Annotated in this window: 53 protein-coding genes and 3 tRNA genes (2 of these 56 running past the window's edge); 10 read left to right on the forward strand and 46 right to left on the reverse strand. The window is 62.9% G+C overall.

What is annotated here, in order from left to right; all coding sequences use genetic code 11:
- The 5 genes from AC3RCG_RS20685 to AC3RCG_RS20705 all read right to left on the reverse strand — a co-directional run.
- Positions 1–751, reverse strand: the start of a protein-coding gene (locus tag AC3RCG_RS20685; RefSeq protein WP_070224167.1) for a GMC family oxidoreductase. Its footprint begins 908 nt before the window's first position; the window shows 751 of its 1,659 coding nt (coding positions 1–751); its start codon is at positions 749–751; its stop codon lies beyond the left edge, outside the window.
- Positions 748–1,407, reverse strand: a complete 660-nt coding sequence (locus AC3RCG_RS20690; protein WP_492403295.1) for a sugar dehydrogenase complex small subunit — start codon at positions 1,405–1,407, stop codon at positions 748–750. Before AC3RCG_RS20690 ends, AC3RCG_RS20685 begins: the two co-directional genes overlap by 4 nt.
- 348 nt (positions 1,408–1,755) lie before the next feature.
- Positions 1,756–2,058: a hypothetical protein gene (locus AC3RCG_RS20695; RefSeq protein WP_492403297.1), complete on the reverse strand. Its 303-nt coding sequence runs from the start codon at positions 2,056–2,058 to the stop codon at positions 1,756–1,758.
- Between the two features lie 137 nt (positions 2,059–2,195).
- Positions 2,196–2,271, reverse strand: a tRNA-Asn gene (locus tag AC3RCG_RS20700).
- 72 nt (positions 2,272–2,343) lie between these two features.
- Complete coding sequence (locus tag AC3RCG_RS20705; protein ID WP_070224169.1) at positions 2,344–2,670, reverse strand: Dabb family protein; 327 nt, start codon at positions 2,668–2,670, stop codon at positions 2,344–2,346.
- Between the two features lie 203 nt (positions 2,671–2,873).
- Between AC3RCG_RS20705 and AC3RCG_RS20710 the strand changes: the two genes are divergently transcribed.
- Positions 2,874–3,812: an alpha/beta fold hydrolase gene (locus tag AC3RCG_RS20710; RefSeq protein WP_492403299.1), complete on the forward strand. Its 939-nt coding sequence runs from the start codon at positions 2,874–2,876 to the stop codon at positions 3,810–3,812.
- Between the two features lie 12 nt (positions 3,813–3,824).
- Here AC3RCG_RS20710 and AC3RCG_RS20715 read toward each other — a convergent pair whose 3' ends face one another.
- From AC3RCG_RS20715 to AC3RCG_RS20730, 4 genes are all read right to left on the reverse strand, one after another.
- Complete coding sequence (locus AC3RCG_RS20715; protein WP_492403301.1) at positions 3,825–4,571, reverse strand: alpha/beta hydrolase; 747 nt, start codon at positions 4,569–4,571, stop codon at positions 3,825–3,827.
- A 186-nt stretch (positions 4,572–4,757) separates the two neighbouring features.
- Positions 4,758–4,833 (reverse strand) — tRNA-Asn (locus AC3RCG_RS20720).
- A gap of 136 nt (positions 4,834–4,969) precedes the next feature.
- Positions 4,970–5,045, reverse strand: a tRNA-Asn gene (locus tag AC3RCG_RS20725).
- A 131-nt stretch (positions 5,046–5,176) separates the two neighbouring features.
- Complete coding sequence (locus AC3RCG_RS20730) at positions 5,177–6,391, reverse strand: amino acid aminotransferase (RefSeq protein ID WP_492404618.1); 1,215 nt, start codon at positions 6,389–6,391, stop codon at positions 5,177–5,179.
- A gap of 112 nt (positions 6,392–6,503) precedes the next feature.
- Here AC3RCG_RS20730 and uvrB point away from each other — a divergent pair, with 112 nt between their 5' ends.
- The gene (gene uvrB / locus AC3RCG_RS20735; protein WP_070221947.1) at positions 6,504–8,591 is read left to right on the forward strand and encodes an excinuclease ABC subunit UvrB; all 2,088 of its coding nucleotides are present in this window, start codon (positions 6,504–6,506) and stop codon (positions 8,589–8,591) included.
- A 135-nt stretch (positions 8,592–8,726) separates the two neighbouring features.
- Here uvrB and denD read toward each other — a convergent pair whose 3' ends face one another.
- From denD to AC3RCG_RS20765, 6 genes are read right to left on the reverse strand one after another with little or no spacing between them, the layout of a single operon-like run.
- A complete protein-coding gene (denD, locus tag AC3RCG_RS20740; protein ID WP_492404621.1) occupies positions 8,727–9,698 on the reverse strand; it encodes a D-erythronate dehydrogenase in 972 nt (323 codons plus the stop codon).
- A gap of 2 nt (positions 9,699–9,700) precedes the next feature.
- Positions 9,701–10,492, reverse strand: coding sequence for a 2-oxo-tetronate isomerase (gene otnI, locus AC3RCG_RS20745; RefSeq protein WP_492404623.1), 792 nt, complete (start codon positions 10,490–10,492; stop codon positions 9,701–9,703).
- Positions 10,493–10,510: 18 nt separating this feature from the next.
- Complete coding sequence (gene otnC, locus AC3RCG_RS20750) at positions 10,511–11,155, reverse strand: 3-oxo-tetronate 4-phosphate decarboxylase (protein ID WP_492404625.1); 645 nt, start codon at positions 11,153–11,155, stop codon at positions 10,511–10,513.
- Positions 11,152–12,453, reverse strand: a complete 1,302-nt coding sequence (otnK, locus tag AC3RCG_RS20755; RefSeq protein WP_492404730.1) for a 3-oxo-tetronate kinase — start codon at positions 12,451–12,453, stop codon at positions 11,152–11,154. The genes otnC and otnK overlap by 4 nt, the downstream gene beginning before the upstream one ends.
- A gap of 21 nt (positions 12,454–12,474) precedes the next feature.
- On the reverse strand, positions 12,475–13,374 hold the full coding sequence (ltnD, locus tag AC3RCG_RS20760) for an L-threonate dehydrogenase (RefSeq protein WP_492404627.1): 900 nt from the start codon (positions 13,372–13,374) through the stop codon (positions 12,475–12,477).
- Positions 13,375–13,388: 14 nt separating this feature from the next.
- Positions 13,389–14,717: an MFS transporter gene (locus AC3RCG_RS20765; protein WP_409028163.1), complete on the reverse strand. Its 1,329-nt coding sequence runs from the start codon at positions 14,715–14,717 to the stop codon at positions 13,389–13,391.
- A 188-nt stretch (positions 14,718–14,905) separates the two neighbouring features.
- On the opposite strand from AC3RCG_RS20765, the gene AC3RCG_RS20770 reads away from it, so the two are divergent.
- Positions 14,906–15,718: a FadR/GntR family transcriptional regulator gene (locus AC3RCG_RS20770; RefSeq protein WP_492404630.1), complete on the forward strand. Its 813-nt coding sequence runs from the start codon at positions 14,906–14,908 to the stop codon at positions 15,716–15,718.
- A 39-nt stretch (positions 15,719–15,757) separates the two neighbouring features.
- On the opposite strand, the gene AC3RCG_RS20775 is transcribed toward AC3RCG_RS20770, so the two are convergent.
- Positions 15,758–16,672, reverse strand: a complete 915-nt coding sequence (locus tag AC3RCG_RS20775; RefSeq protein ID WP_492404632.1) for a LysR family transcriptional regulator — start codon at positions 16,670–16,672, stop codon at positions 15,758–15,760.
- Positions 16,673–16,924: 252 nt separating this feature from the next.
- Here AC3RCG_RS20775 and AC3RCG_RS20780 point away from each other — a divergent pair, with 252 nt between their 5' ends.
- Positions 16,925–17,728 (forward strand): substrate-binding domain-containing protein, encoded by an 804-nt coding sequence (locus AC3RCG_RS20780; RefSeq protein ID WP_492404634.1) that lies wholly within the window; start codon positions 16,925–16,927, stop codon positions 17,726–17,728.
- A 34-nt stretch (positions 17,729–17,762) separates the two neighbouring features.
- Positions 17,763–19,097, forward strand: a complete 1,335-nt coding sequence (locus AC3RCG_RS20785) for an MFS transporter (protein ID WP_492404636.1) — start codon at positions 17,763–17,765, stop codon at positions 19,095–19,097.
- 27 nt (positions 19,098–19,124) lie between these two features.
- Here AC3RCG_RS20785 and AC3RCG_RS20790 read toward each other — a convergent pair whose 3' ends face one another.
- Positions 19,125–19,751 (reverse strand): flavin reductase family protein, encoded by a 627-nt coding sequence (locus AC3RCG_RS20790; RefSeq protein WP_492490373.1) that lies wholly within the window; start codon positions 19,749–19,751, stop codon positions 19,125–19,127.
- A gap of 203 nt (positions 19,752–19,954) precedes the next feature.
- Here AC3RCG_RS20790 and AC3RCG_RS20795 point away from each other — a divergent pair, with 203 nt between their 5' ends.
- The 4 genes from AC3RCG_RS20795 (at position 19,955) to AC3RCG_RS20810 (ending at position 24,075) form a co-directional block, all read left to right on the forward strand.
- Positions 19,955–21,016, forward strand: coding sequence for an AI-2E family transporter (locus AC3RCG_RS20795; protein ID WP_492404638.1), 1,062 nt, complete (start codon positions 19,955–19,957; stop codon positions 21,014–21,016).
- Positions 21,017–21,318: 302 nt separating this feature from the next.
- Positions 21,319–21,777, forward strand: coding sequence for a hypothetical protein (locus AC3RCG_RS20800; protein WP_070308399.1), 459 nt, complete (start codon positions 21,319–21,321; stop codon positions 21,775–21,777).
- 76 nt (positions 21,778–21,853) lie between these two features.
- A complete protein-coding gene (locus tag AC3RCG_RS20805; protein WP_070221926.1) occupies positions 21,854–23,284 on the forward strand; it encodes a Dyp-type peroxidase in 1,431 nt (476 codons plus the stop codon).
- 131 nt (positions 23,285–23,415) lie between these two features.
- Positions 23,416–24,075, forward strand: coding sequence for a glutathione S-transferase family protein (locus AC3RCG_RS20810; RefSeq protein ID WP_492404641.1), 660 nt, complete (start codon positions 23,416–23,418; stop codon positions 24,073–24,075).
- Positions 24,076–24,094: 19 nt separating this feature from the next.
- Here the strand turns inward: AC3RCG_RS20810 and AC3RCG_RS20815 are convergent, their stop codons facing one another.
- From AC3RCG_RS20815 to ndk, 19 genes are all read right to left on the reverse strand, one after another.
- Positions 24,095–24,400 (reverse strand): NIPSNAP family protein, encoded by a 306-nt coding sequence (locus AC3RCG_RS20815; protein ID WP_492404643.1) that lies wholly within the window; start codon positions 24,398–24,400, stop codon positions 24,095–24,097.
- A complete protein-coding gene (locus AC3RCG_RS20820) occupies positions 24,397–25,323 on the reverse strand; it encodes a WD40 repeat domain-containing protein (protein WP_492404645.1) in 927 nt (308 codons plus the stop codon). The genes AC3RCG_RS20815 and AC3RCG_RS20820 overlap by 4 nt, the downstream gene beginning before the upstream one ends.
- Positions 25,320–25,829: a GNAT family N-acetyltransferase gene (locus tag AC3RCG_RS20825; RefSeq protein WP_492404647.1), complete on the reverse strand. Its 510-nt coding sequence runs from the start codon at positions 25,827–25,829 to the stop codon at positions 25,320–25,322. Before AC3RCG_RS20825 ends, AC3RCG_RS20820 begins: the two co-directional genes overlap by 4 nt.
- 65 nt (positions 25,830–25,894) lie before the next feature.
- A complete protein-coding gene (locus AC3RCG_RS20830) occupies positions 25,895–26,440 on the reverse strand; it encodes a phosphoribosyltransferase (protein WP_034752020.1) in 546 nt (181 codons plus the stop codon).
- A 66-nt stretch (positions 26,441–26,506) separates the two neighbouring features.
- Positions 26,507–27,820 carry an adenylosuccinate synthase gene (locus AC3RCG_RS20835; RefSeq protein WP_034752021.1) on the reverse strand — a complete coding sequence of 438 codons (1,314 nt, stop codon included), beginning with the start codon at positions 27,818–27,820 and terminating at the stop codon, positions 26,507–26,509.
- Between the two features lie 3 nt (positions 27,821–27,823).
- Entirely contained in the window at positions 27,824–28,984 is a 1,161-nt protein-coding gene (locus AC3RCG_RS20840) for an ATP phosphoribosyltransferase regulatory subunit (RefSeq protein WP_070221919.1), read from the reverse strand.
- A 268-nt stretch (positions 28,985–29,252) separates the two neighbouring features.
- The gene (hflC, locus tag AC3RCG_RS20845) at positions 29,253–30,140 is read right to left on the reverse strand and encodes a protease modulator HflC (RefSeq protein WP_070221917.1); all 888 of its coding nucleotides are present in this window, start codon (positions 30,138–30,140) and stop codon (positions 29,253–29,255) included.
- Positions 30,140–31,432, reverse strand: a complete 1,293-nt coding sequence (hflK, locus tag AC3RCG_RS20850; RefSeq protein ID WP_070221916.1) for an FtsH protease activity modulator HflK — start codon at positions 31,430–31,432, stop codon at positions 30,140–30,142. Before hflK ends, hflC begins: the two co-directional genes overlap by 1 nt.
- Before the next feature lie 2 nt (positions 31,433–31,434).
- The gene (hflX, locus tag AC3RCG_RS20855) at positions 31,435–32,658 is read right to left on the reverse strand and encodes a GTPase HflX (protein ID WP_046685708.1); all 1,224 of its coding nucleotides are present in this window, start codon (positions 32,656–32,658) and stop codon (positions 31,435–31,437) included.
- Between the two features lie 114 nt (positions 32,659–32,772).
- Entirely contained in the window at positions 32,773–33,009 is a 237-nt protein-coding gene (gene hfq / locus AC3RCG_RS20860) for an RNA chaperone Hfq (RefSeq protein ID WP_008450615.1), read from the reverse strand.
- 242 nt (positions 33,010–33,251) lie between these two features.
- Entirely contained in the window at positions 33,252–34,598 is a 1,347-nt protein-coding gene (der, locus tag AC3RCG_RS20865) for a ribosome biogenesis GTPase Der (protein WP_070221915.1), read from the reverse strand.
- Between the two features lie 4 nt (positions 34,599–34,602).
- The gene (gene bamB, locus AC3RCG_RS20870; protein WP_070221914.1) at positions 34,603–35,748 is read right to left on the reverse strand and encodes an outer membrane protein assembly factor BamB; all 1,146 of its coding nucleotides are present in this window, start codon (positions 35,746–35,748) and stop codon (positions 34,603–34,605) included.
- A gap of 88 nt (positions 35,749–35,836) precedes the next feature.
- Complete coding sequence (locus tag AC3RCG_RS20875; RefSeq protein WP_070221913.1) at positions 35,837–36,505, reverse strand: YfgM family protein; 669 nt, start codon at positions 36,503–36,505, stop codon at positions 35,837–35,839.
- 54 nt (positions 36,506–36,559) lie between these two features.
- Positions 36,560–37,921, reverse strand: a complete 1,362-nt coding sequence (hisS, locus tag AC3RCG_RS20880; protein ID WP_070221912.1) for a histidine--tRNA ligase — start codon at positions 37,919–37,921, stop codon at positions 36,560–36,562.
- A gap of 57 nt (positions 37,922–37,978) precedes the next feature.
- Complete coding sequence (ispG, locus tag AC3RCG_RS20885) at positions 37,979–39,241, reverse strand: flavodoxin-dependent (E)-4-hydroxy-3-methylbut-2-enyl-diphosphate synthase (RefSeq protein ID WP_070221911.1); 1,263 nt, start codon at positions 39,239–39,241, stop codon at positions 37,979–37,981.
- Between the two features lie 39 nt (positions 39,242–39,280).
- Positions 39,281–40,207, reverse strand: a complete 927-nt coding sequence (locus AC3RCG_RS20890) for a helix-turn-helix domain-containing protein (RefSeq protein ID WP_492404654.1) — start codon at positions 40,205–40,207, stop codon at positions 39,281–39,283.
- Between the two features lie 67 nt (positions 40,208–40,274).
- Positions 40,275–41,051: a type IV pilus biogenesis/stability protein PilW gene (gene pilW / locus AC3RCG_RS20895; RefSeq protein WP_492404656.1), complete on the reverse strand. Its 777-nt coding sequence runs from the start codon at positions 41,049–41,051 to the stop codon at positions 40,275–40,277.
- 11 nt (positions 41,052–41,062) lie between these two features.
- Positions 41,063–42,238, reverse strand: a complete 1,176-nt coding sequence (rlmN, locus tag AC3RCG_RS20900; protein ID WP_034752035.1) for a dual-specificity RNA methyltransferase RlmN — start codon at positions 42,236–42,238, stop codon at positions 41,063–41,065.
- A gap of 124 nt (positions 42,239–42,362) precedes the next feature.
- Complete coding sequence (gene ndk / locus AC3RCG_RS20905) at positions 42,363–42,779, reverse strand: nucleoside-diphosphate kinase (RefSeq protein WP_070223377.1); 417 nt, start codon at positions 42,777–42,779, stop codon at positions 42,363–42,365.
- 219 nt (positions 42,780–42,998) lie between these two features.
- On the opposite strand from ndk, the gene AC3RCG_RS20910 reads away from it, so the two are divergent.
- Positions 42,999–43,685 (forward strand): Bax inhibitor-1/YccA family protein, encoded by a 687-nt coding sequence (locus AC3RCG_RS20910; protein WP_034752039.1) that lies wholly within the window; start codon positions 42,999–43,001, stop codon positions 43,683–43,685.
- A gap of 129 nt (positions 43,686–43,814) precedes the next feature.
- On the opposite strand, the gene AC3RCG_RS20915 is transcribed toward AC3RCG_RS20910, so the two are convergent.
- From AC3RCG_RS20915 to AC3RCG_RS20960, 10 genes are all read right to left on the reverse strand, one after another.
- Positions 43,815–44,660, reverse strand: coding sequence for a LysR family transcriptional regulator (locus AC3RCG_RS20915; protein WP_492404659.1), 846 nt, complete (start codon positions 44,658–44,660; stop codon positions 43,815–43,817).
- 12 nt (positions 44,661–44,672) lie between these two features.
- The gene (gene cfa, locus AC3RCG_RS20920; RefSeq protein ID WP_099411656.1) at positions 44,673–45,833 is read right to left on the reverse strand and encodes a cyclopropane fatty acyl phospholipid synthase; all 1,161 of its coding nucleotides are present in this window, start codon (positions 45,831–45,833) and stop codon (positions 44,673–44,675) included.
- A gap of 284 nt (positions 45,834–46,117) precedes the next feature.
- Complete coding sequence (locus AC3RCG_RS20925; protein WP_492404661.1) at positions 46,118–47,158, reverse strand: cupin-like domain-containing protein; 1,041 nt, start codon at positions 47,156–47,158, stop codon at positions 46,118–46,120.
- A gap of 81 nt (positions 47,159–47,239) precedes the next feature.
- Positions 47,240–49,216, reverse strand: a complete 1,977-nt coding sequence (locus AC3RCG_RS20930) for a glycosyl hydrolase family 18 protein (protein WP_492404663.1) — start codon at positions 49,214–49,216, stop codon at positions 47,240–47,242.
- Between the two features lie 398 nt (positions 49,217–49,614).
- Entirely contained in the window at positions 49,615–50,958 is a 1,344-nt protein-coding gene (gene rlmD / locus AC3RCG_RS20935) for a 23S rRNA (uracil(1939)-C(5))-methyltransferase RlmD (protein ID WP_099380785.1), read from the reverse strand.
- 243 nt (positions 50,959–51,201) lie between these two features.
- The gene (gene rpoS, locus AC3RCG_RS20940; RefSeq protein WP_070223369.1) at positions 51,202–52,233 is read right to left on the reverse strand and encodes an RNA polymerase sigma factor RpoS; all 1,032 of its coding nucleotides are present in this window, start codon (positions 52,231–52,233) and stop codon (positions 51,202–51,204) included.
- An 8-nt stretch (positions 52,234–52,241) separates the two neighbouring features.
- The gene (locus AC3RCG_RS20945; RefSeq protein ID WP_083286948.1) at positions 52,242–53,159 is read right to left on the reverse strand and encodes a peptidoglycan DD-metalloendopeptidase family protein; all 918 of its coding nucleotides are present in this window, start codon (positions 53,157–53,159) and stop codon (positions 52,242–52,244) included.
- 42 nt (positions 53,160–53,201) lie between these two features.
- Positions 53,202–54,092 carry a protein-L-isoaspartate(D-aspartate) O-methyltransferase gene (locus AC3RCG_RS20950; RefSeq protein WP_070219203.1) on the reverse strand — a complete coding sequence of 297 codons (891 nt, stop codon included), beginning with the start codon at positions 54,090–54,092 and terminating at the stop codon, positions 53,202–53,204.
- Between the two features lie 9 nt (positions 54,093–54,101).
- Positions 54,102–54,839, reverse strand: coding sequence for a 5'/3'-nucleotidase SurE (surE, locus tag AC3RCG_RS20955; protein ID WP_070290596.1), 738 nt, complete (start codon positions 54,837–54,839; stop codon positions 54,102–54,104).
- 94 nt (positions 54,840–54,933) lie between these two features.
- Positions 54,934–56,814: the 3' portion of a tetratricopeptide repeat protein gene (locus tag AC3RCG_RS20960; RefSeq protein WP_492404666.1), read on the reverse strand. Its footprint extends 600 nt past the window's final position; the window shows 1,881 of its 2,481 coding nt (coding positions 601–2,481); the start codon falls outside the window, past its right edge; the stop codon is at positions 54,934–54,936.

The raw sequence follows: 56,814 nt of genomic DNA on the forward strand, positions 1-56,814 counted from the left end.
CTTTCAGCTCGGCCCGCTCCACGTGGTGGATGCCGTTGTACATGGCGCCGATCGGGCAGATCGGCTGGCAATTGTTATTGCCGCAGCACGTGGGACGGCCCTGCCATGGGCGCGTCGAACGCCCTTGCGGAATCGGCACGGAACGGTAGCCGTGCGGGTTGACCACTTCGGCGAAGCGCTTGTCGCCATAGCCCCAGGGCACCATGTCCATCGGGTACGGCGCGCTGCGCTCGCTGGGCGACTGCAAGGCGGGATCGTTGGGGCCGGCCACGCCCATTTCCTGCTCGGCGCGGCAATAGTAGGGCTCCAGTTCCTCATAGGAAATGGCCCAGTCGCGCCCGACGCCGTAATCGCTCTTCATGCGCATGTCCGACGGCAAATGGCGCCAGCACGACGCGGCCCAATGCCAGGTCGTGCCGCCCACCGTGCGCAGATAGCCTTGCTGGAAACTGCTGCCGCTGGGGCCGGACAATTCCACATAGTTATTCTTCGGGAAATACAGGGGCGCGGGCGCATTGTCCGCCTGCGGATACAGGCCCTGGAAGTCGGAACCGACACGGTTCTCGAACGGCATGTTGCGCCAGTTTTCCACGGCTTGTCCCCGCTCGATGCGCAGGCCCGCTTCCAGCATGATCACGGAATGGCCTTGCGCGGCCAGCTGGTCGGCCATCATGGCGCCGACGACACCCGTGCCGACGATGACGACATCGGCGACGACGTCGCCATTACTCTTGAATTGCGGTGATTTCATTTTGCTTGCTTGCCTTTCGGTTCGGGAGTGCCGGTAGTGGCCGGGGCCGGTACGGGTTTGGGCGCCACGGGCGCGGAGACGCGCACGGCCGGCGGCGCCTTCAGCCACCACAGGGGGCCGTAATTGCAATAGGTCGGCACGACCTGGCCATCGGCCACCGTGCGGTACATCAAGGCTTCCGCATACGCGACGACGATGGACTTCGTGCCCTGCGCCGCATAGCCGGCGACGGTGCCCGTGTACCAGGCGGCAACGATGGCCAGCGCCAGCTCGCGCAAGCCCGCATCGGCGGCGCTGGCGGCGGCCAGCAGGGCCTTGGCTTCCTGGCCCGTGACGAGCAGCGCGCCCAGCTGCGGCAAGCGCTCGGCGAAACCGGGCACGTTCGTGCGCATGGCTTGCTCGATGCGCGCCGCCGTCGCGGCGGACAGATCGCGGTGGCCCGTGATGGTTTGCGACAAGGTGTAGAACAGCATCGTGGCAGGCGCCAGGCCGGGCGCCGGAGCGCTGGCTGGCGCCTGCATGGCGGCCGAGAGCGGATTGCTCCAGAAACCGGCCTGCGCCAGCAAGGCGGCCAGGCCGATCAGGGCGTGGCGGCGGCTGATGCGGGGAAGGGATGAAACGGATGTTGCAGATGGTTCGCTGCCTGGATAGTTCATGAGACTCCCGCAAGACTTGTTGTTTTATTGACTTCGATGGTTGCGCCACATTGCATTTGCGCATAAATGGAACCGGTTCCACATTATCCTACAGAAGTAAATTGTCTGCCAATGTAGTATTACTATTGAGAATTTGCCCTGCGCGATGCCGGCATGGATGCCAGCTGGCTGCCCAGCAAGAACATGTGCCGACCAGGGGCGAGATAGCGGCATCGCACGAGGGCGGCGTCCGGCGATATCGACGGCCATACGGGCCTCGTGCCGGTCAGGCTGTACCACGATTTATGGGGCCGCTTGGGCATCGCCCCTATGCCGGCACAGCTGCAGGCGCTGCGCACGGGGCAATGCTCACGACGCCGCGGCATTTTCCTCGCGCCACTTGCGCACCATCTCGCTGCTGATTTCGCGTTCGTAGCAAATGGGGGCATAACCGCCCTTCCTGCTCCATGCGCTGCGTCCTCCGCAAGCGCTGCCATTCTTGGCGGCATGGTAGGGACAGGGGCAGCGCCCGGGATAGGCGGCAATCGACTCGGCGATGATCTGCTGCTTGACCTTCGCTTCGGACAAGGGCTGGCGTCCCTGGCCGCCGGCAAGGGGCCCATAGACGATGCCGGCGGCCAGCATCAGCACCAGGGCGCAGATATTCTTCATGGGAAGGCTTGTGTTCATCGAGAGGCGGCAAATATGCCTTGCAAGTATGACAGATGCTTTTCGACACATCTGCGTGCAATGTCACAATGCAAAAAGCCCAACCGTAATGGCTGGGCTTTTCGATACTGCTGATGTTCTGGCTCCCCGACCTGGACTCGAACCAGGGACCTGCGGATTAACAGTCCGTCGCTCTACCAACTGAGCTATCAGGGAAAAGAGGCCGCATTCTATAGCGCAAATTTTCAGTTGTCCAGATTTACGCGAAAAAATTATGCACGGCATACCTCAGCCCGGATTTTCCTGCGGATGATAGTCGAACACGAGTACGCGGCCCAGCCATGGCTTAAGCAGCTCGACAAAAGCCTGGTGCGCGGCATGGGTCAGATACGCATCGCGCGCGCCCGTATCGGCAAAACTCAAGCTGAAGCAATCGGTAAAGCCGTCATCGAGGCCTTCCGGGCTGACGTTCGGCCCCCATTCGAATTGCAGCACGCCGGGGATGCGATGTTTAAGCTGGGAAAATTCATAGACCAGCTCGGCATGCTTGGCCGGTGTGATGTCCTCAAGAAAATCACAGAGAACGATATGGCGCAACGGGATAGAACAGGTCATGGTGGCAACTCTCCTATGGGGTTGCATTCAGGATAGCGCAAAACGGGAAAAGACACAGGCCGCAGCCCGCCATGGCGCCACTGCGGACGCGCTGCAGATATTTTTCATATGCAACATGTTATTCGGATAACATCCTAAATGGACACCCCATACCTGCCAGCAACCATCCATACCAGCCCATGACAAAAAACAGCATAATGGCCGTGTTATTCATCGCCTTGATTCCATTTTATGCATGTAAAGCACAACCCGTTCCGCTTGCCATCGACGTGCTGCTGACTCCCGACATTGGCGGGATAAAGCAGTTTGTGGAAATCAAAACAGATGACTCCAACAAGCCTGCTCTTCTCTTTCTATCGGGCGGGCCGGGAAGTTCGATGATGAAGAATGCGGATGCGTTTACCGCCATCCTGAAAAAGAGATTTACGCTTGTGCAATGGGACCAGCGCGATGCAGGAAAAACCCTGAAACTGAATCCTTCGCCAAGCCAGCCTTCCGTCGCGCAGATGGAGCAGGACACGTACCAGGTCATCACGTTTCTACAAAAAGAGCTCAAGCAGGAAAAAATATACTTGCTGGGCAGTTCCTGGGGCAACGTCCTGGGCTTTTATATCGTCAAGCATCATCCGGAACTGCTGCATGCCTATTTCGCGTCCAATCCTGTCGTGAGCCAGCTGGAAAGCGAGAAAGAATTGCTGAAAACCTTGAAAGTGCATTTCAAGGACAATGCCGTCGCCAGCCAGGAACTGGACAGCGTCAGTTTCCCGTTTGCAAGTGACGAAAGCATGTTTTATTTAAGGAAATGGCTTTTTTATAAGGATGGCAAGGAATTTGCCACGAGCGAGGGCTTCAAGACGGGCTTTCTTCAATGGTCGAAAACCTGGTCGCCAGTCTGGAACGAGGTCATGAACATCGATCTGCCCAGGACCTTGAAGAGCGTTGACTGCCCCGTGTATTTCTTCGTCGGCAAAAACGATATCCAGACCTCGACCAGGATCACGCAAGCGTATTTTGAAACATTGAAGGCGCCAAAGAAGGGGCTGTTTTTCTTTGACCATTCCGGGCATCAAATTCACCAGGATGAACCGGTGCAGTTCCAGGAAGCCATCATCAAGACATTGAATGCGGCGCCGAAGTCCTGATACAACGCCCCGTCACGGGAAGCCACTCCCGGAAGCCGACAGGCTGGCCTGGCCGCCGGCAATGCCGGCGGCGGCCTTGCGGATCAGCGTCGCCACCGCATGGGCTTGCGAAATGTAAATGGCATGGCTGCCGGCGACTTCGACCACCTTCGAGCCCGCGCGTTCGGACATCTTGCGTTGCATCGCCGGCGCAATCATCTTGTCCTCCGTCGCCACCAGGTACCAGCTGGGCTTGCTCCTCCACGCTGGCGCGCTGACCACGCCGGTCAGCGCGGCCACTCCCCAGGGCACTTGCGATACCGCCATGAAGCGGGCCTTGTCCCTGGGCACATCGGCCGCGAAGGCGGCCGCAAACTTTTTCTGGTCGAGCAACAGGAAGCCATCGTGCGGCGGCAAGATCGGCGGCACCGGTGCGCCAGGCGGGGCATTCTTCAGCAAGGAATCGACGGACTCGCCTTGATCCGGCACAAACGCCGCGATGTAGACCAATGCCTTGACCTTGGGATCGTTCCCCGCTTGCGTGACCACGGCACCGCCATACGAATGACCAACGAGGACCACGGGACCCGGCGACGCGGCGATGACCCGTCCGGTCGCGGCCACATCGTCCGCCAGCGATAGCGTTGGGTTTTGCACAATGGCAACGTGACAACCCTCGTCACGCAGCGCCCGGTAAACGGCTTCCCAACCCGACCCATCGACAAAACCGCCATGCACGAGCACGATCGTTGCCGACCCAACACTTGTGACCTCATCCATTTCAGCCCCTCCAGGAAGTTGAAGGCGATGACAGGCCTGCCGGCGCCTTGTCGCCTCCAGCATAGCGCCGGGTGCCTGGCGGCCTATGCGCGGGATCAAGAGTGATGACACGGATGCCTCATGCAGGCTCTGAAACGCGAAAAGCCCAACCGGTGAAGGCTGGGCTTTTCGATACTGCTGATGTTCTGGCTCCCCGACCTGGACTCGAACCAGGGACCTGCGGATTAACAGTCCGTCGCTCTACCAACTGAGCTATCAGGGAAAAGAGGCCGTATTATATAGGGCAAGCAAGCACATGTCCAGATTCCCCCAGGGAAATTTCTATTCCGGACAGCAGCTGCCCGCCGACAGCGCAAAAACAAAAAAGGCCACGTTTTTCAACGTGGCCTTTCGAATTCTGGCTCCCCGACCTGGACTCGAACCAGGGACCTGCGGATTAACAGTCCGTCGCTCTACCAACTGAGCTATCAGGGAAAAGAGGCAATATTATATGTCGCTTGTTCCATATTTGCAAGATGGATATTGCATCTTCACAAACACGGCCAGCGCCGACTTTCTATTGCCATCAGCGCCACACTTGCATGCAGCGCCGAAGAAGCAAGATCTTAAAGCACTTTGGCGATCGCGTCAATAACGATGTCGATGTTGCGCGAATTCAATGCTGCCACACAGATGCGGCCCGTGTCGACGGCGTAGATCGATTGCTCGCGCAGGGAAGCCACTTGTTCCTTGCTCAGGCCCGAGTACGAGAACATGCCGATTTGCTGGCGCACGAATTCGAAGTCGTGGCCTGGCGCCTTGGCTTTCAGCTTTTCCACGAAGGCATTGCGCATTTCGCGGATGCGCACGCGCATGCCGGCCAGTTCCTCTTCCCACAGCTGGCGCAGTTCCGGCGTGGCCAGGACGGTGGCGACGACTTTGCCGCCATGGACTGGCGGGTTCGAGTAGTTGGTGCGCACGACGCGCTTCAGTTGCGACAGCAGACGGGCCGCCTCATCGGCGCTGGCGGCGACGACGCTCAGGGCGCCCACGCGCTCGCCGTACAGCGAGAACGATTTCGAGAACGAGTTCGACACCAGCAGCGGGCCGCCCGCGTCGGCAAAGCGGCGCACCACGGCGCCGTCTTCGGCGATGCCGTTGGCGAAGCCCTGATAAGCCATGTCCAGGAACGGCACCAGGCCGCGCGACGTGACGACGACGATGATCTGGTCCCACTGGGCCACGCTCAGGTCGGCGCCGGTCGGGTTGTGGCAGCAGGCGTGCAGCACGACGATGGAACCGGCCGGCATGGCGTTCAGGCTGGCCAGCATGCCGTCGAAGTTCACGCCATGGGTGACGGCATCGTAGTACGTGTAGTTATTCACAACGAAACCGGCGTTCTCGAACAGCGCGCGGTGGTTTTCCCAGCTCGGGTCGCTGATGTAGACCTGGGCACCCGGCGCGAAGCGCTGCAGGAAGTCGGCACCGATCTTCAATGCGCCCGTGCCGCCGATGGCTTGCACGGTGACGGCGCGGCGCTCTTGAATTACAGCGCTATCGGCGCCAAATACGAGTTCTTGCACCGCCTTGTCGTAGGCAGCGAGGCCTTCGATCGGCAGATAGGTGCGTGGGGCGGCCTGTTCGATCAGGATGGCTTCCGCCTTGCGTACGCAAGCTAACAGAGGCACTTTACCGTTGTCGTCATAATAGACGCCAACGCCCAGATTGATTTTGGCGGGATTCTGGTCCGCGTTAAATGCTTCGGTGATGCCCAGGATCGGGTCGCGTGGGGCCATCTCGATGGCGCTAAACAGACTGGCAGAAACAGTTGGGTTCGTCATGATAAGATTGGATTCGATTGGAAGCAGGTTCACAGCGGAGTTGTAGACAGCGCCCCGAAATACAACGCCAGGGCCGCCAGCAGAGCACTATTCTAACAAAGGTCTGATTCACATGCCCGAATTATCTACCGCCAGCGAGGCGGAAAGCGCAATTATCTCTTTCCCGGACTCCCCCTTCAAGCTGCACCAGCCCTTCCCTCCGGCCGGCGATCAGCCCACGGCAATCGACCAGCTGTCAGAAGGGATTGCCGACGGACTGGCCTTCCAGACCCTGCTGGGCGTGACCGGTTCGGGCAAGACCTACACCATGGCCAACGTCATCGCGCGCATGGGCCGGCCCGCCATCGTCTTCGCGCCGAACAAGACCCTGGCGGCGCAGCTGTACAGCGAGTTCCGCGACTTTTTCCCGCAGAACGCCGTCGAATACTTCGTCAGCTACTACGATTACTACCAGCCCGAAGCCTACGTGCCGCAGCGCGACCTGTTCATCGAAAAGGACTCGTCGATCAACGAGCATATCGAGCAGATGCGTTTGTCGTGCACCAAATCGCTGATGGAGCGGCGCGACGTCATCATCGTCGCCACCGTCTCGGCCATCTACGGTATCGGCAATCCGAACGAATACCACCAGATGATATTGACCCTGCGCGTCAAGGACAGGGTCGCCCAGCGCGACGTCATCGCGCGCCTGATCCAGATGCAGTACACGCGCAACGAGGTCGATTTCGGCCGCGGCACCTTCCGCGTGCGCGGCGACACGATCGACATCTTCCCCGCCGAGCATGCGGAGCTGGCCGTGCGCCTGGAAATGTTCGACGACGAGATCGAATCGATCCAGCTGTTCGACCCGCTGACGGGCCGCGTACGGCAAAAGATCCCCCGCTTCACCGTGTACCCGGGTTCGCACTACGTCACGCCCCGCTCCACCGTGCTGCGCGCCGTCGAGACCATCAAGGACGAGCTGCGCGAGCGCCTCGAGTTCTTCCGCAAGGAAAATAAACTGATCGAGGAGCAGCGGCTGGAACAGCGCACGCGCTTCGACCTGGAAATGATGGCGGAGATCGGTTTCACCAAGGGCATCGAGAACTACTCGCGCCATCTGAGCGGCGCGCTGCCCGGCGAACCGCCGCCGACCCTGGTCGATTATTTACCGCCCGACGCATTGATGTTCCTCGACGAGTCGCACGTGCTGACGGGCCAGCTGAGCGCCATGTACAACGGCGACCGCTCGCGCAAGACGAACCTGGTCGACTACGGTTTCCGCCTGCCGTCGGCGCTCGACAACCGGCCCTTGAAATTCGAGGAATTCGAACAGAAGATGCGCCAGACCGTGTTCGTCTCGGCCACGCCGGCCGAATACGAAAAGACCCATTCTGACCAGGTGGTCGAACAGGTCGTGCGCCCGACCGGCCTGGTCGACCCGCAGATCATCGTGCGTCCGGCCAGCAGCCAGGTGGACGACCTGATGTCGGAAATCGTCGAGCGCATCAAGAAGGACGAGCGCGTGCTGGTGACCACCCTCACCAAGCGCATGTCCGAGCAATTGACGGAATACCTGGGCGACCATGGCATCAAGGTGCGCTACCTGCACAGCGATATCGAAACGGTGGAGCGCGTGGAAATCCTGCGCGACCTGCGTCTGGGCACCTTCGACGTGCTGGTGGGGATCAACCTGCTGCGCGAGGGCCTGGACTTGCCGGAAGTATCGCTGGTCGCCATCCTCGACGCGGACAAGGAAGGCTTTTTGCGCTCCGAACGCAGCCTGATCCAGACCATCGGCCGCGCCGCGCGTAACCTGAACGGCACGGCGATTTTGTACGGCGACCGCATCACGGACTCCATGCGCCGCGCCATCGACGAGACGGAACGCCGCCGCGCCAAGCAGATCGCCTTCAATACGGCCAACAACATCATCCCGATCGGTGTGAAGAAATCGATCCGCGAAATGATCGACGGCGTCTACAGCCCGCAGGAAGCGCGCGAGACCCTGCAGGTGGCGCAGGAAGCGGCGAAATTCGAAGCGATGAGCGAGAAACAGGTCAGCAAGGAAATCAAGCGCCTGGAAAAACTGATGGTCGACCACGCCAAGAACCTGGAGTTCGAAAAGGCGGCGCAAGTGCGCGACCAGCTGCACATCCTCAAGCAGCAGCTGTTCGGCGCGCCCGGCACCGACAATGTGGCGTCGATACTGGGCAAATAAGCCCCACGCGCTGGCATGGCGCAGGTCGGATTAGCTGGCTGACAGGCCAGCGCAATCCGACATCAGCACTTAAACCAACGCCAGCAATATTGTCGGATTACGCGGCGTGCCGCCGCTAATCCGACCTACGCGGCTTCATGCTTTCACATCCTCGATATACGCACGGATGATGCTGGCGAAATCCGCATCGGCCGTCAAGCCCAGCGCCTCGGCGCGGGCCGTGTCCCAGGCGCCGGGCCAGCTCTTGACGATGCGCTCGACGGCCGGATCGGGCGCATAGCTGATGCGCTTTGCTACCTCGCTGCCGGCCACGTCTTCGAGCGCGGCGATCATCTCGCCCACGCTCACGCTCAAGCCCGGCAAGTTCACCGTGCGGCTGGCGCCAAAGGCCTCGCCCGCCAGTTCGTGGCCGGCGATCAGCGAGGCGATGGCGCCGCGCGGCGACAGCAGCCACAATCGCAAATCGGTGGACACGGGGCAGACGGCCGCCTCGCCATTCAACGGTTCGCGGATGATGCCGCTGGCGAAGGACGACGCCGCCTTGTTCGGCTTACCGGGACGCACGCTGATGGTGGGCAGGCGCAGCACGCGGCCATCGACAAAGCCGCGGCGGCTGTAATCATTGAGCAGCAATTCGCCGATGGCCTTTTGCGCGCCGTACGACGATTGCGGATTCAGCGCGGTGGTGTCCTGCACCACGTCCGGCAGCTTGCCGCCGTAGACGGCCACGGAGCTGGTGAAGACCACTTTCGGCTTGTGTCCCAGTTCGCGGCAGATATCGAGCAGCAAACGCGAGGCATCGAGATTGATGCGCATGCCCAGTTCGAAATCGGCTTCCGCCTGGCCGCTGACGATGGCGGCCAGGTGAAAGATCGACGTGGTCTGCGCGTCGATGGTGGCGCGCATCAGGGTGCCGTCGGCGATGTCGCCCGTGACCACGTTGACGCGCGCATCGTTGAAGTCATGCGCTGCCACCACGTCGACCAGTACCAGCTCGCTGATGGTCTGCAACTGGCCGTGGCTGTCCGTCAGCTGGCCTTGCGCCAGCAACTGGCGCGCCAGGCGCTGCCCCAGGAAACCGGCACCGCCGGTAATCAGTACTTTCATCTTCATGCTCCTTGTTTGTTGTTGTATGCGGCAAGCCAGCCCAGGCCATCCTCGGTGCGCCCGCGCGGACGGTATTCGCAGCCGATCCAGCCCTCGTAGCCCAGCTCGTCGAGCAGGGTGTACAGGTATGGGTAATTGACTTCGCCATCGTCCGGTTCGTTGCGGGCGGGAACGCTGGCGATCTGCACGTGGCCGATGCCGTCGAAGTTATTCTTGAACGTCATGGCGATATCGCCCTCGACGATCTGCGTGTGATAAAAATCCATCTGCACCTTGACGTTGGGCGCGCCCGATTCCAGGCGCAGCGCATGGCCCTGCGCCTGCGTGACGAGGAAGTAGCCGGGCATGTCGCGTCCGTTGATCGGCTCGATCAGCAACTCGATGCCATGCTCGCCCACGGCTTTCGCGGCGTACCGCAGGTTGGCCAGGTAGGTGGCACGGTGCAGTTCGATGTCGGCGCCCAGTGGCAACAGGCCCGCCATCATGTGCACGCGCGGGGTGCCCAGCGCCAGCGCATATTCGATGGCGCGCGCCACGCCGGCACGGAATTCCGCTTCGCGGCCCGGCAGCGAGGCGATGCCCCGCTCGCCGGCCGCCCAGTCGCCCGGCGGCAGGTTGAACAGCACGTTCTGCAGCTTGTTTTCGCGCAGCCAGCCGGCCACTTCCTGCGGCGCGTGATCGTAGGGGAACAAAAATTCGACGCCCGTGAAACCCGCTTGCGCCGCGGCGGCAAAGCGCTGCGGGAAAGGCACTTCATTGAACATCATGGTCAGATTGGCGGCAAAACGGGGCATGCGGTATCTCCTTGAATCTTATATGTCGAGTTTGAATGTGTGTTTCAGGTCCGCGATCTGCACCGCGTCGAGCGGGCGCGTGGGCACGTCGCGCAGCAGCAGGAACAGCTTGGCCGTCTCTTCCAGTTCCTCGGCCGCATACACGGCCGCTTCCAGGCTCGTGCCCGACACGACGGGGCCGTGGTTGGCCAGCAACACGGCCGAGTGCTTGCGCGCCATGGCGCCGATCGCGTCCGCCAGCGCCGGGTCGCCCGGACGGTGATACGGCACCAGGGGCAAGCGCCCCACCTTCATCACAAAGTATGGCGTGAGCGGCGGAATGCAGTCGTCATGGTTCAAGCCGCACATGCACGACACGGCAGCCGAATGGGTCGAATGCAGGTGCACGATGGCACCCGCGCTGCTTCGCTCTTCGTACATGGCGCGGTGCAGGAACGCCTCCTTGGACGGCGGCGCCCCGCTGATCAGCTTGCCGTTCCAATCGAGCTTGGACAATTGCGCGGGATCGAGCCGGCCCAGGCTGGCGTTGGTCGGCGTCAGCAGCCAGCCGTCGGACAGGCGCACGCTCAGGTTGCCGCTGCTGCCCGCCGTCAAGCCCCGTTCGAACAGGGACTTGCCGAATTCGACGATCTGCTCGCGCTGGCGCGATTCGGTGGCGCTCATGCCAGCACCTGCCAGGCCTTGCTGAAGAAATCCACGGTACCGAAATTGCCGGACTTGAGCGCCAGCGCCAAAGGCGCCCTGCCATCGTCGCCCGGCGCGGGCAAGGCTTGCGTCCACGACACGCCGGGATCGATCTCGGGGCCGATGCGCAAGCCCGCCACGCCCAGCGCTTTCACCACGGCGCCCGAGGTTTCGCCGCCGGCGACGATCAGCTGGCCCACGCCGAGGCGCACGAGCCCCTGCGCGATGGCGGCCAGGGTTTCCTCGACGAGAGCGCCGGCACGCTCCACGCCCAGCTGCGCCTGCACGGCGCGCACGGCGTCCGGCGTGGCCGTGGCATAGATCAAAATGGGGCCTAGCGCCAGGTGCTGATTCGCCCAGGCCAGCGCCTGCTCCACCACGGCGTCCACCACCTCGCCGCCCGCAGCCAGCTGCAAAGGGTCGACGTGGAAGGACGGCGCCAGTTCGCGCAGGTGCGCCACCTGCTGCTGCGTGGCCACGGAGCAGCTGCCCGAAATCACGGCGCGCAATCCGGACGCCGGCGGCAAGCGCCCTGCCTGTCCCGCATGCGATGGCGACAACTGGCCCCGCTGGCGGAAATTCTGCGGCAATCCCAGCGCGATGCCGGAGCCGCCCGTGATCAGTTTCAAGTCCGCGCAAGCGGCGCCGATGGCTTCCAGGTCGCGGTTCGACACGGCATCGACGACGGCGAAATGGCAGCCCTGGCCGCGCAAGTCCGTGAAGCGCTGGGCGATGGCGGCCGCGCCCTTCTCCACCACACTGTAATCGGCCAGGCCCACCTTGGCCTGCACCTGCTGCTGCAGCACGCGCACCAGATTCGAATCCGTCATCGGCGTCAGGGGATGGTCGCGCATGCCAGATTCGGCCAGCGGCACGTCGCCGACGAAGAGGTTGCCCTTGTAGATGGTGCGGCCGTTGGCCGGGAACGCGGGGCAGGCGATCGTGAAGTCCGTGTCCAGCGCCCGCATCAGCGCTTCGGCCACGGGGCCGATATTGCCGCGCGGCGTGGAGTCGAACGTGGAGCAGTACTTGAAGTAGAACTGGCGGCATCCGGTTTGCTGCAGCCAGGCCAGCGCGGCCAGCGATTCGGCCACCGCCTCTTCCGGCGCATTCGTGCGCGACTTGAGGGCGATGACGACGGCGTCGACGTCGGCCGGCGGTGGACCTTGCGGCACGCCGATCAGCTGCACCGTGCGCATGCCGGCCTTGACCAGCATGCCGGCCAGGTCGGTGCCGCCCGTGAAATCGTCGGCGATACATCCCAGTAATACAGTCATCATGATTCCTTTTTGATTCAGTTACGCTTTCGCCGGCAGATCGATACCGGGGAAAGTTTTAATCACGGCCGCATCGTCCTCGCCGCCAAAGCCAGCGGCCGACGCCTGCATGAACATCTGGTGCGCCGTGGCCGACAGGGGCAGTGGAAAGACGCTCTTTTTCGCGTAATCGAGCACGATGCCGAGGTCTTTCACGAAAATATTCACGCTTGATAACGGCGTATAGTCGCCCTTCAAAATGTGCGGCACCCGGTTCTGGAACATCCAGGAACTGCCGGCGCTGTTCGAGATCACTTCGTACAAGGCATCGGCATCGCAGCCGGCGCGCAAACCCAGCGCCATCGCTTCGGCGGCGGCGGCGATGTGCACGCCGGCCAGCAGCTGGTTGATCATCTTGACTTTCGAGCCCTGCCCCGGCTGCTCGCCCAGGCGGTACAGCTTTGCACAGATGGCGTCGAAAATACCCGCGCAAGCGTCGAACGCCTCGGGCGCGCCGGCCGCCATCACCGACATCTCGCCGGCTTGCGCCTTGGCCGCGCCGCCGGAAATGGGCGCGTCGATGAAGCGCAGTCCCATGGCCGCCAGGCGAGCACCGAGCGCTTCGGCAAATTCGGGCGCCACGGTGGCGCAGGCGATGACGACGCTGCCCGGCGCCAGGGCGCTGGCCGCACCGTGTTCGCCAAACAGCACGGTTTCCGTCTGCTGCGCATTGACGACGACGATCAGCAAGGCCTGCACCTGCGCCGCCAGCGCGGCCGGCGATTGCGCCGCATGGGCGCCCTTGTCGACCAGCGTTTGCACGGTTTCCGGGCGCACATCGCAGGCATGCACTTCAAAGCCCGTGCGCAGCAACGATTGCGCGATGCCCATGCCCATGGCGCCCAGGCCGATCACGCCCACTTTTTTCATTTCCACGTTCATCTGCTACTCCAGTCTTATTTGTTCACCAGCTTGGCCGGCACGCGCATGATGATGAACGCGCCGATCACCAGGATGCCGGCCAGCAGGTAGATGGCGATATCGGTCGATTGCGTCAGATCCTTGATGGAACCGATCATGTACGGCGCCGCGAAGCCGGCCAGGTTGCCCACCGAATTGATGGCGGCGATGCCCGCGGCGGCCGAGACGCCGCCGAGGAAAGCCGTCGGCAGGCTCCAGAACATGGGCGAGGCGGCCAGGATGCCGCCGGCGGCGATCGTCAGGAAGAAGATGGCCCAGCCCGTGTTGTGGGCGCCGGCCAGCGCGCTGCAGACGATGGCGGCGGCGCCGACCACCAGCGGGATGGCCATGTGCCAGCGGCGTTCGCGGTATTTGTCCGAGCTGCGGCCCAGCAGGATCATCGACGCCACGGCCACGGAGTACGGAATCGCCGTGAACAGGCCGATATTGAGCACGCCCGTCACGCCGGCCGCCTTGATCAGACTGGGCAGCCAGAAGGTCAGCGAATACTGGCCCATCACGCAGCAGAAATAAATCAGGGCCATGACCCAGATGCGCGGGTCGGCGAACATGGCGCGGATCGACGGGTGCGATACCTTGCCCTGCGCTTCCGTGGCGATGCGCTGCTCGAGGATGACTTTTTCATCTTCCGTCAGCCACTTCGCGGCGCGGATGCTGTTGTCGAGGTACAGCAGCACGGCCACGCCCATCAGCGCGGCGGGTATCGCTTCGAGCACGAACATCCACTGCCAGCCCGCATAGCCGTGCCAGCCGGCGAAGGTTTCCATGATCCAGCCCGACAGGGGGCCGCCGATCAGGCCCGCCACGGGAATGGCGGCCATGAAGGTGCACACCATGCGCGCGCGGCGCTCGGACGGATACCAGTAGGTCAAATAGAGAATGATGCCGGGGAAGAAGCCCGCCTCGGCGATGCCGAGCAGGAAGCGCATGACGTAGAACTGGGTTGGCGTGGTGACGAACATGAAGGCGCCCGAGATGATGGCCCAGGTGATCATGATGCGGGCGATCCACACGCGCGCACCGATCTTGTGCAGCATCACGTTGCTGGGCACTTCGAACAGGAAGTAGCCGAGGAAGAACACGCCGGCGCCCAGGCCGTACACGGTTTCGGAAAACTGCAGGTCGGCCAGCATCTGCAGCTTGGCGAAGCCCACGTTTACACGGTCGAGGTAAGCGACGATGTAGCACAGCATGAGGAAAGGGATGATGCGCCAGGTCACCTTGCGATAGACGGCGTCGTCGATGGTTTTCTGGCTGGCGGCCACGCCGGCCGCCTGTCCGGGCAATGCTTGTGATACGTCCATGCTTGTCTCCTGATCGCTGGGGGATCGACCGTGCCGGGTTTTTATGGTCCACCGGAGGTGGCTGGCAACTTGTCTAAAATTTGTATGGATGTATATTATGTGTGTGTTTTGTGTGTGTCAAGCTGTATATTCCATATAATGGCAAGCAGGCAAGCCCGCATAAAAACCGCTAGTACAAGGATGCACCGATGGACCGCACGTTCCGCTTTACCCTTCCCCCGCCGGAGCCCGCCGCGGGCAGTTTCACCACCGGCACCCTGGGTGCGCGGGTGGCGGCACGGCTGCGCCAGCAAATCCACAACGACGGCCTGGCCGGCGGCACGCGTCTGCCGTCCGAGCAAGCGATGGCGACGCACTTCGGCGTCAGCCGCACGGTGCTGCGCGAAGCCATCGCCCTGCTGCAGGCGGACGGCATCGTCGCCACGCGCAAGGGCAGCGGCACGTTCGTCTGCGCGCAGGATGGCGCGAAGACGGGCGAACGGGGCGACGAGCTGACGGAGCAGTCCGTGCAGTCGCTGCTGAATCTGATCGAGGTGCGCCAGGGACTGGAAGCGGAAATCGCCGCGCTGGCGGCCGTGCGGCACACGCCGGGCCAGCTGGCCGACATCGAACACGCGCTGCGCCGCATCGAGGAAGCCGTGGCGGCCGGCGTCGACGGCGTGGAAGAAGACGTGCGCCTGCACCTGTGCATCGCCGAGGCGACGGGCAACCCCTACTGGCCGAAATTCGTCGCCATGTTCGCCGACCCGATCCGCTCGGCCGTGAAGGTCACGCGCGCGAATGAAGCGCGGCGCACGGACTTTTCCATCGAAGTGCGGCGCGAACATGAAAAGATCGTGCAGGCCATCGCCGACGGCGACCCGCAGCGGGCGCGCCAGGCGGCCATGGAGCACATGCAGCACGCGGCCGAGCGCGTGCGCCTGGCCGACCGCGAATTCTGGCGCGGCGACGGCGGCGCGCTGGCGCGCACGCTGGGGCGCGATCCCATCATGCAAAAATAAGGTCCAGGTCCTCGATTCTCCTGCGCCGCACTGCAGCGCTCATGCCCGCCGCCCCGGCTTTCCTATGCTCGCGCTCATCATCTCGAACAGAGTGCGAGACGCGGGCGGCATCGCGTGCTGATGCCGGCTGATCAAGCCCAGCGTGCGCTTGACGGCGGGATTGACGAGCGGCACGCCGACCACCGCGCCTTGCCGCTCCGGCAGAATCGACAGGCCCGGCACCGCCGCCACGCCCAAGCCCGACTCCACCAGCGCCAGGATGCCTGACACGTGGTTGATCTCGCACGAGATCCACGGGTGTTTTTCCACGCCGGCCAGCGCCGCATCGAGCACGCTGCGGTTGCCGCTCGACTTGGCCACCGAGATATAGCGTTCGTCGACCGTATCCTTCCAGCTCAGCCTCTTGCGCTTGGCCAGCCGGTGATCGGCACGCATGGCCAGCACATAGGTCTCGACGTAGATGGGCTGGAAATGGATCTCCGGATTTTCCGCGCCCGTAAAGCTGATGCCGAAGTCCGCCTCGCCGGACAGCACGAGGTTGAGCACGTCCTGCGCGCTTTCGTCATGCACGCGCACGCGGATTTTCGGAAACTGCGCGCTGAAGCGCTTGAGCACATCGGGCAGGAAATGCCACACGGCCGAGGGCACGCAGGCAAACGTCACCGTCCCCGTGCGGTGCGCGGCCAGGTCGGCCACGCCCAGCACGGCATCTTCCAGGCCGTTGAGCGCATCGCGCACGTTCACCAGGAACACCTGCCCCACATTGGTCAGCTGCACGCGCCGGGTGGTGCGCTCGAACAGCTTGACCCCCAGCGCATCCTCGAGTTTTTCGATGCGGCGGCTGAGCGCCGGCTGCGACAGGAACAGGTCCGCCGCGGCCTGGCGAAAGCTGTTGCGCTCCGCCACGGCCACAAAAGCCTGCAAATCATGAAGCTCGTAATTGATGCGCTGCATGCATTAATTCCCGGAAAAATTGCAATTATCAAATTATGCCATTTCAACGATGATGGGGTCTGAATGCTGAGCCTCGCCAAGAAGGCCTGACCAGAAAAAGGAGACATGATGCGACACCATTCCACGTTCGCGCTTTTACCGGCGGCCGGCGGCGCGACGCTGCCGGCGTCACGGAAACACACCTCAACAACCGCCACGGCACGGGCTTGACACCCGGCCTCATGAAAAAATTTTAACATCAGGAGAACCATCATGCCTCAGCATACTCTGCTGCAAACCTCGCGCCCGCTGCTCGCGGCGCTGGTGCTGCTGGCCGCCGGCGCGGCCCATGCCGCCGACATCCGCGTGGTCAGCTCGGGCGGCTTCGCCCAGGCCTACAAAAACCTGGCGCCCGCCTACGAACGCGCCAGCGGCGACCAGTTGCTGTCCGAATGGGGACCGTCGATGGGCACCACCAGGAATGCGATCCCGGCGCGGCTGGCGCGCGGCGAGCCGATCGACGTCGTCATCATGGTCGGCGACGCGCTCGACAAACTGATGCAGGAAGGCCGCCTCGTCCCCGGCAGCAAGGTGGTCCTGGCCAATTCGCCGATTGCCTGCGCCGTGCGCCACGGCGCGGCAAAGCCCGACATCAGCACCTCCGAGGGCTTGCGCAGCGCTTTCCTGCAGGCGCACAAGGTGGCCTATTCGGACAGCGCCAGCGGCGAATACATCGAGAAGCAACTGATGAAGACACTGCACATCGCGGAGCAGATGCAGGGCAAGGCCGCCAAAATTCCCGCCACCCCCGTCGGCGAAATCATCGCGCATGGCGAGGCCGATTTCGGCTGCCAGCAGCGCAGCGAGCTGCTGCCGGTCCAAGGCATCGACATCGTCGGCCTGCTGCCGCCGGAAGTGCAGCTGATGACGCAGTTTTCGGCGGCGCTGGTCCCGGGCGGCAAGGAACCGGAAGCCGGCCGCGCCTTGCTGCGCTTCCTCGCCGCCCCGGCCAACGCCGGCGCGATCGAAGCGACCGGGCTGCAGCCGGCATCGGTACCAGCAACAGCAACGCACTAGCCGACGTCACTCATCTTTCATCAATAGGTAAATCATGGCCATTCCATCGACCGCCGCGCCCCTCGCCGAGCCGACAGCGCCGCGCGCACAGGCACGCCCTCCTTCGCGCATCGCCACCGTCATCCGCGTCACGAGCGGGAACTTCATCGAAATGTACGATTTTTTCCTGTTCGGCTTTTACGCGACGTATATTGCCAAGGCCTTCTTCCCCGCCACCAGCGAATACGCGGCCCTGATGATGACCTTCGCCACCTTCGGTGCGGGGTTTTTCATGCGGCCGCTGGGCGCCATCATCCTCGGCAGCTATATCGACCGCATCGGCCGCCGCAAGGGACTGGTGCTGACCCTGGCCATCATGGCTTCCGGCACGGCGCTGATCGCCTTCGTGCCCGGCTATGCCACCATCGGCTTGCTGGCGCCGTTCCTCGTGCTGATCGGGCGCTTGCTGCAAGGTTTCTCCGCCGGCGTGGAGCTGGGCGGCGTGTCGGTCTACCTGTCCGAGATGGCGACACCCGGCAACAAGGGCTATTACGTCAGCTGGCAATCGGCCAGCCAGCAAGTCGCCATCATCTTTTCCGCGGCACTCGGCTACTATCTCAACGAAACCTTGAGCAAGGAATTCATCGCGGACTGGGGCTGGCGCATCCCGTTCTTCATCGGATGCTCCATCATCCCCGTGGTGTTCTACATCCGCCGTTCGCTGCAGGAGACCGAGGCCTATCTGACGCGCAAGTCGCATCCGACGTTCCGGCAAATGCTCAAGACCATCAGCCTCAACTGGCCGCTGGTCGTCAGCGGCGCGATGCTGATCGTGCTGACGACGGTGGCGTTCTATCTGATCACTGTCTACACGCCGACCTTCGGCAAGAGCGTGCTCAAACTGAGCACCGAAGACAGCCTGCTCGTCACCTTGTGCATCGGCCTGTCGAACTTCCTCTGGCTGCCCGTCATGGGCGCGCTGTCCGACCGCATCGGGCGCTGGCCCATCATGGCCGCGTGCGCGGCGCTGACGATGCTGACCGCGTACCCGTCCCTGTCCTGGCTGGTCGCCCATCCCAGTTTCAATCACATGCTCATGGTCGAGCTGTGGCTGTCCTTCCTGTACGGCAGCTACAACGGCGCCACCATCGTCGCGCTGACGGAAATCATCCCGGCCAGCGTGCGGACCACGGGCTTTTCGCTGGCCTACAGCCTGGCCACCGCGCTGTTCGGCGGCCTGACGCCGCTGGTGTCGACCCTGCTGATCGAGAGCACCGGCGACAAGGCGGCGCCAGGCTACTGGATGGCGGGCGCCGGCGCCATCAGCCTGCTGGCGACGTGGCTGATCTATCGCGGCATCGTCAAGGAGCGCCATCCCGTTCCCGCTTGAACCAGTACGGCCTGGCCAGACGGCGCATTACGGCCAGGCTGGCCGGCGCATGTGGAACAGGCTGGCCGGTCCGATCTCGAAATAATCGGCCGGGCCGCCTCCGCGCAATATCGGCGCGGCGGCGGCCGTGTCGTACACGCCGTCGACCAGCAGATGGCGCGCGATGTGCACGCCCACCACTTCCCCCAGCACCAGCCAGCTGCCCACGCCTTGCCCGTTTACGCCCTGCAGCTCGATGATCTGCGTGCGCCGGCATTCGAAGGACACGGGGCTTTCGGCCACGCGCGGCACGTCCACGATGCGCGAGGCGGCCGGCGTCAGGCCGGCCAGCGCGAATTCGTCGACTTCGGGCGGCGCCGGCGCGCAACTGGCGTTCATGGCCTCGGCCAGCGGACGGGTCGCCAGGTTCCACACGAATTCGCCCGTCTGTTCGATATTGCGCAAGGTATCCTTGCGGCCGATGCTGGAAAAGCCGATCAGCGGTGGATGGTAATTGAAGGCGTTGAAAAAGCTGTACGGCGCCAGATTGAGCACGCCCGCACTGCTGCGCGAGGCGATCCAGCCGATCGGACGCGGCCCCACGATGGCGTTAAAGGGATCGTGCGGCAGGCCGTGGCCCTGCGCAGGTTCATAAAAATGGATGGGGTCAAGCACGCGGATTCCTGAAGTCAAAGGAAGTCAACGGCGCCCGGGATGGAACGCCTGGAACGACAGCTTACTGGAATTGCCGCCACCGCGTTGCCAGCCCGCCGACGCGCCGGGTGCGCTCGCGCACGCAGCACGACAATTGTATGGCGCACGGCCCTTGGCCTCGCTTATGATGGGGCAACTCAACCCTTATCATCGCGCTATCGCCCATGCCTACCCTCACGCTGCACCAGAAAGTGTTCCTGCTCCTCTTGAGCATCGTCACCATCGGCTTCGGCTGGATATTGGCGCCGTATGCGGGCGCCATCTTCTGGGGCGTCATCCTGGCGATCCTGTTCGCGCCCGTGTACCGCTGGCTGCTGGCCAAAACCCGGGGCCGCGCGGGCCTGGCATCGCTGCTGACCTTGCTGTTGATCATCGTCATCGTGATCCTGCCGCTGTCGCTCATTTCCGTGTCGCTCGTGAACCAGGCGGCCAGCGTCGTGGAGATGGTGCGTTCGGGCGAAATCACGGTCGCCATGTTCTTCAATAAAATCATGGCCGTGCTGCCGCAGTGGCTGATCAACCTGCTCGAGCGCTTCAACCTGACCAGCCTGGCCAGCCTGCAGGACAAGCTGGCCGAGGGCGCCACGCAGGTAAGTCAGGTGGTGGCCGTCAAAGCCATCAATGTGGGCCTGTACACCTTCGAATTCCTCACCAGCCTGTGCATCATGCTGTACCTGCTGTTTTTCCTCATGCGCGATGGCTCGACCCTGTCGGCCCGCATCAAGAAAGCCGTGCCACTGAGCCGCAAGTACAAGCAGCGCCTGTTCACCAATTTCACCACGGTGATCCGCGCCACGGTGAAAGGCAACATCCTCGTGGCGATCGCCCAGGGCGCCCTCGGCGGCCTGGCGTTCTGGTTCCTCGACGTGCCGGCGCCCCTGCTGTGGGCCGTGCTGATGGCCTTCCTGTCGCTGCTGCCGGCCGTCGGCGCCGCCCTCGTGTGGGCACCCGTGGCAGCCTACTTCCTGGCCACGGGCGCCATCTGGCAAGGCGCCGGCCTGGCCGCCTTCGGCGTCTTCGTCATCGGCCTGGTCGACAACGTGCTGCGCCCTATCCTGGTGGGCAAGGACACGAAGATGCCCGACTACGTGGTGCTGCTGTCGACCGTGGGCGGCATGGCCCTGTTTGGTCTGAACGGCTTTGTCATCGGCCCCGTGGTGGCGGCCCTGTTCATCGCCTCGTGGGACCTGTTCGTCTCGGCCAGCGAATTCCAGGCTGAGGATTAAGGCCAGGCACCAGGCGGCCGGCATCGCATCGCCATCCCATTCTGCAGAAATAATCGTCCAGAATCCGGCGCTGCCGGCGGCGCCACTTGCGCTTCCCGCAACAGGCCGGAACAGCCTGGCGGCAGAGTGTCCGCCAGTGCCGGCCAGCCCCGGCGACTATCCACATGAGACTACATTTCATATCGACTATCATGTTGCAATGGTGCTAATTTAGCAACAAGTTCAAAAATATAGTTTTTGACGCAGTGGGCGCCGCAGCGTAGTGTCGGCCCTCCCGACAACCACGTAATGAGGAGCTTCCCATGGCAAATCCACTGTGCTTGATGATGCCGGTACTGCCCGACACCAATCCGATTTCCATCGCCGCAGCGTTGCAGGAATACCAGGCGAAGATCAATGCCGCCCTCACCGATATTGGTACCGTGCACTTTGCCCGCTTCACCCTGCTTGACCGCTCCCAGGCCAACCTGCTGCCCAACATTAACTCGGCGGGCGCTTCCAACACCCTCGTCATCGGCGTCATCACCGAGTACGACGGCAGTTTCAACGGCTACATCGAGGATTTCGTGGCCCAGTTGGGCGAGGTATTCGACGCGCTACTGCAGTTTGTCGTGGGCGGCAAGGCGCTGATGCCCGTTGCCAACCACGTGGCTGCTTTTGAAGCCTTCATCACCGCCAACGACGCTGCGCAGCACGTGCCCAATAACGGCCTGTATAGCGCCTATCCACAGACCGTCCAGCAAATCCTCGCTTCAGTCTGAACTCGACACCACGCCGGGGCTGCGCAAGCGGCCCCACCACCCTGCCAGTCACAACCCCAGCCCCCGGAGAGACAGCATGGCCGATCCCACCATCGATTACGACGACGTGCAAGGCACGATCCTGCGCGGCTACCGCGTCAACCTGGCGCGCCATTTCATCCTTAGCATCACGGATGCGGCGCAGGCGCGGCGTACCATCGCGGCCCTGCTCGACGGCAGCGACGGACTGCCGTCGATAACTACAGCGCGCCATATCCATCCCAAGCCGCCCTGCTTCCTGAACCTCAGCTTTACCGCTCCCGGCCTGTCCGCGCTGGGCGTTGCTGCGGCCAACCTGGCCACCTTCGACCAGGCGTTCCAGCGGGGCGCGGCCGACCCGGCCAGCGTCGCTGCCGTGGGCGACGTGGGCGACAGCGCCCCCGAACACTGGCTCGGCAACCTGGGGCCGGCCACCCAGCATGGCCAGGTGCATGCGCTGCTGAGCCTATGGGTCAGCGAATCGGAGGAAGTGCTGCAGGAGACCTCGGCCACACTGCGCCGCGCATTTGCCGCTGGCTGGCGTGAACTGTATGCACACGACGGCATGGCCCTGCCAGGCAACCGCGTGCATTTCGGCTACCGCGACAGCATCGCCCAGCCGGACGTCGATGGCGCCCCGCAGCGCAAGCACGAACACGACCCCGACCCGCTCAACAGCGTCAAGACGGGGGAATTCCTGCTGGGCTACCTGAATGAAAATGGCGGCACCTACCAGGTGCAGCCGCCGCAACTGTCCACCAATGGCAGCTATGCCGCCTTCCGCATCTTGGAGCAGGACGTGCCCCTGTTCGACAGCATCCTGAGCCAGGGCGCGGCCAGTTCCGGGCTCAGCACCGAGATGCTGGCCGCCAAGATGTGCGGGCGCTGGCGCAACGGCAATCCACTGGTGCTCAGGCCGGACCAGGCCGGCCCCGTGCTGCCGGACGACAGCCTGAACCGCTTTCACTATGTCGATGGCGCACAGCCGGAACTGGATGACACGCTGGGCCTGAAATGCCCGGTCGGCGCGCATATCCGGCGCAACAATCCGCGCGACGAAGGCGTCGTGGGCACCTCCGCCCGCCACCACCGCATCGTGCGGCGCGCCATGCCCTACGGCAGCGAATATGATCCGGCCGCACCCATCGCGCAGCAGCGCGGCCTGGTCGGCTATTTCATCAATGCCAGCCTGCGCAATCAATTCGAATTTCTGATGGAGCAATGGAACGACGACGATGCCTTCGTCAAATCGGCCGTCGGTCCGGCCGGTCCCGAGGCGGGCAATGCCACGTTCAATATCAGCGGCCAGGACGTGTTTTTGGGAATCAACGACCCTGCCGTCAGCTCCTTCACCCTGCCAGGCGTGGGCCCCAAGGGCAGCGGCAATACAAAACTGCAGCATTTCTCGCGCAGTGTCATCACGCGGGGCGGCGTGTATTGCTTTTTCCCCAGCATCACGGGATTGCGCTACCTGGCGAGCCTCGGTTAGACGGCGGGCGAGCCAGGAATGCAAGCGGAAACGGCCGGTGCACGATCGGCCCGGACCGCTTGCATTGATCCGGTGATTGCACTATCGTTGCTGCACGCGCGTGTTGCCAACCTTGCACAGGAGATCCCACCGTGTCGCTGATCCTCTACGGCCATCCCTTTTCCTCGTACACGCAAAAGGTGCTCATCGCCCTGTACGAAAACGCCATACCGTTCGATTTCCGCTGCCTGGCGCCGGACATGCCGCAGCACCTGCAGCAGTGGCTGGAACGCTGGCCGCTGCGCAAATTTCCGCTGCTGGTGGATGGGGAGCGCAACGTCGCCGAGACCAGCATCATCATCGAATACCTGCAGCTGGCCCATCCCGGCCCGCTGCGCCTGCTGCCGGACGACGCCATGCAGGCCCTGGACGTGCGCTTTCTCGACCGCTATTTCGACCTGCACGTCATGACGCCCGTGCAGCATGCCGTCGGCGCCGCCCTGACGGGTGACCCGGCGAAGACCGAGGAAGGCCGCGTGTTTGCCGGCAACAAGCTGGACCTCGCCTACGCCTGGCTGGAAACCCGCCTGGCCGGCAAGACGTGGGCGACGGGCGAAGACTTTACCCTGGCCGACTGCGCCGCCGCTCCCTCGCTGTTCTATGCGGACTGGACGCAGCCGATTCCCGCCACGCTGCCCCTGCTGCACGCCTATCGCGCCCGCTTGCTGGCCCGTCCATCGTTCGCCCGCGCGGTGGACGAGGCACGTCCGTACCGCCACCTCTTCCCCCTGGGTGCGCCGCCGCGCGACTGACCTTGTTCAGTAAACCTGTTCAGGCAAACACGGGGCGGAAAAAACTGCGCTCGTAGCTGACGATGCAGCGCGTCTCCTCGGCATAGCGGAAGGCGGCTTGGCATTCGGCGTCCAGCATCGAATCGCTGCGGTACTGCTCGTACAAGGCCAGGCTGGGAAACGAGAACATGGCCAGGGCCACGTTGCTCGCGCCTTCCGACGGCAAAAAGTAGCCGTGATGCTGGCCGCCGAAGCGCTCGACCAGCGGTATCCATAGCTTGCCGTAGGCTTCGAATTCCCGCAATTTGTACGGGTCGATGATGTAGCGCAAATAACAGGTAATCATGCGGTTTCCTTGTGTATGTTCAACTCCATCAGCATGCCGGATTCCCAGGAGCCGATGGCGGACAATGGCGAGCCGGGCAAAAAGTCCAGCGCGCAGGGATACATCAAAGCGTGTTGTGTCAGCACGTCGAGACCCGGCCAGCCATACAACAGCAGCTTGCCCTTGCCGATGCGTCCCAGCGCGCTGCCGTCGGGCAGCCAGCGCAGGGCGTCGCCCGTGCCGCCGCCCGCCTCCACCGGCACCGTGGCCAGCCGGCGGCCATCGGCCAGCGCATACACCGACAGGAACTCCTCGCCGCCCGCGTGATGCAGCACAGCCAGGGACGCTCCGTCGGGCGATGGCGCGCACGACTTCAGTCCTGGCAGCGACAGCACCTTGCGCCCGCCGCCCGCCCGCAGGGGCCAGTCCCATACGCTGCAGTAGTCGGGCGGCTGCACCTGCCCCTCGCCCACCGATTTGACGCCGTGCAGGACCAGCAAACGCCGCCCGCCGTCGATAACGTGGACACCGCGCAGCATCTCGCCCGGGTGCTCCTGCATGAAGCGCACCTCGCCCGTCTGCGCGTCGCGTAGCCGCAGGCGGCCATCCCAGGCGCCGTCGGCAAGATACTGCCCGCACGGCGACCACGCGGGGCCGCAGCCTTCGCCATCCTTCCTGTTCTGGAAATTGAGCAGCAGTTGTCCCGCCTGGGCATCCACCACGGCCAGCTGGCCCGTCGTGCTCTTGATGGCCAGCCGGCTGCCATCGGGCGAGAAGGCCATGCCCGACATGTGCGCGATGAATTTGCCGCGCCACAGTTTCTGGCGTGCCGCCACGTCCCACAGGACCAGGTCGCGCCCCAGCACGGCCAGGCGCGCGCCATCGGGCGAGAACCGCACGCCGTAGCTGCAGCCCAGCTTCAGGGGCTTGCGCGCTGCCGTCATGGGCGCGCCAGGCGGTAGACGACGCTGTCGATATCGTAATGGCGTTCCATGCCCACATATTGCATGCCCAGGCGCGTCATGACCTTGATCGAGGCGGCGTTGTCGGGATGGGCCACGGCCACCACTTCCGGTGCGCCGACGACGTCGAACGCATGCGCGACGATGGCGGCCGCCGCCTCGCTGGCATAGCCCTGCCCCCAGCCCGTACGCGCCAGGCGCCAGCCGATTTCAAGGGGATTGGCCCTGTCGCCGGAGAGGTGCTGCAGGCAGGCCATGCCCACCAGTTCACCGTCATCGAGGCGTATCAGCGCCCACCACGAATAACCCCATTCGACCCAGCGGCCCATGGTGCGCGCGATGGCCGCGCGCGTATTTTCTTCCGTCTCGGGCTGGCCCGCGTTCAGGTAAGTCATCACCTCGGGATCGGTGTTGAGCGTGCGCATGCGCTCGTAGTGGCTCTCGTCGATCGGTTCCAGGCGCAGCCGCGCCGTCGTCAGTATGGTCATCGCATTTCCTTGGACGAAAAAAAAGACGATACACGATCGTCTTTTTTTTGCAAGCGCGCACGCAATTACTTGCCTGCTTCGCCCTTCTTGATCCACGCCGCCAGCTGGTGCGGACGCAGGCCGTCGTAGTCTTCGAACGGCTGATGGATCCACGGATTGTGCGGCAGTTCGTCGAGGAAGTAGTCAGGGCGCACGACGGAGCAGCCCTTGAGCCAGATCACGGCCGATTTGACTTCGGTCACGTCAGGGAAGTTTTCCTTCAGGTGACGCGTGACCTTGTCCAGCGTGACGCCGGAATCGGCCAGGTCGTCGACCAGCAGGATGCGGCCGGCCAGCGGGCCCTTGGTCATGGTCATGTACTTGGCGATATCGAGGTCGCCGCGCACCGTGCCCGCGTCTTCGCGGTAGGAGCTGGTCGACAGGATGGCCAGCGGCAAATCAAAGATGCGCGAGAACACGTCGCCAGGACGCACGCCGCCGCGCGCCAGGCACAATACCTGGTCGAATTTCCAGCCCGATTCGTAGACCTTGAGCGCCAGGCGCTCGATCAGGCGGTGGTACTCTTCCCAGTTGACCCAGAGATGTTGATCGTTCGATTGTGGGGTAGTCATGATAGTGAAATCTTATTATTAGCGTGATTAAAAAAATCCGCCTTGCGGCGGATTGTGTCCAGCAGCTTACTCGAATGGGTGGCGCAGCACGATCGTTTCTTCACGATCCGGACCGGTCGAAACCATGTCCACCGGTACGCCGACCAGTTCTTCGATGCGCTTGATGTAGGCGCGCGCCGTGGCAGGCAGGGCCGCCAGCGATTTCGCGCCGACCGTGCTTTCCGTCCAGCCCGGCATCTCTTCGTACACGGGCACGCAACGGGCGGCTTCTTCAGCGCCCGATGGGAAGATGTCCGTGGCCACGCCGTCGATGGTGTAGCCGGTGCACAGTTTCAGCGTTTCGATACCGTCGAGCACGTCCAGCTTGGTCAGGCACATGCCCGTCACGCCGTTGATCTGCACGGAGCGGCGCAGCAAGGCGGCGTCGAACCAGCCGCAGCGGCGGGCACGGCCCGTCACGGTGCCGAATTCATGGCCGACTTGCGCCAGATGGTGGCCAACGCCTGCATCCGTTGGCAGTTCCGACGGGAACGGGCCGGAGCCGACGCGCGTCGTGTAAGCCTTGGTGATGCCCATGATGTAGTGCAGCATGCCAGGACCGACGCCCGAACCGGCGGCGGCATTGCCGGCCACGCAGTTCGACGAGGTGACGAACGGATAGGTGCCGTGGTCGACGTCGAGCAGGGAACCCTGCGCGCCTTCGAACAGCAGATTCGCGCCGGCCTTGTGCGCCTTGTACAGCGCGCTCGACACGTCGGTGACCATCGGACGCAGACGCGGCACATAGGCCAGCGCGTCGTCGAGGGTCTTCTGATAGTCGACTTTCGGCGCCTTCAGGTAGTTTTCCAGCACGAAGTTGTGGTAATCGAGGTTTTCGGCCAGCTTTTCGGCAAAGCGCTTCTCGTTGAGCAGGTCGGCGATACGGATCGCGCGGCGCGCCACTTTGTCTTCGTAGGCCGGGCCGATGCCCTTGCCGGTGGTGCCGATCTTCGCATCGCCACGCTTGGCTTCACGCGCCAGGTCGATCGCGGTGTGGTAAGGCAGGATCACGGGCGCCGCGTCCGACACTTTCAGGCGCGAGGCAACTTCGACGCCGACCGCTTCGAGCTTGTCGATTTCGCGCAGCACGTCCGGCACGGAAACGACCACGCCGTTACCGATGTAGCAGGCGACGCCTGGACGCATGATGCCCGACGGGATCAGCTGCAGTGCGGTTTTGACGCCGCCGATGACCAGCGTGTGGCCTGCATTGTGGCCGCCCTGGAAGCGCACCACGCCTTGGGCGTGATCGGTCAACCAATCGACGATCTTGCCTTTACCTTCATCGCCCCATTGGGTGCCGATGACAACAACGTTCTTTGCCATAATTTTCTTTGACATCACTCAACCTAAGTTTTTAAGAATCCAGCTACTACCATTATCGGCAAGTACCAGCACGCGATCGCACTCGAACTCGTCTTGTTCATTACTGTGACCCGGCATACTCTGGATCACGACCTCGCCCGCCTTGCGCAACTCGGCGATTTTTTCCTTCAATTCTGGCGCGCTGCCCCACGGCGCGCGGATCGAATGCTTCCGTTCCGCGGTCGGCAACAGGCGCGCCAGTTCGCGCAAATCGAGCGAGAAGCCGGTCGCGGGACGTGCCCGGCCGAACGCTTCGCCGACGTGGTCATAACGGCCGCCGCGCGCAACCGCGTTCGGCAAGCCTGGTACATACAGCGCAAACATCGCGCCGCTTTCATATTGGTAGCCGCGCAGGTCGGCCAGGTCGATCGCCACTTCGGCGCGGCCCAGGGCCGATCCTGCCAGCGCGGCCAGTTCGGCCAGCGCCTTGAGCACGCCCGGCAGCGGCGGCAGCACTTCGCGCGCACGCGCCAGCACATCGATGTCGCCGTACAGGTTCGGCAAGGCCAGCAGCGCATCGCGCGTGACGGCGTCGTAACCGGCAGTCAGGGCACGCAGGCCCGGCGCATCTTTCGCGCGCAGCAAGGCGTACAGCGCAGCTTCGTCGCGCCCGGCGGCGGCGTCTTGCGCAATGATAGCGCGCAACAGGCCGACGTGCGACAGATCCAGGCGCACGCTGTCGAAACCGGCCAGTGCCAGCGAAGCGAGCGCCAGTTCCTGGATCTCGGCATCCGCTTCCAGGCCGGCGTGGCCATAGATTTCGGCGCCGATCTGCAGCGGTTCGCGGGTGGCGTGCAGGCCCGACGGACGGGTATGCAGCACGCTGCCGGCGTAGCACAGGCGGGTGACGGTGGCACGGTTGAGCAGGTGGGCGTCGATGCGCGCCACTTGCGTCGTCATGTCGGCGCGCAGGCCGAGCATGCGGCCCGACAGCTGGTCGACCAGTTTGAACGTGCGCAGGTCGGTATCCTTGCCAGCGCCGGTCATCAGCGATTCCAGATACTCGAGCAGCGGCGGCATGACCAGTTCATATCCGTACAGACGGAAATTATCCAGCATGAGGCGGCGCAGCTCTTCGATCTTGCGCGCTTCCGACGGCAGAACATCGGCAATATTTTCGGGCAAAAGCCAATTCGGCATGAGGGAGCGAGATACGGAAGAAAGTTGAAAAAATGCATCAAGCGAGGCAGCGGCGGGCGCGCCAGGCAAGAGGCCGAACCTGATATTTTACGCGAAAACACGGGCCTTTAGGGATAAGTTGTCCGAAACGCTGCCGCACGGCCCTAAAAACACCGCATTTTACGCCTTCCCGCAACAACTAGACGGGCACAAAAAAACGGGGCCGGCATCGATGCCGGCCCCGCTGCTGCCGCCCCCGTCCTTGCGGCCGGGGCAGTGCGATGCTGTCTTACTTCTTGGACGGAGCGGCCGTGCCGTTACCCTTGAAGTACTTGAAGAATTCCGAACTCGGATCGACCACCATCACGTCGCCCTTATCCTTGAAGGTGGCGCGGTAGGCTTCCAGGCTGCGGTAAAACTTGTAGAACTCCGGATTCTTGCCAAACGCTTCCGCATACACCTGCGACGCCTTGGCATCGCCCTCGCCGCGGATCTTCTCGGCTTCGCGATACGCTTCGGCCAGGATCACCGTGCGCTGCTTGTCGGCGTCGGCGCGGATCTTCTCGGAGTCGGCCGAACCGGTGGAACGCAGTTCATTGGCCACGCGCACGCGCTCGGACTTCATGCGCTCGTACACGGAGTTGTTGATCTGCTCGACGTAATCGACGCGCTTCAGGCGCACGTCGACGATGCCTACGCCGATGGCCTCGGCCTCGGCCGCCACCTTGGCCTTGATCGCCTGCATCACCTTGCCACGCTCGCCCGAGATCACTTCGCGCACCGTGCGCTTGGTGATTTCATCGTTCAGCGCCGCCTTGACGATTTGCGACATGCGGTTGCGCGCACGGCTTTCATCGCCGCCGAAGCTGCGGAAATAGGTCTTTGGATTGACGATGCGCCACTTCACATACGCGTCGACGAGGATATTCTTCTTCTCGGCCGTGATGAAGCGTTCCGGTTCCGGCGTATCGAGCGTCAGGATACGCTTGTCCAGGTAGATGACGTTCTGGAACGGCGGCGGCAGCTTGAAGTACAAGCCTGGCTTGCTGATCTCGTCCTTGACTTCACCGAGGGCGAAGACGATGGCGTATTTACGCTGATCGACGACGAACACGGTCGAGGACAAAAGCATGATCGCGATAAAGCCCGCGATCAGGGCGGCAACGATACGGTTCATTAGCGGCTCTCCCGTTCACGCGAAGAGCGGCTGTCACGGCGCTGATTGACTTCTACTGTCGGCATGGCTTCCTGTGGCAAAACGGTGTTGGCTGCGGGTGTCGCGGCAGCACGGGCGGCAGCAGCGGCAGCATCGGTGGCAGCCGTCTGGGCGATCAACTTGTCGAGCGGCAGATACAGCAGATTGCTGCCCGTCTTGGCGTCAACCATGACCTTGCTGGCACTGCTGAACACTTGCTGCATCGTTTCCAGATACATGCGGTCGCGCGTGACAGCCGGCGCCTTCTGGTACTCGACCAGCACCTGCTTGAAGCGCGACGCGTTACCTTCGGAGTTCTCGGTCACCATGGCCCGGTAGGCCTCTGCTTCCTGCACCAGGCGGAATGCTGCGCCGCGGGCTTTCGGAATGACGTCATTGGCGTAGGCCTGGCCTTCATTCTTCTGGCGTTCACGGTCCTGGCCTGCCTTGACGGCATCGTCGAAGGCGGCTTGCACCTGCTCCGGCGGCTGCACGGCCTGCATCGTCACGTTGTTAATCAACACGCCAGCCTTGTAATCTTCAAGAATCTGCTGCATCAATTTCTGCGTATCAAAAGCCACTTTTTCGCGGCCTTCATACAGCACGAAGTCCATCTTGCTGCGGCCGACCACTTCGCGGATCGCCGTCTCGGCGACCTGGCGCAAGGTGTCTTCCTGGTCGCGCAGGCTGAACAGCCATTCCACGGGATCTTTCAGGGTGTACTGCACCGCGAACTGGATGTCGATGATGTTTTCATCATCCGTCAGCATCAGCGACTCGCTGGCCTGCTTGTTGCGCAGCGAGGTGCGATACCCCACTTCCACCGTGCGCACCTGCGACACGTTGACGGTTTCATCGGTCTGGAACGGGTACGGCCAGCGCCAGTTGAGACCGGCCGGCGCCGTGCGCGTGTATTGGCCAAACGTCAGCACCACGCCGCTCTGGCCCTCTTGCACGATGAAGGCGCCGCTGGCGAGCCAGATGAAGACGGCAATCACGCCAACGACGCCGGCGGTGATGCCGGCGCCCTTCATGTCGGGGCGCGGGCCACCGCCGCCACCGTTGTTATTGCCGCCGTTGTCGGGACGGTTTTTCTGTCCGAAAAAGGCGTTCAGGCGCTGATTGAAATCGCGCCACAACTGATCGAGGTCCGGCGGACCTTCGCCGGGCTTTTTGCCTTCTTGGGCTTTCTTGCCGTCGTCCTTGCGATTGCCCCAGCGGGGATCGTTCAGGGACAACTTCAAGCCTGTTTTTTTGAGTAGGGAGACAAGCATAACTATCGTGTTCCGACTTGGGAGTGGGTGGAAATCCTATCGTCCTCGCCAGGCTCTTCGTCCTGGTCCGGGGCGGCGCCATCGTGCTGGTCGTACTGACCGTCAAACTGATCTTCCTGCGGTGCTTCGTCGTTCTGATACAGGTGGGCAGAACGGGGCGCCTTCCTGGCCATCTCGACGATCGCATCGCGCAGCAGGTCGAGCCCGCTGCCCTTCTGCGCACTGACGAACACGCGACTGATCGTAGCATATTCATCGCGCTCCACCGAAGGCTCCAGCCCGGCAGCATCGATCTTGTTCCACACGAGGATTTGCGGAATATGATCGGCGCCGATCTCTTTCAAGACCAGGTTGACCTGCTCGATCTGCTCCATGCGCACCGGCGACGCGGCGTCGACGACATGCAGCAGCAGATCGGCATGGATGGTTTCTTCGAGCGTGGCGCGGAAGGCGGCCACCAGCTGGTGCGGCAATTCGCGCACGAAGCCGACCGTGTCGGAGATCACCACGTTACCCACTTCCTGGCCCAGGTAAACCCGGCGCGAGGTGGTGTCGAGGGTGGCGAACAACTGGTCAGCGACATACACGCCGGCCTTGGTCACGGCATTGAACAGGGTCGACTTGCCGGCATTGGTATAACCGACGAGGGACACCGAGAATGTGTGATTGCGGCCGCGCGCGCGGCGCTGCGTTTCGCGCTGCTTGTGCAGTTTTTCCAGGCGCGCGCGCAGGGCCTTGACACGGTCGCCGATCAGCCGGCGGTCGGTCTCGAGCTGCGTCTCGCCGGGACCGCGCAAGCCGATACCGCCCTTTTGCCGTTCCAGGTGAGTCCAGCCGCGGATCAGGCGCGTGGCCAGATGCTGCAGCTGGGCCAGCTCGACTTGCAGCTTGCCCTCGTGACTCTTGGCGCGCTGCGCGAAGATGTCGAGGATCAGGCTGGTGCGGTCGAGCACGCGCACATTCAGGCGCTTTTCCAGATTGCGCTGCTGGGCGGGCGAGAGGGCGTGATTGAAGATGACGATTTCCAGGCCATCGTTGACGACGACGTCGCCAATTTCATCGGCCTTGCCGCTGCCGACGAAATACGCGGAATCGGGACTGGAACGCTTGGCCGTGATGGTGGAAATCGGGTCCGCGCCAGCCGAACGCGACAACAGCATGAGTTCCTCCATGCTGGCGGCGAAGTCGCTGTGACCGAAGTCAACCCCGACTAGTGCCGCGCGCATGATGGCATCTGATGAGTTGCGGCGAACGCCGACGCCGATGCAAACGCATCAGCGCCGCTGGCGCGGACGGGGGCGATGGAGGGTGAAAGGCGCTGGGCCGTCAAGCTCAACGCTTTACTCCGCTTCAGATTCAATATTGAGATTGACGGCACGGGCCGGCACCACTGTCGAGATGGCATGCTTGTACACCATCTGTGTCACCGTATTGCGCAGCAATACGACATATTGATCGAACGATTCGATATGGCCCTGCAATTTAATGCCATTGACCAGGTAGATCGAGACAGGAACATGCTCTTTGCGTAATGCATTGAGGAATGGGTCTTGTAACAGTTGCCCTTTGTTGCTCATAACAGCTCCGTTGTTTATGTTGTTGTGTAAGAATTGGAGGCGACTCGCTTGATTTCAAGTGCTCTCACACCTTTCAAAGAAAGAAAGATGCGTCATAGCTACTGTAACCTGTTTTCGCGATCGCTGTCGCGCATGGCGCATTAACACTTTATTATTTCCGTGCAAATAACCATTTAATTGGCTGTCGGCGCCGCATTATCTCCGCGGCGCCTTAATATGCACTTAATCCAGCTGTTAACTCATTACTTGCTTGGCGTGCGTGCAAACGGGTTTTTACCCGTACGCAATTCGATGCGCAGCGGCGTGCCGACCAGGGCAAACGTATCGCGGAAATGTTTTTCCAGATAACGCTTGTAGGGATCGCCAACGGCGTCGAGCGCATTGCCGTGAATAACGATCACAGGCGGGTTCATGCCGCCCTGGTGGGCGTAGCGCAGCTTCGGACGGATCGAACCCTTGCGGCGCGGTTCCTGCTTCTCCACGGCTTCGATCAGGGCGCGCGTCAGCTTCGGCGTCGACAGGTCGCACATGGCGGCCGCATACGCGGCGTTGAGCGACTTCATCAGTGGACCGATGTTGGTGCCCTTCAGCGCCGAAATGAAATGCATCTGCGCGAACGACAGGAAATCGAGCTTGCGGTCGATATCGATCTTGATTTCATCGCGCTGGTGCGATTGCAAGCCATCCCATTTATTCACGGCCACGACCAGTGCGCGGCCCGATTCCAGGATAAAGCCGGCGATATGCGCGTCCTGCTCCGAAATATCCTGCTGCGCGTCGAGCATCAGCACGACCACGTTGGCTTCGGAAATCGACTGCAGCGTTTTCACCACCGAGAATTTCTCGATCGCTTCAAACACCTTGCCGCGGCGGCGGATACCGGCCGTGTCGATCAGGGTGTATTGCTGGCCATCGCGTTCGAACGGGATTTCGATCGAATCGCGCGTCGTGCCCGGCATGTCGAAGGCGATCACGCGCTCTTCGCCCAGCAGGGTGTTGATCAAGGTCGACTTGCCCACGTTCGGACGGCCGACGAGGGCGATCTTGATGCCGCGGTCGGTCTTTTCCAGCTCTTCAGGCTCATCCGGACGCTGCGCGAACGCCAGGTCCAGCATCACTTCGACGAGGTCGTTGACGCCGTCACCGTGCGCCGACGAGATCGCATACGGATCGCCCATGCCCAATTCATAGAATTCGGACACGACGGCCGTGTAGCGCATGCCTTCGCTTTTGTTAACCACCAGCAAGACCGGGCGACCGCTCTTGCGCAGGAAGTCGACGATGGTCTTGTCATGCGGGGTCAGGCCCTGACGGCCGTCCACGATGAACACCACCACGTCGGCCTCGGCCACGGCCTGCTTGGTCTGCAGTGCCATCTGGTGCATGATGCCTTCCTTGGCGACGGGTTCAAAACCACCCGTATCGATGACGAGGAAGGGACGTTCGCCGACACGGCCTTCGCCATAGTGACGATCGCGCGTCAACCCAGGCAAATCCGCCACCAGCGCATCGCGCGAGCGGGTCAGACGATTGAATAAAGTCGATTTCCCAACATTGGGTCGACCTACTAGTGCAATTACCGGCTTCATTGTATTACTCGACCGCGAGAGCGGTCACTGTCCCTGATTGGGTTTGAAAAATCAAATTCGAACCGGCAACAACGGGAGCCGAAACAATCGGGCTACCGTCGGTGCTGACACGACCTATTAATGCGCCATCTTCCCGTGACAGGAAGTGGATATAACCTTGATAGTCGCCGACGGCGACGCTGCGGCCGTAGGAGGCCGGCGTCGACAGGCGGCGGCGCGCCAGCGCCTCATTCTTCCAGGCGCTCTGGCCGGCTTCGCGGCTGAACGCCACCACGGCGCCCTGGTCATCGGCAACAAACACGAAACGCTGGTCGACGGCCACGCCCACATCGGACGAGATCGGCTTGGTCCAGCGCGGCACGCCCGTGGCGGCGTCGAAGCAGCCCGCCTTGCCCTGATACGTGACGGCGCACACTTCGCCTTCGAACACCACCGGCGTGCCGGCGATGTCGGAGACGCGCTCCAGTTCGGTGGCACCGCGCGGTTCGCTGACGACGATCTCCCAGCGTACCACACCGGTCGCCGCCGTCAGTGCCAGCAGCTTGCCGCCCGGCTGGGCCACGTAGATGTTCGCGCCGCCCAGCACCATGCCCGGCGCATTGCGCAAGGTCAATGCCGGCGTGGCGCGCTGCACCGTCCATTTGCGCTCGCCCGTCTTGGCGTCGAAGCCGACGATGCGGTTGTCCACGCTGCGCACCACGACCACGCCCTGCCCCACGACGGGCGCCGTCAATACTTCGCTGGACGCCTGCGCCTTCCACAGCTGCTTGCCATCGGCGTCAAACGCCAGCACGGCGCCCTTGGCGGCGCCGACGGCGACGACGGCACCATCGCTGCCGGCACCCGAGGTGATGTCGCTGCCGGCCTTGATGCGCCACGTTTCACGGCCGCTGGCCGCATCCAGGCGCGCCAGCGCGCCATCGGCGCTGACCACGTACAGGCTGCTGCCGGCCAGCGCAGGCGTCAACGCGTACACGCCGGCCTTGCCGATCGAATACTTCCAGGCGTCGCGCACGGCAATGCTCGATTTTAACTCGACCAGCTTGGCCGGCTCGACTTTCGGATCTTTCGAGGCGAACGGGTTCCAGGACGAGCAACCGGCCATCAGGGCCAACAGACTTGCAGCTACCAGCTTTTCAGTGACACGCATAAGTGTTATCCAACCTTTTTCTTGTACTTGTAAGGGCAAGGCAGGCGGCGCACAACGCTGCGCGGCCGCACCACCATCAGTGTTCCTGTCAGGCGGCGGCCTTGTCAGCCTTGGCCTTGTCTTCCGGTACCGTGCCGCCGATCGCTTCCAGTTTGACCTGGATCAGTTGACGGCCTGGATTGTTCTTGTCCGTCGCGGCTATCGCGGCCAGGTAGGCCGTGCGGGCATCGGCCAGCTTGTTTTGCGCCACCAGGATGTCGCCCTTGCGGTCGGCCACGGCACCGGCAAATTGCGCCACGGTGGCCGTCGCCAGCACCTTCAGCGCTTCATCGTAGGCTTTTTCGTCCAGCAGGACGCCGGCCAGACGCAGCTTGGCGATGGCCTTGTACTCTTCCGTACCGTGCTCGGCCACCCATTGCAGCTGGGTCTTGGCCGTTTTCAGGTCGTTCGCGTCGAACGCCACCTTGGCCGCGGCCAGGGCGCTCATCTGTGCATATGCCGTACCGCTGAAACGCGACTGCATGTCGCTGGTCGCGCGCATCACCTTGGCCGTGTCCTTGGCGGCGATGGCGTTTTGCAGTTCGTCGTACAGCTGGCCCGCTTGCGCGGCCTGCGTGCGCTGGTAGTACTGCCAGCCAGCCCAGCCGCTGTAGCCGGCCAGCGCCACGATCAGGACCCAGGAGGTCAGATTGCCATTGCGCTGCCACCAGGCCTTGAGGGTTGCCAGTTGTTCTTGTTCTTCGTGATCGTATGCCATGGGTCGTCAGTTTGAATGAGTAGTTGATCGAGGGTAGTACGGTCTTGCTGCAAATTAATGGTGGTGATGCACGTGGCCGCCAGGACCGTGGTCGTGGCCGCAATCGTGGTCGCCGATGATCTGGTCCACCACGTAATCGACGACATCGTCGAACGGCACCGTGCTCTGCTGCGCGCCCGCATCGGCTTCGCGCATGGCTTTCACCGTCGCGACATTGTTGGCGATTTCATCATCGCCCAGGATCACGGCAAACGCCGCGCCGCTGGCATCGGCCTTTTTCATTTGCGTCTTGAAGCTGCCGCCGCCGTTGCTCGCTGCGCAATGTAGCACAACGTCCAGGCCCGCATCGCGAATCCGCTCGGCCAGCACGAACGCTTGCAAGCCTGCCTGCTCGCCCTGGTGCACCAGGTAGACGTCGCACTGGGCCGGCGCTTCCGGCTCGGCCGCATCCTTCATCAGCAGCACCAGGCGTTCGACGCCCATGCCGAAACCGACGGCGGGCGTCGATTTGCCGCCAAACATTTCCACCATGCCGTCATAGCGGCCGCCGGCGCAGACCGTGCCTTGCGCGCCCAGCTTGTCGCTGACCCACTCGAACACCGTGCGATTGTAGTAATCGAGGCCGCGCACCAGGCGTGGGTTGATGGTGAACGGGATATTGTTGTGGTTCAAGATCTTCTGCACGCCGTGGAAATGGGCCAGCGATTCCTCGCCCAGGTAATCGAGCAGCTTCGGCGCGCCATTGACCAGGTCCTGCATGGCAGGGTTCTTGGTGTCGAGGATGCGCAGCGGATTGCTGTGCAGGCGGCGCTTGGCTTCTTCGTCGAGCAGCTCGCTGTGGCTTTCCAGGTAGGCGATCAGGTCGGCGCGGTGGCGCAGGCGCTCGGCCGCGTCGCCGATCGAGTTCAGTTCCAGGCGGATGCCTTCCAGGCCCAGGTCGTCCCACAGGCGGCGCGACAGCATGATGATCTCGGCGTCGATATCCGGACCCGTGAAACCGATGGCTTCCACGCCGAACTGGTGGAACTGGCGGTAGCGGCCTTTCTGCGGACGCTCGTGACGGAACATCTGGCCCTTGTACCACAGGCGTTTCGGACCTTCGTAGACGAGGTTGTGCTCGACGACGGCGCGCACCACGCCGGCCGTGCCTTCCGGGCGCAGGGTCAGGTTGTCGCCGTTCATCGAATCGGTGAACGAATACATTTCCTTTTCCACGATATCGGTCACGGCGCCGATGGCGCGCGCGAACAATTTCGTCTCTTCCACGATCGGCGTGCGGATCTGCTGGAAACCGTAGCTTTGCAGAACGGACTGAGCCGTGTTTTCAAACAATTCCCACAGCGGGGCGTCGGCGGGCAGGATATCGTTCATGCCTTTGACGGCGGTGATTTTATCGAGCTTTTTATTTTCGGACATAGTGTTCTTCTTTGCTTTAACTTGATTGTCGGATTACGCGCGTAGCGCTAATCCGACCTACGCTGCTGCGCCGTAATGGCTTTTAACATAATTGAGGACGATGTCCTGGAATTCCTCGACGATGCGTTCGCCGCGCAGGGTGACGACTTTTTCGCCGTCGACAAACACGGGGGCGGCTGGCGACTCGCCCGTGCCGGGCAGGCTGATGCCGATGTTCGCATGCTTCGATTCGCCGGGACCGTTGACGATGCAGCCCATGACGGCCACGTTCATCGCTTCCACGCCCGGATACGATTTCTTCCACTCCGGCATCTGCTCGCGCAGATACGTCTGGATGTTGTCGGCCAGCTCCTGGAAGGTGGTCGACGTCGTGCGCCCGCAGCCGGGACAGGCGATCACCATGGGCGCGAACTTGCGCAAGCCCATGGTTTGCAAAATTTCCTGGCCGACGATCACTTCGCGCGTGCGGTCGCCGCCCGGTTCCGGCGTGAGCGAAATGCGGATGGTGTCGCCGATGCCCTCTTGCAGCAGCACGGCCAGCGCCGCTGTCGAGGCGACGATGCCCTTGCTGCCCATGCCCGCTTCCGTCAGGCCCAGGTGCAGCGGATAGTCGCAGCGCTGCGCCAGTTCGCGGTACACGGCGATCAAATCCTGCACGCCCGAGACTTTGCACGACAGAATGATCTTGTCGCGGCCCAGGCCCAGTTCTTCGGCGCGCACGGCGTTTTCAATCGCCGACGTCACCAGCGCTTCATACATCACGGCTTGCGCCGGCCACGGTTCGGCGCGGCCCGCGTTTTCATCCATGATGCGCGCCAGCAAGGCTTGATCCAGGCTGCCCCAGTTCACGCCGATGCGCACCGGCTTGTCATACTTGCACGCCGCTTCAATCATTTGCGCGAATTGCGTGTCGCGCTTGGCGCCCTTGCCCACATTGCCCGGATTGATGCGGTACTTCGACAGCGCGCGCGCGCAATCGGGGTAGTCGTTAAGCAGGGTATGGCCGTTATAGTGGAAATCGCCCACCAGCGGCACGTCGATGTCCATCTTGTCGAGCTGCTCGCGGATGTAGGGCACGGCCGCAGCCGCTTCGGGACGGTCCACCGTCAGGCGCACCAGTTCCGAACCGGCACGCGCCAGTTCCTTGATCTGGATCGCCGTGCCGATGGCGTCGGCCGTATCCGTATTCGTCATCGACTGCACCACCACGGGGGCGTCGCCGCCCACCCAGATCTGGCGCTGGCCGTGCGCGATCAGCACCTTGCGGCTGTCGCGGCGGCCGGAAGGACCGGAGCCGATCGCTGTTTTCGAGGTAGCCATAAATATTATCTTCTGAGTTTGCTTGAACGATTACTGCAATTATTTGATGCTGACACGCGAGATCGTGCCGCCGGCCACGGTCGGCAGCTCCAGCTTGGCGCCGCGCAAGGTTGCCTGCACAACACCCGGCTTGCCCACCACCAGAGTGGCCGGACCCGTGATATCGAACGTTTCCGTGCTGCCCGCCTTGACCATGCGCGAAATCAGCGGAGAAGCGCCGGGACGGCGGATCTCGACCCAGGAATCCTGCTCCACCTTCAGCACCAGCGCATTCGCGCCCACGGCAGGGGCAGCGGCAGCGGCGGGCGGCGTGACGGCAGCCGTCGCCGCTGTCGCCGGAGCTGGCACGGCGGCTGGCGGCACGGCGGCGGCCGGCGCCGAAGCGGCGGCAGCGGCAGGTGCGCCCGTCTGCGTATCGTTGCCTGGCGGCGGCGGCACGGAAATCAGGGGCACGGACGGCGTCTGCACGGGCGTCAAGTCCTGGCCCGGCTTGATCAGGGTCGTTTCCACCGGGCCCACTTCCGCATGCGCGGTTTCCTTCCCGGCCTGCGCGGACAGCAGGCTGGCCGGCACGTAGCCGAGTTTATAGGCGCCAAAGGCGGCCGCCACGACGACGGCCACGGCGCCGGCGATCCAGATTGGCGTCTGGTTCGACGAACGCTGCGTCATCGACGGGAAACGCGATTCCGAGAACGTGGCGGAAATCTCGCGCCGCGCGGGCGCGGCCGGGTCTTTCGCCGGCGCCGGATGGACTTCGATCATGGCCACCAGCGGCGCCGCGTCGAGACGCACCACCTTGGCGTAGGCGCGCACGAAACCGCGCACCACGGCCACGTTAGGCAAGGCCGCCATGTCGCCCTCTTCCAGCGCGATCACCTGGCGCGGCGCCAGCTTGAGCTGGTCGGCCACCTGCTCCACGGGCCAGCCCAGCGCTTCGCGCTGCGCCTTCAACTGTGCGCCTGCCAACGCAAGATTGCCCTGGGGCTGCTGCTGAGGCGTTTCTGCCCACTCTGAATTCATTGGTATCCCTGTCTCACTCATCAAACGCCCCATTTTGATAAGCAGCATATTCGGGGGAGCCGGAATGGTGGTTGCGCAAATGCGCCCCCAGGCCAGCTTCCGCACCCGCATCCCCGAGCTTATGCTGCACCTTGATCCCGAGCCACAGCACATCGGCCGTCTGGCTCTCCATTGTCGCTACTTTACCGAGCCGCTCAAGGTAATGAGCCGCTTGCCGGTAGTCTTGCTGTTGGTAATACACGCGCACCAGGCCGGCATACGTGATTGCCGCGCCAGGTGCGATGCGCTCCGCCTTGAGCCAGTAGTCAGCGGCGCGCGGGTAATCTTTCATGACCAGGCTGCACGCCGCCGCATTATGCAGCGCCAGTTCAGGCGTGCCATAGGCGGCATCTTGCAATGCGGCATCAAAATACGCCAGCGACTGCGCCGCGCGCCCGGTCTGGCACAGAAACTGGCCATAATTATTGCTCAACTCGGGATTGTGGGGCGCGAGGCGCAATGCGTAAAGAAAATCTTTTTCAGCAGCCCCAGGTTGGCGCAGGGCAGCAAGAATCAGGGCCCGCATGCCGCGCGCCTGGACATTGTCCGGCACCAGCTGCACCGCCTGCTCTGCTTCGGCCAACGCCACCACAAACTGATCCTGCATATAATAGGCGCTGGCCAGCTGCAAGCGCAAGGCGGCGCGCTGCTCGACAGATGCAGCTTGCTCCTTGTCTGCGGTGGAAGCACAGCCGACCAGCAGCACAGCCAGGCAAACAGCGGCCATAGCAAGCGAGCGTTGGTAAGCCATGCCTTCCCTCATCAGGAGCGGATCTCCACGATCTTGCCGAAATTGGCGCCAAATTTCTGTTGATACTCAGTCATCTTTTCCATGCGTTCCTGCACCCGGGTGCGGTCCTTGACTTCGCCGGCCAGCTGGCCGCAGGCCGCATCGATATCATCGCCGCGCGTCTTGCGCACGGTGGTGATGATGCCGCCATCCATCAGCACCTGGGCAAACGCCTTGATGCGCGGGTTTTTCGAGCGGAACAGGCCCGACTCGGGGAACGGGTTGAACGGAATCAGGTTGAACTTGCAGTTCACGCCGAACTCGCGGTCTTGCACCAGCGCCAGCAGTTCGCGCGCGTGCTCGTCGCTGTCATTGACGCCGTCCAGCATGCAGTATTCGAAGGTGATGAAATCGCGCGGGGCGAATTCCAGATAGCGCTTGCAGGCCGCCATCAATTCCTTCAGCGGGTATTTCTTGTTCAGGGGAATCAGCCCGTCGCGCAAGGCGTCGTTCGAGGCGTGCAGCGAGACGGCCAGGGCCACCGGCACTTCCTGCGACAGCTTGTCCATCATCGGCACCACGCCCGACGTCGACAGGGTCACGCGGCGGCGCGACAGGCCGTAGGCGTTATCGTCGAGCATCAATTTCAGGGCCGTGACGGTCGGCTCAAAGTTCAGCAGGGGCTCGCCCATGCCCATCATCACCACGTTGGTGATCTGGCGCTCGCCTTTCGGGCCCGGTTCGATGCCCTTGGTGCGGCGCAATTCGAACTCCGCCATCCACAGCTGGCCGATGATTTCGCCGACGCTCAGGTTGCGGTTAAAGCCTTGCTTGCCCGTCGAGCAGAAACGGCAGTTCACGGCGCAGCCGGCCTGGGTCGAGATGCACAGGGTGCCGCGGTTTTCTTCCGGGATGAACACGGTTTCCACGGCATTGCCATTGCCCACGTCGACCAGCCACTTGCGCGTGCCATCCGTCGACGTGTGGTCGCTGATGATGGCAGGGGCGCGCACTTCGGCGCGCGTAGCCAGCTTGTCGCGCAGCGACTTGGCCAGGTCCGTCATGGCGTCGAAGTCGGAAGCGCCGAACTGGTGTATCCAACGTTGCAATTGTTTCGCACGAAACGGTTTCTCTCCCAACTCGGCGCAGTAAGCGATGAGTTGCGCGGGATCGAGGTCCAGCAAGTTGGTGAGGGTCGTCGTATTCATGATCTTGTCTATTCTAAAAATCCGTCCCCGCGCGCATCAGGGGCAAAGCACCACAGCGCAGCGGGAACAGGGGGTGATAAGTTATTTCACAGATAACGCCAGGAAATAACGTTATCTAAGGCAATTAAGCCTTCAGTTCTGGGAAGAAGTAAGCGATTTCCACTTTAGCAGCTTCGACAGCGTCGGAACCGTGTACGGCGTTAGCGTCGATCGAATCGGCGAAATCGGCGCGGATCGTGCCTTTTTCTGCTTTCTTCGGATCGGTCGCGCCCATCAGGTCACGGTGGGCCAGAACGGCGTTTTCGCCTTCCAGGGCCTGGATCATGACTGGACCGGAAACCATGAAGTCGACCAGATCCTTGAAGAAGCCGCGCTCTTTGTGCGCTGCGTAGAAGCCTTCAGCTTGTTCGCGCGACAGTTGGGTCATGCGTGCTGCAACGATTTTCAGGCCAGCGTTTTCAAAACGGGTGTAGATTTGACCGATTACGTTTTTTGCAACTGCGTCTGGTTTGATGATCGACAGGGTGCGTTCGATTGCCATGTGTGAAAACTCCAATAAAAGTAAGGTTTAAAACGGTAAATTGATAACTCAATCAACCTTTGATTTTACCATACTCCACCCCATATCACCCAGACGGGCAGGGGCATCTTGCCGCCCTGTCCCTGTTTAATGAAATCTTAAGCTGCTTTTTTGGCAAATTCCGGCCCCCATGCTATCCTTGGGTAAAGCAGTAATTTGAATTGACAACACGGAGGCACTATGAATCAGAACATGCAACGCACCTTTGACCTGTCGGGGGGCATGCAGCAAGTCCGCCACCAGGTCTTGCGCAACACTTACTGGCTGCTGGCACTGTCCATGATACCGACCGTGCTGGGCGCCTTCATCGGCGTGCAGATGCATTTGCCGATGCTGACTGGCGGCATGGGCTTCATCATCTTCATGGCCGTCGCATTCGGCTTCATGTACGCAATCGAGAAAACCAAGAACTCGGGCCTCGGCGTCGCCGTCCTGCTGGGCTTTACCTTCTTCATGGGCCTGATGCTCACGCCTATCCTGACGCGCACGCTCGGCTACTCGAACGGCGGCATGCTGATCATGACGGCATTCGGCGGCACGGCCACCATCCTGGCCGTGATGGCGACGATCGCCACTGTGTCGAAGCGCGATTTCTCGGCCATGGGCAAATGGCTGTTTGCCGGCGTGATCGTGCTGATCCTCGCATCGGTGGCGAACATCTTCCTGGGCCTGTCGGCACTGTCGATCGTGATCTCCATGGTCGCCATCGCCATCTTCTCGGCCTACATCCTGTATGACGTGCAGCAAATCATCAACGGCGGCGAGACCAACTATATCTCGGCCACCCTGCGCATCTACCTGGACGTGTACAACATCTTCACCAGCCTGCTCTCCCTTCTGGGCTTCGCTGGCGGCAGCCGCGACTAAGCGCTAACGCAAAAACGCCCAGGGCGGCGTTGCAGTGCTTTGCCCTGAACGTTTTATGCGCTGCGCTTATGCGCCAGAGCATGAAAACAAAAGCCGACCCGCGGGTCGGCTTTTTTACGTCCGTTCAAATTACTTGATCTTCTCCGCCACCTCCAGCAGGCAGGCGCGGGCGCGGTCCAGGGTCGGGTTGTCGCGCTGGGCCGCATACACGGCGTAGGCGGAATGCGAGAATTCGGGCGCGTCGCGCACGCGGTACAGCAAGCCCCCATCGAGATACGGCTGCGCGCTGCCGATACGAAAGTAGCTGGCGCCGCCCACTTCCAGCAGGTACACGAGGGCCAGCGGGCCCAGCGAGATCGACACGGGCGGGCTGCTCAGTTCAGGATACGCCGCCTGGTGGTTGGCCGCGAAGCTGGGTCCCCAGTCGACGTACACATAGGTATCGGCCTGCATCTGCCCGTCGGCGCGCGTGGTCACCATCACCAGCTTTTCCTCGGCCAGCAATTCGCTGGCCAGACCCGGGCGCTGCGGCGGGTTGTACAGCACGGCGAGGTCCAGCGAGCCGTCGTGCACGGCGTCGAGCAGGCGCGCGGGACTGTCGACCTCGGCGCGCAAGGCGATTTCGGGACAATCGCGGCTCATGCGTATCAGCCAGTCGCCGAGCAGCGGCTGCCACAGGCTCAGTTCGCAGCCTATGCTGACGGCGTCGTCGCGCCCCGGCGGCAGGGCCACCTGGTGGCGCGCCCGCTCCCACACCTGCACCATGGTGGCCGCATGGCGCATGAAGCGCTCGCCGGCCGAGGTCAGGCGCGCGCCCGCCTTGTTGCGCACGAACAGCTGGCGCCCCAGCTGCTGCTCCAGGGTGCGGATGCGGGCGCTGACGGCCGTCTGCGTCACGTGCATGCGCTCGGCCGCCATGATGAAGCTGCCGCAGGAAGCCACTTCGAGGAAGGTACGCGCTTGATTGATGTCCATCAAGCCATGATATCAGCTGACGCGATCATAGCCACCGAGCACGCCCTGCTTCGACAAGACCCATTGCCACAGCTGCAGGTCGCGCGCGCGGAAGGCGCCCGCGCAGGACAGCAGGTAGTATGACCACATGCGGTGGAAGCGCTCACCCAGCTGGGCCGCAAACTGCGGCCAGGCCTGCTCAAAGTTCGCATGCCAGGCCATCAGGGTCTTGTCGTAGTCGGCGCCGAAGTTGTGCAAGTCCTCGGCGATAAATAAATCATCAATGGCGTCGCCGATCTGGCCGATGGACGGCAAGTCGCCATTCGGGAAGATATATTTGTCGATCCACGGATCGCATGCGGAATCGCGCTTGTTCTTGCCGATCGTGTGCAGCAGGAACAGGCCGTCGTCTTCCAGGCAGCGGTGCACCACTTCCATGAAGGTGCGGTGATTCTTGTGCCCCACGTGCTCGAACATGCCGATGCTGACGATGCGGTCGAATTTTTCATCGGTGTCACGGTAATCCTGCAGGCGGAAGTCCAGGTGCTCGCCGCCCGGCATGCCGCGCGCGTAGGCGACCTGCTCTTGCGAAATCGTCACGCCCACGCACTGCACCTGGTATTTTTCCGCCGCATAACGCATGAAACTGCCCCAGCCGCAGCCGATGTCGAGCACGCGCATGCCCGGTTCCAGGCGCAGCTTGCGGCAGATCAAATCGAGCTTGGCTTCCTGCGCCTCGGCCAGGTTGCCGGCGTCCTTCCAGTAGCCGCAGGTATAGGTCATGCGCGGATCGAGCATGGCCGCATAGAAGGCGTTGCCCAGGTCATAGTGCTCCTTGCCCACCATCCACGCGCGTCGCTCCGTCTGCAGGTTGAACAGGCGCGCGTACAGCGCGTGGAAGGCCAGGCGCATGGGGCGCACATCGTCGGCCACCCTGGCGCGCAACAGATGGCAAAAGAATTCGTCGAGCTGCTGCGCATCCCAGTCGCCATCCATGTACGCTTCGCCCAGGCCCAGGTTGCCGCTGGCGAAAGCCCGCTCGGGCACGCCCGGTTTGCGCAGCTGCATGTCCCAGGCCGCGCGGCCATTCAAGTGGATATCGGCCCTGGCCAGCAGCTCGGCCGCTTCGCGGGTCAGCCGCGTGTCGAGCTGGAGTTCCGTACTACTTGCCGGTGCTTGCTGTAACTGTGTCATTTGCTGCGTGTTCATGCCCTGCCGCCTCCAGATGGTTGTCGGTGCCGGTGCGCACCGGCAAGCCCACTCAGAGGCCCGGCGCTGCGCCAGCCATCAAATTATCCGCCCGCCATCACCAGCTGGATAATGAAACATCATGGCGATTCATATCAAAATAATTGCTGCAAAATGATTTCAATCAATTATTTTGTGGAAATATCTTATACAAGAAGCACACCGTACAATGAAAAAAGCCGCCTGTTCGGCGGCTGTTCCCTGCGCGTTCGCGGCAATCCGCATGCCAATCAAAAGTCGTGATTCGGCGGATACTTGCTGTAAAAATCGTTATCCCATTTGAAGTTGGTAAACGCCACCGTCATCGATACGTCGAGCGCTTCGACGAAATGCCAGCAGCCGACGGGCAAAAACAGGATCTCGCCGGGTGCCAGCACGCATTCGCGCACCTGCACGTCGGTCATCAGCGGATAGCGCTGCAGGTCGATGGCGCGTCCGTCGACGGGTGTAAAACAGTGGCGCTGGTTGTACACGCGCGCCACTTCGCAGGCGGCCATGATGCGCAGCCGCTTGCGCCCTTTGACTTGCGCCATGAAGTTGTTCGTCAGGTCGTGGTGGAACGGCGTCACCGTGCCGGCCGGGCCGAACCACAGGAAGCCCGTGCGACCGCCACTCTGCTCCAGGTACTCGGGCAGCTGGCCGATATCGTCCCACAGCTCGCGCAAGGCTTGCCGGTTCTGCGAATCGTTGTTCGCCGTCATATAGAAATCGTTGGTCGCGCCGCTGCCCTCGACCAGGCTCGCGTACTCGCCGAACGCCATCTTGCGCTTGTGCGCCACGCTGTTCATTTCGTACTGGGCGTCCGCTTCGCGGCCGAACTGCACTTCCACTTCGCGCTGCCCGAAATGTTCGCGGAAGTAGGCCGGGGTCCACTTGGCCATGGCGGGCCAGTCATCCATCATGCCCGTGATGATGACGGGCTGGTTGGTCGAATAGAATTCGTCCAGGAATTCCTGCGCGGAGAGCTTGTCGCGGCGCGGAATCTCGGGCGGGCGCAGCTGATTCAGCTTGCGCTGGATGTCGATCACCCAGTCGCGCTTGGCCAGGCGGTTCGACAGGCGCACGGCGCCGGCCAGGTAGGGACTCTGCAGCGCCAGCTCCACTTCGCGGCGCGCCAGGGCTTCCGTGATGCCGGCCTTTTGCAGCACCGGCATCAGCGCCGACGGGTGGCTGCCCAGCATGAGGTTTTCCGCGATCCAGCTGCGCCACTCGCGGCTCAGCTCCTGTTCCTGTTCCTGCTGCTTGACTCCGAATGCCGATACCGCCGCCATCGCCCGTCTCCTCTTTTTTTGTATGAACAAGCGGCCGGGCAGCAATGCCGCCCGGCCGCATCCTGCTACGCTAGCACACGGTTAGCGTACCTTCCACACCTCAGTCGCCAGCACACCGTTCGCGTCGCCATCGAGTTCCCACGAGAACGCGCCGCGCAAGCCCTGGTCCTTCACGTATTTCACCTTGGTGCCGATGACGGTCGGATCATCATAGCTCCACCACTGGCCGCCCGCCCCCGTGTACAGGTACAGCTGCTTGGTCACGGGATGGTAGTAGCGCGTGCCGGCTTTGGCGACGAGGATTTTATAGTCCTCGATACCCGACTCGTACGTACCCGGCGCCGTGCCCGTGGCCGCCTGGTACAAGCCATCGCCGTTCGGTCCCGGCGCCACGCCCGTCCAGCCGCGGCCATAGAACGGTATGCCCAGCAGCAGCTTGTCGCGCGGCACGCCGGCGGCAATCATGTACTGCACCGCCTTGTCGCCCACGTATTCGCGCGCCATGCCCGTTGACGGATCGGCAGGGTCGGCAAACAGCTGGGCGTTGAAGTTGGTGCTGTTTTCCCAGCCGCCGTGGAAGTCGTACGTCATCAGGTTGATCCAGTCCATGTACTGCGAGTACAGGGCCGGTTCCGTGTTGTCGATCTTGTCCTTGCCGGCACCGACAGCGGCCGTCAACAGGTAGCGCTTGCCGTTGGCGGCGCCGAGCGCATCGAGCTGGCTGCGGAATTCCGCCATCAGCAAGGTGAAGTTGCGCTTGTCGTTGGGGCTGACCGTGTTGTACGGCTGGCCGCCGCCGACCGGGTATTCCCAGTCGATGTCGATGCCGTCAAAGATGTTGGCCGCCGCACCCGCGCCGCCGCGACCGCCCTGCACCGGCAGGTTGCCCTTGATGTAGATATCGATACACGAGCGCACCATCTGCTTGCGCAGCGCATCGGTGGCCGAACCGACGGAGAAGTTCTTCGACCAGCTCCAGCCGCCCAGGGAAATGAACAACTTGAGGTTCGGGTGCGCCGCCTTCAGCTTTTTCAGCTGCAGGAAGTTGCCCGACAATGGAGCGTCCCACGGAATGGCCTGACCATCGACGGTGCGCTTCGGCGTGCGGATGTAGTCGGCCTCGGCATCGCCGCCCGTGCCCGCGTCCGGCGAATTCGGATTCGTCGCGCCCGGCTCCGTCTTGGTGATCATGCCGCATTCGTAGCCGCCGTTTTTCGGATAGATATTGCCGAAAGCGTAGTTGATGAAGGTCAGCTTGTCGGCCACGCCGCTGGTATGCACGTTCGCCACTTCGTAATCGCGGCCATACACGCCCCATTGGGCGAAATAGGAACCGACTTCGCGGCCGGTTGGCGTTGGCGTTGGCGTTGGCGTTGGCGTCGGTGTCGGTGTCGGTGTCGGGGTAGGTGTCGGGGTCGGGGTTGGCGTTGGAGTCGGCGTTGGAGTCGGTGTCGGTGTCGGTGTCGGGGTTGGCGTCGGGGTAGGTGTCGGGGTCGGCGTGGTGCTGCAGATCTCCAGGCTGGTCCATGGTTTGCCCGTGCCGGCAGCGCCGCTGCTGGTCGACGGGTTGTCGCCCTGCGTCCAGTAGTTGGCGCGGTAATTCGTGCCCGCATAGCTGACGGTGGCGCCCGCGCTGTAAGCCGTGCCGGCCACCCATGCCAGTGCGCAGGTGCCGCCAGTTGGCGTCGGGGTAGGCGTTGGAGTGGGTGTCGGGGTTGGATTCGGCGTCGGGGTGGGCGTCGGGGTTGGTGTGGGAGTCGGTGTCGGCGTAGGAGTTGGCGTAGTTCCGCCATCGCACGTGCCGCCGGCGCTCCACAGGCTAGGCGTGGAAACGGGGTTCCAGCCCGAGCCCACGTGGTCGGTCTGCGTCACCAGGGCCGTGTAGTTGGCGCCCAGGTAAGTGACCACCGTGCCCGCGTTGTACGTGCCGCCCTCTTGCCACGGCACGCAGGCGACTACCGTGCTGGCCGCCAGCAATTGCGAGCCAGCCGGCGCGCTGGCGTCGCCGCCACCGCCGCAAGCCGCCAGCACGCCACCGCTGGCCAGACATATCATCATGTTCCTGATCGTTTTTTTGAGTATTAAATTTTCCACGCTGTCTCCTGTTCAGGTTTGCGGAAATACCACTCTGCTTCGATAAAAAGCTACCCTGTGATTTTGTTTTTCTGCAGTTGCAAGAACAGCATGCTGCTGAAAAAATAGGCGGTCAAGTGGTTTTGAAGTGGCCTCGAAGTGGGCAATACCACTTCGCACAAAAAGCGCAGCGGCTTATGCGAACGGCGTGTTGTCCTACTGGACAATCAAAAAACGGCAGAGGGAGGATGAAAAAAGACGCTGGATCGGGAAAAGACAGACCAGTTTTTTAATACGCTGTAAGTGGTATTGCTGTTGCTTGCTACGCCGTTGAATACGGCAGCGGCGGGTGCCTGCAAAGCCACCCGCCGAGCCAGGCAGAATTATTGAGGCAAATCAAACACTGCCATGGATTCCACGTGGGACGTGTGCGGGAACATATTCACCACGCCCGCCTTGCTCAATACATAACCCGCTTCCAGCGCCAGGATGCCGGCGTCGCGCGCCAGGGTCGACGGGCTGCACGACACGTACACGATGCGCTTGGGCAGCAGGTCCGGACGCACTTGCGACAGGCCGACCAGTGCCTGGCACAGGGCCATGGCGCCGTCGCGCGGCGGGTCGACGAGGATGCGATCAAAACGGCCCAGCGCGATCAGGTCGTCCGTCGTCACTTCGAACAAGTTACGCGTCGAGAACGAGGTTTTTTCCGCCAGGCCATTGGCCAGCGCGTTTTCCAGCGCCCGCTCCGTCAGGGTGGTGCTGCCTTCAATACCGACCACTTCGCTGCCCTGCGTGGCCAGCGGCAAAGTAAAATTGCCCAGGCCGCAGAACAGGTCGGCCACGCGGTCGGTCGGCTGCACTTCCAGGAGGCGCAGGGCTTTCGACACCAGCACGCGGTTGATGTGGTGGTTCACTTGCGTGAAATCGACGGGCTTGAACGGCATCTTGACGCCGAATTCCGGCAGCAGGTAGTGCAATTGCTTGTCCAGCGGATAGAACGGCACGGCCGTTTCCGGGCCTTTCACCTGCAGCCACCATTGCACGCCGTACTCGTCGGCAAAAGCCTTCAATTTCGTTTCATCGTCCGCCGTCAACGGCGCCATGATGCGCAAGACCATGGCGGTCACGTCTTCGCCGACAGCCAGCTCGATCTGCGGCATCTGGTCGAAGATCGACAGCGACGCAATCAAGCCGCGCAGCGGCAGCAGCATGGCCGAGATGTGCGGCGGCAAGATTTCGCAGCTATCCATGTCGGCAACAAACGCCGATTTCTTTTCATGGAAGCCCACCAGCACGGCATCTTTCTTCTTGACGTGGCGCACGGACAGGCGCGCGCGGTAGCGGTAGCCCCAGGTCGGACCATACATGGGGCGCATGATGCTTTGCGGACGTACCTTGCCGATATGCCACAGGTTGTCTTCCAGCACGCGCTGCTTGATCGCCACCTGCGCCGACGGTTCCAGGTGCTGCATCGAGCAGCCGCCGCAATTGTCGAAATGCTTGCACTTGGGCGTGACGCGCATGGACGATTCGCGGTGCAGCGCCGTCATGCGGGCCATTTCCCAGTTTTTCTTCTTCTTGAACGTCACAAAGCTGACGCGCTCGCCCGGCAGCGCGCCTTCGACAAACACGACCTTGCCCGGCGAGCCGTCTTCGTTCTCAATATGGCCAACGCCACGGGCGTCCATGTCGAGCGATTTGATTTCGATGATATTTTCTTGCATAGCGATCAATAGGTAAGAGTGGGCCAGGACGCAGGGCCGCGCTGGAACTTGCAAACAATGGGGGAAAGGTCAGGCGCCGCGAGCGGGGCGTATGATAGCAGATGCCGACTAGCTTAAGTCCGCAGCACAGTTGCGCCGATTTAGCGTGCCTGAGAAAATGTACAGGGCAAGGCGCAGTGCCGAAGACAGTACGCCAGTACGGCGAGGCATTGCAACGCCGCCATGTGCGTTTTATCGGGCACGCTACAGCAGAGAGTCGCGCACCACGCCACGTGCCGCCATGGCGCGCTTCAACTTAATCAACGCTTCCTGCTGGATCTGGCGCACGCGCTCGCGCGTCACGCCCATTTCCTCGGCCAGGGTTTCCAGGGTGGCCGGATCGTCGTTGTCGAGGCCGAAACGGCGCATGATGACGACGCGCTGCTTGTCGGGCAGCTTGGTCAGCCAGTCGCGCACCAGCACCGTCATTTCATGGTGTTCCGCGCGCGCGTCGGGGCTGTCTTCGCTGGCGCCGGGCAACATGTCCATCAAGGACGACTGCGGATCGTTGTCGAGCGGCGCGTCGAGCGACGTGGCATGCTCGGACAGGGCCAGGATATCCTGCACCTCTTCCACGGGACGGCCCACGAGGTGGGCGATGTCTTCCGCGGTGGCATCCTTGCCGTCGTGGTGCTGGGCTTCCAGGTGGTATTTGCCGCGCAAGATTTGATTCAGTTCGCGCACCATGTGCACGGGCAGGCGCACCGTGCGCGCCTGGTTCATGATGGCGCGCTCGATGCTCTGGCGTATCCACCAGGTGGCGTAGGTAGAGAAACGGAAACCGCGCTCGGGCTCGAACTTGTCGATGGCGCGCATCAGGCCGATGTTGCCCTCCTCGATCATGTCGAGCAGGACCACGCCGCGGTTGATGTAATGCTTGGCGATCGACACGACCAGGCGCAGGTTGTGCTCGATCATGGTTTGCCGGGCTTCGAAATTGCCCTGCTTGGCCAGGGTGGCGTAATGCACTTCTTGCGCCGCCGTCAGCAGGGGCCGCGTGCCGATCTGGTTCAGATAGTGCTGCGTGGTATCGGTCGACAGCTCGGCCGCCAGCACCTTTTTCAGTTCATCGACACTTTCGACCACCACGCTGACGCTGGCTACCTCGCCGCCCTCGCCCGCGTCGACGGCGTCAATGCCGTCGAGCTCGCCGGCATCGTCCGTCACGACTTCGTCTGCCCCGTCTTCCGGCAGTTCCGGGTCATCGTCCAGCTGATCGTGCGGCGCGTGTGTCATTGCTTTACCTAACGGTTAGGCAGGAATTTCGAAGGGTCGACAGGCTTGCCCTGCTGGCGAATTTCAAAGTGCAGCTTCACGCGGTCGGCATCAGAATCGCCCATTTCAGCGATGGCCTGGCCTTTGTTGACGTTCTGCCCTTCCTTCACCAGGATGCTGCGGTTATGCGCATATGCCGACAATAAACTATTACTGTGCTTCACGATGACAAGATTACCATAACCACGGATTCCGCTCCCGGCATACATGACTTTTCCCGCGCCTGCGGCCACCACTTGCTGGCCGGCCTTGCCGGCGATATCGACGCCCTTGTTCTTGCCTTCGTCAAAAGTGCCGATGACCTTGCCTTCGGAAGGCCACATCCAGCTGATCCTGTCGTCGCCAGGCGCCGATGCGGCAGGGGCTGCAGCGGCGGCGGCCGGTGCGGCGGCGACAGTTGCTGCCGGCGCGGGCGCCGGCTTGGCGTCGCCGCTGCCGCCATCGGCGCGCAGCTCGGCCAGGGTGGCGTCGGAATACGCGCGCTTCTCGCCGCGCGGGCCCGTTTTCTTCGGCACGGCAGGCGCGGCCGGCTTGATTTCCGTCGACGGCGGCATCACGACGGCCGACGTTTGCGCGCCGCCTGTGTCGCCAGTCGGCGGCAGCACGCGCAACACCTGGTCGACCTTGATGTCGTTCGGGTTGCTCAAGTCGTTCCAGGCCACCAGGTCGCGGTAATTCTGGCCGTGCTCGAGGGCGATGCGCAACAGGGTGTCGCCGCGCTTGACCGTGTAATAGGCCGGGTCGCGGTCGCGCGGATCGCTGGCGGCGGCACTGCTGCTCGATGGATGGCGCTCAACGACGGGTGCCTGGACGCCCGTCGTGCCGCAACCGCTCAACAGCGCGGCCAAGGTGATGCTACATAGAAGTATGTTACTTTTCTTAATCATTCGCATGTAATTATATGTCCTGCTTGCTAGCTGATCCGGGGATCATATGGTGCCCGGGCGCAAAGGCACGAAATGGCAATCTTCCAGGGTTTGGCTGGTCCATTCCGTTTTCCCCACCCGGGTAATGAGTTGTAAGTGTTGCAATTTAGCCCCCACCGGCGCAACCAGACGCCCGCCGGGCGCCAGCTGTTCCAGCAAGGCTTGCGGGACTTCCAGGCCGGCTGCGGCAAGGATGATCCCGTCGAAGGGCGCCGCCTGCGGCAGGCCAAGCATACCATCTCCGTACTGCAAGCGCAGATTCGACACGCGCAGCGGGCGCAGATTGGCCTTCGCCAGCTCGTGCAGGGGCCGGATGCGCTCGATCGAATACACCTCCTTCGCCACCAGCGACAGCACCGCCGCCTGGTAGCCGCAACCCGTACCGATTTCCAGCACGCGCTGCAAGCTGCCGCCCTGGCGCATCACCTCGATCATGCGCGCGACGATATACGGCTGCGAGATGGTCTGGTGATGGCCGATGGGCAAGGAGGCGTCGATGTAGGCTTGCGACGCCAGCGCCTCGTCCATGAACAGGTGGCGCGGCACGGCTTGCAGGGCGTCGAGCACCACCTGGTCCTTGACGCCCTGCTTCGCCACGCGCGCCACCATGGCCCGGCGCACGGCCTCCGAGACGAGCGGGTTTTGCCGCGGCGGCGACACCACGGCCGGCTGCGCCCGCTCATTGGCGATGGCTTGCGCGCGCGATGGCGCGATGGCCGCGTGCGCGCCATACGGCTGCGCCACGCCGCGCGCCGCGTTTTGCGCCGCATTCTGCGTGGCCGTCTGCGGCGTGGCGATCCTGGACTGGGCCAGCGACTGCCCCCCGCCCTGCCTGGCGGGCTTGCCGGCCAGCGAATCGAGGGAAAGGGGGAAGGTACGCGGCTTGTCAGTCATAGTGAGCGGTCATGCCAGGCCTTTCGCCAGTGCATCGAGTTGGGTGGTATGGGTCAGGTCGATCTGCAGCGGCGTGATCGATACTTGTCCATGTTCAACGGCATGGAAGTCCGTGCCCGGACCGCCTTCCTTGGCCGCGCCGGCGGGGCCGATCCAGAAGATTTCACGGCCACGCGGGTCGAGCGCGCGGATCACGGGCTCGGCCGAATGACGCTTGCCCAGGCGCGTGGCCGCCATGCCTTGCAATTGCTCGTAAGGGATAGCGGGGATATTCACGTTCAGCAAATACGGTTTCTGCAGGGCGTCGAACTGGCGCTCGACGATTTCCCGCGCCACGCGGGCAGCCGCGTCCAGATTGGCCCAGCCGAACTGCGACTGGGAAAAGGCGATGGCGGGAATGCCGAACAGATAGCCTTCCGTGGCGGCGGCCACGGTGCCCGAATACAGGGTGTCGTCACCCATGTTGGGGCCGTTGTTGATGCCCGAGACCACCAGGTCGGGGCGCTCGATGAGCATGCCCGTCAACGCCACGTGCACGCAGTCGGTGGGGGTGCCGTTGACAAAATAAAAGCCGTTGGCGGCCTTGTGCACGGACAGGGGCCGGTCCAGCGACAGCGAATTGGACGCGCCCGAACGGTTGCTGTCGGGCGCCACCACCACGATGTCGGCAATGGGCGCGAGGGCGTCGGCCAGGGCCGCCAGGCCTGGCGCCAGGTAACCGTCGTCGTTACTGATAAGGATTCTCATAACGAGATTTTACCTGAAGCAATGCCCACACTGCGCATGCCGCACGCCGATAGGCAGCATTTTTTGTGCCGCCGCGCAAACATGGCGCGCAAGCTCAGCGCTGCTCAATGCGCGCTTCCGACAGCGCCCCTTCCAGCGCCTGCACCTCATCCTCCTGCAAGGCCAGCAAGGCATTCAGGTCGCCTTGCAACTTGTACATTCTTTTCAGCTGCGCCATGCCGCGCCTGCGCAGCTTGCCCGGCACGCCCGGGCGCAGCAGGCAGGACTTCAAATGTTCGGCCAGTTCGCCCGCCTGCGCATACTGTTCCCGTTCGATCATGCCTTGCAACATCGAGATCATGCTGGCCAGGGTATCCGGCTCGGCCGCATCCTGTTCGTTGGCGCGGCCGGCCAGGATGGTTTCCTGCAAATGCCGCGCACCGTCGAGCACGCTGTCCGCATGCCCCGTGACAGGCGCCTTCAACAGCCGGTCACTGCCGCTGAGCACGGCGTCTTCCAGCAGGCGCGCCGCCTCGCTGTCGCCCTGCTGCTGGAGGGTGCCAGCCAGTTGCTTCTTGCTGTGCAAGGTATCGAGGTGGTCTTCGCCCAGCAGGCGCGCATGCACTTCCAGTACCTGCTCCTGCACGCTGCGCGCCGCATCGAGTTCACCGCGCCGCAGCAGCGCCTCGGCCAGCTTGCGCTGGCTCATCAAGGTTTCCGGATGATCGAGCCCGCGCGTGCGCTCGCGCGCGGCCACCTGGTCTTCGTGCAGCTGGCGCGCGCCGGCCCAGTCGCCCTGCCCGGCCACGATATCGGCCAGCAAGTCGCGCGTGGACAGCGTGGCGGCATGGTCGCCGCCCAGGCGCCGCTCCTGCACCCCGAGCACGGCGGCGAGCAGGCGCCGCGCACCCTCCAGATCGCCTTCGCGCCCCAGCGCCTGCGCCAGGGCCAGCTTGCTGCGCAAGGTATCGCCATGCTCGGCGCCAAACAGGCGCTCGCGCGCCGCCACCACCGTGCCCAGCAATTGCCGCGCCTGCGCCAGCCTGCCCATGCGCAGCAAGGTGGCGGCGCGGCCATCCATCGCATCCAGGGTCAGTGGATGCTCGCCGCCCAGCTGGCGCACATAGGTGGCCAGCACCGTATCCTGCAGCAGCAGCGCCGCCGCCAGCTCGCCCTGCAGCAACAGGGTTTTCGCCAGGCAAGCCCGGGCGGCCAGGGTATCGGGATGCTCGCTGCCCAGCACGCGCTCGCGCACGTCGAGCACGTCTTCTTCCAGGAAGCGCGCTTCATCGAGCTTGCCCAGCTGGCGCAGCAGGCGCGCCATGCCGCTCTTGCACGCCAGGCTGTCGGGATGCTCCTCGCCCAGCAGGCGCACGCGGATCTCGACGCTCTGGCGGAAGGCGTCGAGCGCCTGCGCGCTGCGCCCATCCTTGCGGTACAGCTCGCCCAGGCGGGCCAGGTCGCGCGCCAGCGGCAGGGCCACGGCGCGGCCCGGTTCCAGCTGCAAGGCCTGGCGCGCTTCGCTGATGGCGCCCAGCAAGGCAATTTCGCGGCTCGATTGCCAGGGGAAATAGCCGCCCGTCAGCCAGTGCAAAAAGGCTTCGAAGGTGCGCGTGAGGGAAAAGCGGTCGCCGCCCTGGTCGATGCGCACGGCCAGCTGCTCGCCATAGGCAAAGGTTTTCGTCTGCTGCAGCTGGACTTCGTCGAAATAGCTGTCGAGGGCGATCTGCGGCAAGCCGTAGGACGTGCGCAGCAAGCGCTCGAACATGGGCTGGAAACCGGCGATGCCCTTGTGCGCGTCGCCGCGGCGCCACTCGGCACGCTGCGCCCCGTCGCCCATTTCTATGCGCGACGGCAAGGGGTACACGAGCAGCGGGCGCTGTTCATCTTCATGGCTGCGGCGGTACTCGATGGCCCGCGTGACGAGCGCGTCGACGCCTTCCAGGCTTTGCCGGTTCGGCGTGAAGACCACCACGAGCTTTTTCGGCAGCAAGGT

The organism is Janthinobacterium sp. GW823-FHT01H08, from assembly GCF_058797855.1.

Coding starts and splice junctions, on each gene's coding strand:
- AC3RCG_RS20780 (WP_492404634.1), top strand. CDS start 16,925: ATGCCTCAGCATACTCTGCTGCAAACCTCGCGCCCGCTGCTCGCGGCG.
- AC3RCG_RS20805 (WP_070221926.1), top strand. CDS start 21,854: ATGGCCGATCCCACCATCGATTACGACGACGTGCAAGGCACGATCCTG.
- AC3RCG_RS20830 (WP_034752020.1), bottom strand. CDS start 26,440: ATGACTACCCCACAATCGAACGATCAACATCTCTGGGTCAACTGGGAA.
- AC3RCG_RS20765 (WP_409028163.1), bottom strand. CDS start 14,717: ATGGACGTATCACAAGCATTGCCCGGACAGGCGGCCGGCGTGGCCGCC.
- AC3RCG_RS20925 (WP_492404661.1), bottom strand. CDS start 47,158: ATGGCGGCGGTATCGGCATTCGGAGTCAAGCAGCAGGAACAGGAACAG.
- AC3RCG_RS20695 (WP_492403297.1), bottom strand. CDS start 2,058: ATGAAGAATATCTGCGCCCTGGTGCTGATGCTGGCCGCCGGCATCGTC.
- ispG (WP_070221911.1), bottom strand. CDS start 39,241: ATGGCTACCTCGAAAACAGCGATCGGCTCCGGTCCTTCCGGCCGCCGC.
- AC3RCG_RS20795 (WP_492404638.1), top strand. CDS start 19,955: ATGCCTACCCTCACGCTGCACCAGAAAGTGTTCCTGCTCCTCTTGAGC.
- AC3RCG_RS20800 (WP_070308399.1), top strand. CDS start 21,319: ATGGCAAATCCACTGTGCTTGATGATGCCGGTACTGCCCGACACCAAT.
- AC3RCG_RS20690 (WP_492403295.1), bottom strand. CDS start 1,407: ATGAACTATCCAGGCAGCGAACCATCTGCAACATCCGTTTCATCCCTT.
- hisS (WP_070221912.1), bottom strand. CDS start 37,921: ATGTCCGAAAATAAAAAGCTCGATAAAATCACCGCCGTCAAAGGCATG.
- hflX (WP_046685708.1), bottom strand. CDS start 32,658: ATGCGCGCGGCACTAGTCGGGGTTGACTTCGGTCACAGCGACTTCGCC.
- rpoS (WP_070223369.1), bottom strand. CDS start 52,233: ATGACACACGCGCCGCACGATCAGCTGGACGATGACCCGGAACTGCCG.
- AC3RCG_RS20950 (WP_070219203.1), bottom strand. CDS start 54,092: ATGACTGACAAGCCGCGTACCTTCCCCCTTTCCCTCGATTCGCTGGCC.
- AC3RCG_RS20910 (WP_034752039.1), top strand. CDS start 42,999: ATGAATCAGAACATGCAACGCACCTTTGACCTGTCGGGGGGCATGCAG.
- ltnD (WP_492404627.1), bottom strand. CDS start 13,374: ATGAACGTGGAAATGAAAAAAGTGGGCGTGATCGGCCTGGGCGCCATG.
- AC3RCG_RS20815 (WP_492404643.1), bottom strand. CDS start 24,400: ATGATTACCTGTTATTTGCGCTACATCATCGACCCGTACAAATTGCGG.
- hflK (WP_070221916.1), bottom strand. CDS start 31,432: ATGCTTGTCTCCCTACTCAAAAAAACAGGCTTGAAGTTGTCCCTGAAC.
- AC3RCG_RS20715 (WP_492403301.1), bottom strand. CDS start 4,571: ATGGATGAGGTCACAAGTGTTGGGTCGGCAACGATCGTGCTCGTGCAT.
- hflC (WP_070221917.1), bottom strand. CDS start 30,140: ATGAACCGTATCGTTGCCGCCCTGATCGCGGGCTTTATCGCGATCATG.
- AC3RCG_RS20770 (WP_492404630.1), top strand. CDS start 14,906: ATGGACCGCACGTTCCGCTTTACCCTTCCCCCGCCGGAGCCCGCCGCG.
- otnI (WP_492404623.1), bottom strand. CDS start 10,492: ATGCCCCGTTTTGCCGCCAATCTGACCATGATGTTCAATGAAGTGCCT.
- rlmD (WP_099380785.1), bottom strand. CDS start 50,958: ATGCAAGAAAATATCATCGAAATCAAATCGCTCGACATGGACGCCCGT.
- AC3RCG_RS20825 (WP_492404647.1), bottom strand. CDS start 25,829: ATGACCATACTGACGACGGCGCGGCTGCGCCTGGAACCGATCGACGAG.
- AC3RCG_RS20930 (WP_492404663.1), bottom strand. CDS start 49,216: ATGATGATATGTCTGGCCAGCGGTGGCGTGCTGGCGGCTTGCGGCGGT.
- AC3RCG_RS20705 (WP_070224169.1), bottom strand. CDS start 2,670: ATGACCTGTTCTATCCCGTTGCGCCATATCGTTCTCTGTGATTTTCTT.
- cfa (WP_099411656.1), bottom strand. CDS start 45,833: ATGACACAGTTACAGCAAGCACCGGCAAGTAGTACGGAACTCCAGCTC.
- der (WP_070221915.1), bottom strand. CDS start 34,598: ATGAAGCCGGTAATTGCACTAGTAGGTCGACCCAATGTTGGGAAATCG.
- pilW (WP_492404656.1), bottom strand. CDS start 41,051: ATGGCTTACCAACGCTCGCTTGCTATGGCCGCTGTTTGCCTGGCTGTG.
- denD (WP_492404621.1), bottom strand. CDS start 9,698: ATGAAAGTACTGATTACCGGCGGTGCCGGTTTCCTGGGGCAGCGCCTG.
- AC3RCG_RS20785 (WP_492404636.1), top strand. CDS start 17,763: ATGGCCATTCCATCGACCGCCGCGCCCCTCGCCGAGCCGACAGCGCCG.
- AC3RCG_RS20875 (WP_070221913.1), bottom strand. CDS start 36,505: ATGGCATACGATCACGAAGAACAAGAACAACTGGCAACCCTCAAGGCC.
- rlmN (WP_034752035.1), bottom strand. CDS start 42,238: ATGAATACGACGACCCTCACCAACTTGCTGGACCTCGATCCCGCGCAA.
- otnK (WP_492404730.1), bottom strand. CDS start 12,453: ATGACTGTATTACTGGGATGTATCGCCGACGATTTCACGGGCGGCACC.
- AC3RCG_RS20945 (WP_083286948.1), bottom strand. CDS start 53,159: ATGATTAAGAAAAGTAACATACTTCTATGTAGCATCACCTTGGCCGCG.
- AC3RCG_RS20775 (WP_492404632.1), bottom strand. CDS start 16,672: ATGCAGCGCATCAATTACGAGCTTCATGATTTGCAGGCTTTTGTGGCC.
- AC3RCG_RS20820 (WP_492404645.1), bottom strand. CDS start 25,323: ATGACGGCAGCGCGCAAGCCCCTGAAGCTGGGCTGCAGCTACGGCGTG.
- ndk (WP_070223377.1), bottom strand. CDS start 42,779: ATGGCAATCGAACGCACCCTGTCGATCATCAAACCAGACGCAGTTGCA.
- AC3RCG_RS20835 (WP_034752021.1), bottom strand. CDS start 27,820: ATGTCAAAGAAAATTATGGCAAAGAACGTTGTTGTCATCGGCACCCAA.
- AC3RCG_RS20730 (WP_492404618.1), bottom strand. CDS start 6,391: ATGACGAACCCAACTGTTTCTGCCAGTCTGTTTAGCGCCATCGAGATG.
- AC3RCG_RS20915 (WP_492404659.1), bottom strand. CDS start 44,660: ATGGACATCAATCAAGCGCGTACCTTCCTCGAAGTGGCTTCCTGCGGC.
- bamB (WP_070221914.1), bottom strand. CDS start 35,748: ATGCGTGTCACTGAAAAGCTGGTAGCTGCAAGTCTGTTGGCCCTGATG.
- otnC (WP_492404625.1), bottom strand. CDS start 11,155: ATGAGCGCCACCGAATCGCGCCAGCGCGAGCAGATCGTCGAATTCGGC.
- hfq (WP_008450615.1), bottom strand. CDS start 33,009: ATGAGCAACAAAGGGCAACTGTTACAAGACCCATTCCTCAATGCATTA.
- surE (WP_070290596.1), bottom strand. CDS start 54,839: ATGAGAATCCTTATCAGTAACGACGACGGTTACCTGGCGCCAGGCCTG.
- uvrB (WP_070221947.1), top strand. CDS start 6,504: ATGCCCGAATTATCTACCGCCAGCGAGGCGGAAAGCGCAATTATCTCT.
- AC3RCG_RS20840 (WP_070221919.1), bottom strand. CDS start 28,984: ATGCCGAATTGGCTTTTGCCCGAAAATATTGCCGATGTTCTGCCGTCG.